Source organism: Streptomyces bugieae (genome assembly GCF_036352915.1).
GTDB classification, from domain to species: domain Bacteria; phylum Actinomycetota; class Actinomycetes; order Streptomycetales; family Streptomycetaceae; genus Streptomyces; species Streptomyces endophytica.
In genome coordinates, this window is the sequence record NZ_JAZBJP010000037.1 from 1 (window position 1) to 55,721 (window position 55,721).

The 55,721-nt window shown below is 72.0% G+C and carries 54 protein-coding genes and 1 rRNA gene (1 of these 55 running past the window's edge); 31 read left to right on the top strand and 24 right to left on the bottom strand.

Annotated features, from left to right (window positions below):
- Positions 1-8 precede the first annotated feature (8 nt).
- The 14 genes from rrf to V2J85_RS34290 all read left to right on the top strand — a co-directional run bounded on the left by rrf (position 9) and on the right by V2J85_RS34290 (position 16,623).
- Positions 9-125: ribosomal RNA gene (gene rrf / locus V2J85_RS34225) — 5S ribosomal RNA — on the top strand.
- A gap of 230 nt (positions 126-355) precedes the next feature.
- Complete coding sequence (locus tag V2J85_RS34230; protein WP_261956336.1) at positions 356-1,417, top strand: saccharopine dehydrogenase family protein; 1,062 nt, start codon at positions 356-358, stop codon at positions 1,415-1,417.
- On the top strand, positions 1,414-2,061 hold the full coding sequence (locus V2J85_RS34235; RefSeq protein ID WP_261956335.1) for a TetR/AcrR family transcriptional regulator: 648 nt from the start codon (positions 1,414-1,416) through the stop codon (positions 2,059-2,061). Before V2J85_RS34230 ends, V2J85_RS34235 begins: the two co-directional genes overlap by 4 nt.
- A gap of 42 nt (positions 2,062-2,103) precedes the next feature.
- A complete protein-coding gene (locus V2J85_RS34240; RefSeq protein ID WP_330823732.1) occupies positions 2,104-3,282 on the top strand; it encodes a cytochrome P450 family protein in 1,179 nt (392 codons plus the stop codon).
- A gap of 42 nt (positions 3,283-3,324) precedes the next feature.
- Entirely contained in the window at positions 3,325-3,519 is a 195-nt protein-coding gene (locus V2J85_RS34245; protein WP_261956333.1) for a ferredoxin, read from the top strand.
- 3 nt (positions 3,520-3,522) lie between these two features.
- Positions 3,523-4,716 (top strand): NAD(P)/FAD-dependent oxidoreductase, encoded by a 1,194-nt coding sequence (locus tag V2J85_RS34250; RefSeq protein ID WP_330823733.1) that lies wholly within the window; start codon positions 3,523-3,525, stop codon positions 4,714-4,716.
- Positions 4,717-5,407: 691 nt separating this feature from the next.
- The gene (locus tag V2J85_RS34255; RefSeq protein WP_261956331.1) at positions 5,408-5,986 is read left to right on the top strand and encodes an acyl carrier protein; all 579 of its coding nucleotides are present in this window, start codon (positions 5,408-5,410) and stop codon (positions 5,984-5,986) included.
- Between the two features lie 48 nt (positions 5,987-6,034).
- The gene (locus V2J85_RS34260; RefSeq protein WP_330823734.1) at positions 6,035-7,339 is read left to right on the top strand and encodes a beta-ketoacyl-[acyl-carrier-protein] synthase family protein; all 1,305 of its coding nucleotides are present in this window, start codon (positions 6,035-6,037) and stop codon (positions 7,337-7,339) included.
- A gap of 8 nt (positions 7,340-7,347) precedes the next feature.
- Complete coding sequence (locus V2J85_RS34265) at positions 7,348-9,828, top strand: beta-ketoacyl synthase N-terminal-like domain-containing protein (RefSeq protein WP_330823735.1); 2,481 nt, start codon at positions 7,348-7,350, stop codon at positions 9,826-9,828.
- Positions 9,818-11,209, top strand: a complete 1,392-nt coding sequence (locus V2J85_RS34270) for a beta-ketoacyl synthase N-terminal-like domain-containing protein (RefSeq protein ID WP_330823736.1) — start codon at positions 9,818-9,820, stop codon at positions 11,207-11,209. Before V2J85_RS34265 ends, V2J85_RS34270 begins: the two co-directional genes overlap by 11 nt.
- Positions 11,210-11,231: 22 nt before the next feature.
- Positions 11,232-14,117 carry an aminotransferase class III-fold pyridoxal phosphate-dependent enzyme gene (locus tag V2J85_RS34275; protein ID WP_330823737.1) on the top strand — a complete coding sequence of 962 codons (2,886 nt, stop codon included), beginning with the start codon at positions 11,232-11,234 and terminating at the stop codon, positions 14,115-14,117.
- 32 nt (positions 14,118-14,149) lie between these two features.
- Entirely contained in the window at positions 14,150-14,896 is a 747-nt protein-coding gene (locus V2J85_RS34280; protein ID WP_330823738.1) for a 3-oxoacyl-ACP reductase family protein, read from the top strand.
- Positions 14,897-14,906: 10 nt separating this feature from the next.
- Entirely contained in the window at positions 14,907-15,737 is an 831-nt protein-coding gene (locus tag V2J85_RS34285) for an SDR family NAD(P)-dependent oxidoreductase (RefSeq protein WP_330823739.1), read from the top strand.
- On the top strand, positions 15,727-16,623 hold the full coding sequence (locus tag V2J85_RS34290) for a thioesterase II family protein (RefSeq protein WP_261956323.1): 897 nt from the start codon (positions 15,727-15,729) through the stop codon (positions 16,621-16,623). Before V2J85_RS34285 ends, V2J85_RS34290 begins: the two co-directional genes overlap by 11 nt.
- Here V2J85_RS34290 and V2J85_RS34295 read toward each other — a convergent pair.
- The 7 genes from V2J85_RS34295 to V2J85_RS34325 all read right to left on the bottom strand — a co-directional run bounded on the left by V2J85_RS34295 (position 16,513) and on the right by V2J85_RS34325 (position 24,765).
- Positions 16,513-18,042 (bottom strand): type VI secretion protein, encoded by a 1,530-nt coding sequence (locus V2J85_RS34295; RefSeq protein WP_330823755.1) that lies wholly within the window; start codon positions 18,040-18,042, stop codon positions 16,513-16,515. The two genes, V2J85_RS34290 and V2J85_RS34295, sit on opposite strands and share 111 nt — an antisense overlap.
- Positions 18,043-18,203: 161 nt before the next feature.
- Positions 18,204-19,634, bottom strand: coding sequence for an ATP-binding protein (locus V2J85_RS34300; protein ID WP_261957498.1), 1,431 nt, complete (start codon positions 19,632-19,634; stop codon positions 18,204-18,206).
- Positions 19,635-19,663: 29 nt separating this feature from the next.
- The gene (locus V2J85_RS34305; protein WP_261956322.1) at positions 19,664-21,229 is read right to left on the bottom strand and encodes an SCO6880 family protein; all 1,566 of its coding nucleotides are present in this window, start codon (positions 21,227-21,229) and stop codon (positions 19,664-19,666) included.
- Positions 21,226-22,554, bottom strand: coding sequence for a hypothetical protein (locus V2J85_RS34310; protein ID WP_330823740.1), 1,329 nt, complete (start codon positions 22,552-22,554; stop codon positions 21,226-21,228). The genes V2J85_RS34305 and V2J85_RS34310 overlap by 4 nt, the downstream gene beginning before the upstream one ends.
- Positions 22,544-23,404 carry a DUF8175 domain-containg protein gene (locus V2J85_RS34315; RefSeq protein WP_330823741.1) on the bottom strand — a complete coding sequence of 287 codons (861 nt, stop codon included), beginning with the start codon at positions 23,402-23,404 and terminating at the stop codon, positions 22,544-22,546. The genes V2J85_RS34310 and V2J85_RS34315 overlap by 11 nt, the downstream gene beginning before the upstream one ends.
- Positions 23,405-24,044: 640 nt before the next feature.
- On the bottom strand, positions 24,045-24,353 hold the full coding sequence (locus tag V2J85_RS34320) for a hypothetical protein (protein WP_030415911.1): 309 nt from the start codon (positions 24,351-24,353) through the stop codon (positions 24,045-24,047).
- Positions 24,354-24,642: 289 nt separating this feature from the next.
- Complete coding sequence (locus tag V2J85_RS34325) at positions 24,643-24,765, bottom strand: hypothetical protein (protein ID WP_261956319.1); 123 nt, start codon at positions 24,763-24,765, stop codon at positions 24,643-24,645.
- Positions 24,766-24,957: 192 nt separating this feature from the next.
- Here V2J85_RS34325 and V2J85_RS34330 point away from each other — a divergent pair, with 192 nt between their 5' ends.
- A complete protein-coding gene (locus V2J85_RS34330; RefSeq protein ID WP_330823742.1) occupies positions 24,958-25,959 on the top strand; it encodes a C40 family peptidase in 1,002 nt (333 codons plus the stop codon).
- 204 nt (positions 25,960-26,163) lie between these two features.
- A complete protein-coding gene (locus V2J85_RS34335) occupies positions 26,164-26,889 on the top strand; it encodes a phosphatase PAP2 family protein (protein ID WP_265361620.1) in 726 nt (241 codons plus the stop codon).
- 108 nt (positions 26,890-26,997) lie between these two features.
- On the opposite strand, the gene V2J85_RS34340 is transcribed toward V2J85_RS34335, so the two are convergent.
- Both V2J85_RS34340 and V2J85_RS34345 read right to left on the bottom strand, forming a co-directional pair.
- Positions 26,998-28,605: an FAD-binding oxidoreductase gene (locus tag V2J85_RS34340; RefSeq protein WP_330823743.1), complete on the bottom strand. Its 1,608-nt coding sequence runs from the start codon at positions 28,603-28,605 to the stop codon at positions 26,998-27,000.
- Positions 28,606-28,751: 146 nt separating this feature from the next.
- Entirely contained in the window at positions 28,752-28,931 is a 180-nt protein-coding gene (locus tag V2J85_RS34345) for a hypothetical protein (protein WP_261956315.1), read from the bottom strand.
- Between the two features lie 173 nt (positions 28,932-29,104).
- Here V2J85_RS34345 and V2J85_RS34350 point away from each other — a divergent pair, with 173 nt between their 5' ends.
- Together V2J85_RS34350 and V2J85_RS34355 are read left to right on the top strand one after the other, a co-directional pair.
- Positions 29,105-29,971: an SCO4651 family lipoprotein gene (locus V2J85_RS34350; RefSeq protein WP_261956314.1), complete on the top strand. Its 867-nt coding sequence runs from the start codon at positions 29,105-29,107 to the stop codon at positions 29,969-29,971.
- A 97-nt stretch (positions 29,972-30,068) separates the two neighbouring features.
- The gene (locus V2J85_RS34355; protein ID WP_330823744.1) at positions 30,069-30,314 is read left to right on the top strand and encodes a hypothetical protein; all 246 of its coding nucleotides are present in this window, start codon (positions 30,069-30,071) and stop codon (positions 30,312-30,314) included.
- A gap of 7 nt (positions 30,315-30,321) precedes the next feature.
- Here the strand turns inward: V2J85_RS34355 and V2J85_RS34360 are convergent, their stop codons facing one another.
- A complete protein-coding gene (locus V2J85_RS34360; RefSeq protein WP_261956312.1) occupies positions 30,322-30,738 on the bottom strand; it encodes a metal-sensitive transcriptional regulator in 417 nt (138 codons plus the stop codon).
- Positions 30,739-30,932: 194 nt separating this feature from the next.
- Between V2J85_RS34360 and V2J85_RS34365 the strand changes: the two genes are divergently transcribed.
- Both V2J85_RS34365 and V2J85_RS34370 read left to right on the top strand, forming a co-directional pair.
- Positions 30,933-31,553: a DUF47 domain-containing protein gene (locus V2J85_RS34365; protein WP_030415904.1), complete on the top strand. Its 621-nt coding sequence runs from the start codon at positions 30,933-30,935 to the stop codon at positions 31,551-31,553.
- A 10-nt stretch (positions 31,554-31,563) separates the two neighbouring features.
- Positions 31,564-32,562, top strand: coding sequence for an inorganic phosphate transporter (locus V2J85_RS34370; RefSeq protein WP_261956311.1), 999 nt, complete (start codon positions 31,564-31,566; stop codon positions 32,560-32,562).
- 156 nt (positions 32,563-32,718) lie between these two features.
- Here V2J85_RS34370 and pstB read toward each other — a convergent pair whose 3' ends face one another.
- From pstB to pstS, 4 genes are all read right to left on the bottom strand, one after another.
- Positions 32,719-33,495, bottom strand: coding sequence for a phosphate ABC transporter ATP-binding protein PstB (pstB, locus tag V2J85_RS34375; RefSeq protein ID WP_261956310.1), 777 nt, complete (start codon positions 33,493-33,495; stop codon positions 32,719-32,721).
- A gap of 52 nt (positions 33,496-33,547) precedes the next feature.
- The gene (gene pstA, locus V2J85_RS34380; RefSeq protein ID WP_261956309.1) at positions 33,548-34,630 is read right to left on the bottom strand and encodes a phosphate ABC transporter permease PstA; all 1,083 of its coding nucleotides are present in this window, start codon (positions 34,628-34,630) and stop codon (positions 33,548-33,550) included.
- Entirely contained in the window at positions 34,627-35,619 is a 993-nt protein-coding gene (gene pstC / locus V2J85_RS34385; RefSeq protein WP_261956308.1) for a phosphate ABC transporter permease subunit PstC, read from the bottom strand. Before pstC ends, pstA begins: the two co-directional genes overlap by 4 nt.
- A 134-nt stretch (positions 35,620-35,753) precedes the next feature.
- A complete protein-coding gene (gene pstS, locus V2J85_RS34390; protein WP_261956307.1) occupies positions 35,754-36,878 on the bottom strand; it encodes a phosphate ABC transporter substrate-binding protein PstS in 1,125 nt (374 codons plus the stop codon).
- A 465-nt stretch (positions 36,879-37,343) separates the two neighbouring features.
- On the opposite strand from pstS, the gene V2J85_RS34395 reads away from it, so the two are divergent.
- Both V2J85_RS34395 and V2J85_RS34400 read left to right on the top strand, forming a co-directional pair.
- Entirely contained in the window at positions 37,344-38,444 is a 1,101-nt protein-coding gene (locus V2J85_RS34395; protein WP_330823745.1) for a C40 family peptidase, read from the top strand.
- Positions 38,445-38,737: 293 nt separating this feature from the next.
- Positions 38,738-40,114: a PP2C family protein-serine/threonine phosphatase gene (locus V2J85_RS34400; RefSeq protein ID WP_261956306.1), complete on the top strand. Its 1,377-nt coding sequence runs from the start codon at positions 38,738-38,740 to the stop codon at positions 40,112-40,114.
- Positions 40,115-40,178: 64 nt separating this feature from the next.
- Here V2J85_RS34400 and V2J85_RS34405 read toward each other — a convergent pair whose 3' ends face one another.
- The 3 genes from V2J85_RS34405 to V2J85_RS34415 all read right to left on the bottom strand — a co-directional run bounded on the left by V2J85_RS34405 (position 40,179) and on the right by V2J85_RS34415 (position 41,843).
- Positions 40,179-40,523 carry a DUF2516 family protein gene (locus V2J85_RS34405; protein ID WP_261956305.1) on the bottom strand — a complete coding sequence of 115 codons (345 nt, stop codon included), beginning with the start codon at positions 40,521-40,523 and terminating at the stop codon, positions 40,179-40,181.
- 191 nt (positions 40,524-40,714) lie between these two features.
- On the bottom strand, positions 40,715-41,368 hold the full coding sequence (locus V2J85_RS34410; RefSeq protein WP_261956304.1) for a hypothetical protein: 654 nt from the start codon (positions 41,366-41,368) through the stop codon (positions 40,715-40,717).
- A gap of 31 nt (positions 41,369-41,399) precedes the next feature.
- The gene (locus tag V2J85_RS34415; RefSeq protein WP_030415894.1) at positions 41,400-41,843 is read right to left on the bottom strand and encodes a helix-turn-helix domain-containing protein; all 444 of its coding nucleotides are present in this window, start codon (positions 41,841-41,843) and stop codon (positions 41,400-41,402) included.
- Between the two features lie 196 nt (positions 41,844-42,039).
- Here V2J85_RS34415 and V2J85_RS34420 point away from each other — a divergent pair, with 196 nt between their 5' ends.
- Both V2J85_RS34420 and V2J85_RS34425 read left to right on the top strand, forming a co-directional pair.
- Entirely contained in the window at positions 42,040-44,427 is a 2,388-nt protein-coding gene (locus V2J85_RS34420) for an ATP-binding cassette domain-containing protein (protein ID WP_419836860.1), read from the top strand.
- Between the two features lie 142 nt (positions 44,428-44,569).
- Entirely contained in the window at positions 44,570-45,622 is a 1,053-nt protein-coding gene (locus tag V2J85_RS34425) for a methyltransferase (protein WP_330823746.1), read from the top strand.
- Here the strand turns inward: V2J85_RS34425 and V2J85_RS34430 are convergent.
- Positions 45,619-46,497 carry an NAD(P)H-binding protein gene (locus V2J85_RS34430; RefSeq protein ID WP_261956302.1) on the bottom strand — a complete coding sequence of 293 codons (879 nt, stop codon included), beginning with the start codon at positions 46,495-46,497 and terminating at the stop codon, positions 45,619-45,621. The genes V2J85_RS34425 and V2J85_RS34430 overlap by 4 nt on opposite strands.
- A gap of 70 nt (positions 46,498-46,567) precedes the next feature.
- On the opposite strand from V2J85_RS34430, the gene V2J85_RS34435 reads away from it, so the two are divergent.
- Positions 46,568-47,107, top strand: coding sequence for a winged helix-turn-helix transcriptional regulator (locus tag V2J85_RS34435; RefSeq protein WP_330823747.1), 540 nt, complete (start codon positions 46,568-46,570; stop codon positions 47,105-47,107).
- Between the two features lie 70 nt (positions 47,108-47,177).
- On the opposite strand, the gene V2J85_RS34440 is transcribed toward V2J85_RS34435, so the two are convergent.
- Entirely contained in the window at positions 47,178-47,999 is an 822-nt protein-coding gene (locus tag V2J85_RS34440; RefSeq protein ID WP_330823748.1) for a maleylpyruvate isomerase family mycothiol-dependent enzyme, read from the bottom strand.
- 4 nt (positions 48,000-48,003) lie between these two features.
- Positions 48,004-48,939, bottom strand: coding sequence for a putative protein N(5)-glutamine methyltransferase (locus tag V2J85_RS34445; RefSeq protein WP_330823749.1), 936 nt, complete (start codon positions 48,937-48,939; stop codon positions 48,004-48,006).
- Between the two features lie 302 nt (positions 48,940-49,241).
- Between V2J85_RS34445 and V2J85_RS34450 the strand changes: the two genes are divergently transcribed.
- The 3 genes from V2J85_RS34450 (at position 49,242) to V2J85_RS34460 (ending at position 51,115) form a co-directional block, all read left to right on the top strand.
- Complete coding sequence (locus V2J85_RS34450) at positions 49,242-49,667, top strand: hypothetical protein (protein WP_261956298.1); 426 nt, start codon at positions 49,242-49,244, stop codon at positions 49,665-49,667.
- Complete coding sequence (locus V2J85_RS34455) at positions 49,664-49,990, top strand: winged helix-turn-helix domain-containing protein (protein WP_261956297.1); 327 nt, start codon at positions 49,664-49,666, stop codon at positions 49,988-49,990. Before V2J85_RS34450 ends, V2J85_RS34455 begins: the two co-directional genes overlap by 4 nt.
- A 132-nt stretch (positions 49,991-50,122) precedes the next feature.
- On the top strand, positions 50,123-51,115 hold the full coding sequence (locus tag V2J85_RS34460) for an aldo/keto reductase (protein WP_261956296.1): 993 nt from the start codon (positions 50,123-50,125) through the stop codon (positions 51,113-51,115).
- A gap of 45 nt (positions 51,116-51,160) precedes the next feature.
- Here the strand turns inward: V2J85_RS34460 and V2J85_RS34465 are convergent, their stop codons facing one another.
- Together V2J85_RS34465 and V2J85_RS34470 are read right to left on the bottom strand one after the other, a co-directional pair.
- A complete protein-coding gene (locus V2J85_RS34465) occupies positions 51,161-51,535 on the bottom strand; it encodes a VOC family protein (protein ID WP_261956295.1) in 375 nt (124 codons plus the stop codon).
- Between the two features lie 394 nt (positions 51,536-51,929).
- Positions 51,930-52,532 carry a TetR/AcrR family transcriptional regulator gene (locus tag V2J85_RS34470; protein ID WP_330823757.1) on the bottom strand — a complete coding sequence of 201 codons (603 nt, stop codon included), beginning with the start codon at positions 52,530-52,532 and terminating at the stop codon, positions 51,930-51,932.
- A gap of 482 nt (positions 52,533-53,014) precedes the next feature.
- On the opposite strand from V2J85_RS34470, the gene V2J85_RS34475 reads away from it, so the two are divergent.
- Together V2J85_RS34475 and V2J85_RS34480 are read left to right on the top strand one after the other, a co-directional pair.
- On the top strand, positions 53,015-53,428 hold the full coding sequence (locus V2J85_RS34475; protein WP_261956294.1) for a VOC family protein: 414 nt from the start codon (positions 53,015-53,017) through the stop codon (positions 53,426-53,428).
- A gap of 79 nt (positions 53,429-53,507) precedes the next feature.
- A complete protein-coding gene (locus V2J85_RS34480) occupies positions 53,508-54,341 on the top strand; it encodes a class I SAM-dependent methyltransferase (RefSeq protein WP_330823750.1) in 834 nt (277 codons plus the stop codon).
- A 12-nt stretch (positions 54,342-54,353) separates the two neighbouring features.
- Here the strand turns inward: V2J85_RS34480 and V2J85_RS34485 are convergent, their stop codons facing one another.
- Positions 54,354-54,707, bottom strand: coding sequence for a winged helix-turn-helix transcriptional regulator (locus tag V2J85_RS34485; protein WP_261956292.1), 354 nt, complete (start codon positions 54,705-54,707; stop codon positions 54,354-54,356).
- A 161-nt stretch (positions 54,708-54,868) separates the two neighbouring features.
- A complete protein-coding gene (locus tag V2J85_RS34490) occupies positions 54,869-55,282 on the bottom strand; it encodes a VOC family protein (protein ID WP_261956291.1) in 414 nt (137 codons plus the stop codon).
- A 330-nt stretch (positions 55,283-55,612) separates the two neighbouring features.
- On the opposite strand from V2J85_RS34490, the gene V2J85_RS34495 reads away from it, so the two are divergent.
- Positions 55,613-55,721, top strand: partial view of a TetR/AcrR family transcriptional regulator gene (locus V2J85_RS34495; protein WP_330823751.1) — the start only. The gene runs 479 nt beyond the window's last position; the window shows 109 of its 588 coding nt (coding positions 1-109); its start codon is at positions 55,613-55,615; its stop codon lies off the right edge, out of view.

A 55,721-nucleotide genomic window follows, 5' to 3' on the forward strand; every position in this document is an offset into this window, starting at 1 on the left:
CATAGTGTTTCGGTGGTCATAGCGTTAGGGAAACGCCCGGTTACATTCCGAACCCGGAAGCTAAGCCTTTCAGCGCCGATGGTACTGCAGGGGGGACCCTGTGGGAGAGTAGGACGCCGCCGAACAAATTTTGATAAAGCCTCGCCCCGAGTTGAAGTAATTCAACTCGGGGCGAGGCTTTTTTGCGTTCTGGGGGCATCGTGGGGCCCTGGGGCCCTGGGGGCGTCGGGTGGGTGCGTGACGGGCGGCCGGCGGGCCCGGGGTGGGGGTGTGAGGGCAGGTCGTGGGTCTGGGCCGGCCGGTGTGACGTAGATCGTCGTTGTGTTTCTAGGTCGCGTGACCTAGTGTCGGGGTTGTGGACGATGACATCCAGCTTGATGTGACGGGCCCGGTTCTTGTGGTGGGTGGCTACGGGACCGTTGGCGGGGATTTGGCGCGGCTGGCGGCTACTTCGTGGCCGTTGCTCCTGACGGGGCGTACGCCGGAGCGTGGGGCGGCGCTGGCCGAGGAGGTCGGCGCGGCGGTGCGACGGTGGGATCTGAGTGATCCGGAGCCGTTCTCGGCGAAGGTGCGGGCCGTGATCAGCACGGTGAACGACCCCGAGGACCGGGTGCTGTTGGCGGCGATCCGGGGTGGTGTGCCGTATGTGGACATCACACGGTGGACGGCGCGGCTGCAGCGGGCGGTGGCGGTGGCGGCGGTGAACCCGCCGAAGGCGCCGGTGCTGTTGTCGTCGAGCTGGATGGGCGGGGTGACGGCGCTGGTCGCGGCCGCGCTGGCGGCCGAGGTCGGCGGGGCGTCGGCGGTGGAGATCGCGATCCGGTACGACCTGAAGGACCGGGCGGGCACGGACTCGGTGGAGTTCATGGACCGGCTGGGGCTGGACTACGAGGTGACCGAGGGCGGGCAGCGGCGGATGATCATGCCGTTGTCCGGGGCCGGCCATGTGGCCATCGGGGAGCACCGGACGAAGGTCGCGCGGATCGACACGCCGGAGCAGTTCACGCTGCCGCTGGTGCTGGGGGTGGACACCGCCCTCACGCGGATCGGGTTCAGTGCCAATTCGTCGACGTCGACGCTGCTGGCGCTGAAGAAGACCGGGTTCTTCCGGTGGGGGCGTGGTGAGAAGTTCCAGTCGACGCGGCGGTCGATGCTGTATTCGCCGGGTGAGGGCGGCAGTGCGTGCCTGCGGATCGATGTGCGCGGGCGGGGCGGTCAGCGGCGTACGGCCGTGCTGACGGATCCGGCCGGGCAGGCTCATCTCACGGCGCTGGGCGGGCTGTTGGGGCTGCGCCGGGTGCTGGGCGAGGACGGGGCGGCCGCGCCGCGCGGGGTGGTGTTCCCGGAGATGACGCCGGTGCCGCAGGACGTCGTGGCGGCGCTGGAGAAGGCGGGCGTCGGGGTCGAGGTGTCATGAGCGAGGAGAAGGACGGCGGGGCCGGTAAGGGCTCGACGCTGACGCGGCAGGGGAGCATTCGGCGGACGAGTCTGCTGGACGCGGCCGAGGCCGTGCTGGTGGCCAAGGGGTCGGATGCCTCGTTGCGGGCGATCGCCGGTGAGGCGGGGGTGCGGGTCGGGCATCTGCAGCACTACTTCCCGACCCGGGCGGATCTGATCAAGGCCGTGCTGGAGCGGGCGCTGGAGCGTTCGCTGGAGCGGCTGGCGGAGACGACGGGGCTGCGGATGGTGCGGGACGACCCGTCGGCCATCGAGTTGCCGGCGGGGCCGGCGAACCCCGACGAGGTGGTGGGGGTGGTCCTCGCCGAGCAGGACGATCCGCAGCTGGTCCGGCTGTATGTCGAGGTGTGGGCGCTGGCGGCGCGGGACGACGAGATCGCCACCGTGGTGCGGGAGTTCTACCGGAAGTACGTGGCCCATGTGGAGGCGTACGTCCAGCAGGGGCGGCCGGACTGGTCGGGTGAGTTCTGCCGGGCCCGGGCCGAGACGTTCGTGGCGCTGGTCGAGGGGGCGGCCCTGATGCGGTCGGGGATCGCCGGCAGCCGGTCGTCCGCGATGGATGCGCAACTGGCGCAGTTTGCCGTGCAATTGCTCCGGGACTGAGCGTTCCGGGGCCAACCAGGGGGAATCAGGGGGAAGTACGTCATGACCGAAGTGGTGGATCTGGCCGAGCTGGCGTCGACGGCGGGGCTGGAGCAGGAGCTGGACCGGCTGGCGAAGCGGCACGGGATCATCCGTACCCGGCAGTTGAACGGGCAGGAGACCTGGACCGTGCTCGGGGCGGCGCTGACGCGGGAGCTGTTGAGCGATCCGCGGCTGTCCAACGACGTGCACACGCATGCGCCGCACGGGGCGCTGGTGCCGGGGATGGCGGTGATGCTGCTGGAGCAGGACGACCCGGATCACGCGCGGCACCGCCGGCTGGTGAGTGCGGCGTTCGCGTCGCGGGCGGTGCGGCAGTTGGAGCCGCGGATCGCGGAGATCACCGACCAGTTGCTGGACAAGCTGGGGGACCGCGGTACGGCGGACTTCATCGAGGAGTTCACGTATCCGATGCCGCTGGAGGTGATCTGCGAGCTGCTGGGGGTGCCGGCGGAGGATCGGGATCCGTTCCGGCAGTGGGCGATGGACATCTCGGCGGCGCCGTCGCTGGAGGCGATGCAGTCGGCGGCCGCGGAGCTGTTCGGGTACTGCATCGGGCTGATCGGGGCGAAGCGGGAGCGGCCGACGGAGGATCTGCTCAGTGAGCTGATCGCGGCGCGGTTCGAGGACGGGAGTGCGCTCAGTGATGAGGAACTGTCGTCGTTCGCGGCGGTGTTGCTGATCGCGGGGCATGACACGGTCACGAATCTGCTGGCCAACGCGTTGCACGATCTGCTGGCGCATCCGGAGCAGCTGGCGGCGCTGCGGGCGGATCCGTCGCTGGTCGGTGCGGCGGTGGAGGAGGCGTTGCGGTTCCGGGGGTCGGCGATGACGACCGTGAACCGGGTGGCGCTGGAGGACGTCGAGGCGGGCGGGGTGGTGATCCGTAAGGGGGAGCTGGTGCGGTTCCTGCTGAACGCGGCGAATCGGGATCCCGAGGTGCGGGAGGATCCGCATGCGTTCGACCTGGGGCGGGCGACCGCGCAGCATCTGTCGTTCGGGGTGGGGCCGCACTTCTGCCTGGGGCAGCGGCTGGCCCGTCAGGAGGCGACGATCGCGCTGACCGAGATCCTGCGGCGGTTCGGCACGCTGGAGCTGGCGGTGCCGGCGGAGGAGGTGCGGTGGCTGCCGTCGGATGCGATCCGGGGGCTGGTGGAGCTGCCGCTGCGGTACGAGCGCTGACGCGGTATCAGGAGCAGGGTGAGAGCGGTGGGGGGTAGCGGGATGGTGGAGATCCGGGTCGACCGGGACGTGTGTGACGGGCTCGGGCAGTGTGCGCTGGTGGCGCCCGAGGTGTTCGCGCTCGATGACGACGAGCGCCTGGTGGTGGCGCCGGAGGTGCCGGACGGGCTGGCGGGCAAGGTGGCCGCCGCGGTGCGGGCGTGTCCGGTGCGGGCGCTCGTGGTCGAGGGGGCCTGAGCGTTGCGCGAGGTCGTCGTGGTGGGGGCGGGTCTCGCGGGGGTGCGGGCCGCGGGGTCGCTGCGGGCCGAGGGGTTCGACGGCCGGCTGACGGTGGTGTCGGACGAGCGGGAACTGCCCTACGACCGGCCGCCGCTGACGAAGCAGGTGGTGGCCGGGACGATGACCGGGGACGACATCCGGCTGGCGGGTGAGGGGGAGTTCGGCGCCCGCTGGATCCGGGGGACCGGGGCGGTCGGGTTGGATCGCGAGCGGCGGCGGGTGCGGCTGGCCGACGGTGCGGAGCTGCCGTACGACGGGGTGGTGCTGGCGCCGGGTGCGAAGGCGCGGGAGTGGCCCGGGGCCGGGGTGCCGGACGGGGTGGTGACGGTGCGGGGGCTGGCGGACGTCCGGCGGTTGCGGGCCGAGGTGGCCGGTGGGGCCGATGAGGTGGTGATCGTTGGTGCCGGGTTCGTCGGGGTGGAGCTGGCGTCGTCGCTGAGCGGGCTGGGGGTGAAGGTCACGCTGGTGGAGCCGTTCGGTGCGCCGCTGCGGGCGCTGGGCGGCACGGTGGCGGAGGTGGTGTCGGAGGCGGCGGGCCGGGCGGGGGTGGCGTTGCGGCTGGGCGTGGGTGTGCGGGGTTTCGCGGCGGCCGCGGGCGGCCGGGTGCGGGCGGTGGTGCTGGCGGACGGGGCGGAGGTGTCCGCGTCGCTGGTGGTGGTGGCGATCGGGATGGTGCCGGCCACGGGGTGGCTGGTGGGGTCGGGGCTGGCGTTGCCGTCCGGGCGGATCCACTGTGACGAGCGGCTGTTCGCGCGGGCCGCGGGTGGTGCCGGTGGTGCGGGTGTGACGGATCCGGCGGTGGTGGTGGCCGGGGACGCGGCGTGGTGTGAGGCGGTGCGGACGGCGGAGGGGCCGGTTCCGTTGGAGCACTGGAGCAATGCGGCCGCGCAGGGTGAGCTGGCGGGGCGGAATCTGCTGGCGGGGCCGGCGGCGGCCGAGCCGTATGTGCATGTGCCGTCGTTCTGGACGGCGGCGTTCGGGTTGCGGATCCGGTCGGTGGGGCTGCCGGGTACGGGTGACCGCGAGGTGGTGGAGGCGGGGTCCGCTGCGGAGGGTGCGGTGCTGGTGGCGCACTACCGGGGGGAGCGTCTGGTGGGTGCGGTGAGTGTGAATCAGGGGAAGCTGCTGCCGGGGTATGCGCGGCGGTTGAATTAGGCGGCCGGGTCGGTTTTCGGGACGGTTCGGGACGGAAAAACAGGCCCGCGGGTATGTGAATCCCACGTTAAGTTTTTCATTACCACGGAACCTTTTGAGTTGACCCCGCGGGGAAGAGATTGGGTCACGTGACCTACCGCACATTTCCGTGACGCTTCTGGGGAGCTCTGGTAACGTTTTTATCGCGCCTCCGGGAGAGGCGGTGCAGGTCCTTTCGGTGGGCCACGACGAAGTGGTTTCGCCGACGTATTACGGCCTGTTCCTGTGTAAGCAGGTATCGGGGGGATCATTTGCTACGGGGGATGGCATGTGTCACGCGTTCAGCGATGTCTGAAGCGATGTCTGAAGCAATGTCCGTAACGACGTCAGGTGGCCGGGCTTCCCGCTTCCCGGGAGAGTGCCCCGGCGTTCAGCGGCCCGGGGCCGAGTGTGCCGCGCTGGCGGCCGCCGCCTCCTGCCGGGCGTACTGAGCAGAATTTTCCGACGGTTTTCCGGTAATTCATTCCGGCTTTGCGAAGCCGTTCTGTGTAAAACCGTCGCGGGCTCAGTCATGTCCTCTCACCGCACTTTCCTTCCGGTTTTCGTCCGGTTGACGAAACGTGCCGCCAAGTAATTTCCGCTGCCGTTTTCCAGTGTTTCCATGGCCGGTAAAAGGTGGCGTGCAGAGTGCTTTCGAAACGAGGAGAGAACCATGCAGAACCCCTATGAGGCAGACCGGATCCACGACATCGTCCGCGAGGGACTGGCGCAGGTGCTGGGCAGCAGCGTCGATGAGATCACCGCGGACGCCACCCTCGTCTCCGACCTCGGGGCCGAATCCCTCGACCTGGTCGAATTCCGCTTCGAGATGGAGACCAAGCTCGGCGTGGCGCTGCCCAAGTCCAATGTGCTCGACCAGCTGGCGTCGGCGCTCGGCGGGTCGGAGCAGCTCTACGACGAGCGCGGCGGGATCTCCGAGCTGGCCGCCGAGGTGCTGCGGCGCAGCGCGTTCGGCTACAGCGAGGAGCAGGTGCACGCCGGGATGCGCCCGTACGAGGTCGCCGCGGCGGCCACCAGCGCGCACTGGGCGGCGTTCACCCACCGGATCTTCGACCACCTTCCCGAGGCCTGCACCGAATGCGCCGCCGACAAGGCGCAGATCGCGCCGTCCGGCAAGGTCCAGTGCGCCGGCTGCGGTGCCGCGCTGGAGGCGGCCACCGGTGACGAGGTGATGGCCGAGGGCGTCCGCGCGGCGCTGGCCGCGCTGGGGCACGCCCAGCCCGTCGGCTGACCCTGGCCGGCCGCCGCCGAAGGCGTTCGACGTGCGAAAGGAATGCAAGTGAACCCCCACATACCCGCCGGGGCCGGTCATGAGGTCGTGGTGACCGGTATCGGCCTGGTGGCCGGTCGACTGACCGACCCCGAGGCGCTGTTCGACCATCTCGCGCAGGGGAACACCCTCATCGCCGAGCACCCGCTCCACAAGGAGTGGGGCGTGCCCTGCGCCGTCTCGGCCCACATCGACCCCGCGGTACGGCGGTCCCTGGAGGAGGCGGTGCCGCCGGAGGCCCGCCCGCTGGGGCCGGCCGGCGCGCTCGCCTGGCACGCCGCCGCCCAGGCCTGGGAGCGCAGCGGACTGCCGCGGCGCCTGGACTCCGAGCGCGGCGGCGTCTTCCTCGCCTGCAACCGCATGGTGATGGAGCCCGCCGAACTCGCCGGTCTGGCCGACCATGTGGACTTCGAGGCGGGCGCGCTGGACCTGGACGCATACCTCGACGCGGGCGGGCCGGACCCGCGGCGGCACGAGCGGGTCCAGCCGGACACCGCCACCGCGCGGCTGGCCGACTACTTCGGTGCGGCCGGGGTGCTGGAGACGCACGCGGACGCCTGCGCCGCGGGCGGGATGGCCATCGGCAGCGCGTACCGCTACATCCGCAGCGGCACCCTCGACGTGGCGCTGGCCGGCGGCGCGGAGAGCCTGACGACGCTGGCCTCGGTCGCCGCGTTCTACGGGATCGGTGCGCTGGCGCCGGCCGGGGACCGGGACGCGGCGGAGCTGAGCCGCCCGTTCGACAAGGACCGCTCCGGGTTCGTCATCGGGGACGGCGCCGCGTTCCTGGTGCTGGAGTCGCGGGCGCACGCCGAGGCCCGGGGCGCCCGGGTGCTGGCCCGGGTCGCGGGCTACGCCGGGGTGACCGAGGCGGTGAAGATGACGTCCAGTTCCCGCGACGGCTCCGACTACGCCACCTGTATCCGGGCGGCGCTCGCGGACGGCGGGCTGACCCCGGACGACATCGACCACGTCAATGCGCACGGCACCTCGACCGAGGCCAACGACACCTGTGAGGCGGCGGCGCTGCACACCGTGTTCGGCGAGCGGGTGGGCCGGATCCCGGTGACCGGCAACAAGTCCGCCATGGGCCATTCGCTGGCGAACAGCGGGGCGGCCGAGGCGGTGCTGTCGGTGCTCAGCCTGCAGCGGCAGGCCGTGCTGCCGACGCTCAACTTCCACGAGCCGGACGAGGTGACCCGCGGTCTGGACATCGTCACCGAGCAGCGGCACACGCCGGTGACCACGGTGCTGTCCAACTCCTTCGGTTTCGGCGGGCAGAACTGCTCGCTGATCCTGGCGCAGGCGGGGTGAGTGACGCGATGACGAACCTCGATGCGGTGCGGCTGACCGCACCCGGCTTATACACCGCGGCGGGCGCGGACCCCGCGTCGCTGTGGGAGGCCCTGGTGGCCGGCAAGGACACCGGCCGGCCCGACGAGCTGCTCGCCGAGGCCTGGCCCGGCGCGGGTACCGCGTTCCTCGTCGACGACCCGGACGCGGCGACGCTCGGTGTGCACCGGCGGGTGCTGCGCACCTCCGAGAAGCAGGCGCGGATGGCGCTGTACGGGGCGCGGCTGGCGCTGACCGGTCCCTCGGTGACCGGCCCGGTGGGCGGGGAGGGCTGGGGTCTGTACCTCGGACTGCCCACGGTCGACGAGCAGTTGTTGCGGTTCTCCGCCCTGGACGGGCTGCGGCGGGCGGCGGACGACTCGCCCGGTGCGGTCGCGGCGCTCTACGGCCGGGAGGTCCCGCCGTTCAGCGGGCTGTCCCATCTCAACAGCACGGCCGCGGCGCACATTTCGGCGGTGTTCGGGCTGACCGGTGCGATGGCCGCGTACTCCCCGTTCTCCGACGCGGGCCTTTCGGCCCTGGTCGACGGGGTGCTCTCGGTCGCCGAGGGCGAGAACGAGGCGGCCGTCATCGGTGCGGTCAGCCCGAAGGTGCATCCGCTGCTGTTCCCGCAGTACGAGGAGCTGGGCTGGACCGGTGCCGCCCCCGGGGAGGGGGCCGCGTTCCTCGTCGCCCGGCGCGGGCCGGACGTACCGGGGGCGCGGGACGTACCCGCGGCGCCCGATGGTCCGGCGGTGCGGCTGGCCGGTTACGGGCGCGGGTTCGGTGCGGACGGTGCGGACCTGACCTCGGCGCTCACCGAGGCGGTGCACGCGGCGCTGGCGATGGCCGGTACCGACGCCGCGGGGATCGGCTGGGTGCTGCCGGACGCCGGGTGGACGGCGGCCGGCGAGCAGGCCCAGCGCGCCGCGCTCGACCGGGTCTTCGGGCCGGCCGGCGCCCGGCCCGCGGTGGCCGGGGCCGAGCGCGCCACCGGTGTGCTCGGGCCCGCCCATCCGCTGGCCCATGTGGTGCTGGCGCTGCACGGGCTGGCCACCGGGCGGCTCCTCGCGGACGACGGGGAAACCGGACCGCGTGGAGCCGCTGCCGGTCTCCCGGGTGCTGGTGCTGGCCTGCGGCGCACGCGGTCAGGTGTGTGCCGTCGTACTGGAAGGAGCCGGATCATGAGCCGCCGCGTCGTGGTGACCGGACTGGGCGCCGTCTGCGGACTGGGGCTCGACTGGCAGACCGTGTGGGAGGGCCTGTGCGAGGGCCGCTCGGCGATCCGCGGCTGGCAGCCGCCGGGCGTGGACGACTTCCCGGTGCGCTATGCGGCGCCGGTCGACGACGCGGCGTTCGCGGCGCGGTACGGGGCCGACGAGGACCCGGGGCCGGTGGAGCGGCGGGTGCGGTTCGGGCTGGCGGCGGCCGGCCAGGCGCTGGCCGACGCCGGTCTGGCGGCCGGCGGGGACGGGGCGTGGACGGCGGGCCGGATCGGCACCGCGGTCGGCTCGGGCGTACCGGAACGCGACCCGCTGGAACTGCTGCCGGCCCTCGGCGAGGACGGGCAGCCCAGCTGGCAGGCGCTGTACGCGCGGCGCGACCGACTCGACCGGGCCAGCGGCCTGTTCTGCACCAATGACGCGCTGGCCGCCGGGATCGCGGCCCGGCACCGGCTGCGCGGCCCGGCGCTGAACTTCAGCACCGCCTGCGCGGGCGCCACGCACGCCATCGGGCACGGGTTCCGGATGATCCGGCGCGGTGAGGTGGACGCGATGGTGGTGGGCGGCGCCGACTCGGTGCTGAACCTGCCCACCATGACCGGGCTGCACCTGCTGGGGGCGCCCTCCACGTCCGAGCTGTTCGGGGACCGGCTGTGCCGCGCCTTCGACCGGGACCGCAGCGGTCTGGTCGCCGCGGAGGGCGCCGCGATGCTGGTGCTGGAGAGCGAGGAGAGCGCCCGGCGGCGCGGCGCGATCGTCTATGCCGAGGTGGCGGGTTTTGGTAGCTCCCTCGACGCTTATCAGGTCACCGCCCCGCATCCGGACGGCGTGGGCGCGGCGCTGGCGATGCGCCGGGCGCTGGCGGACGGCGGCGTGGCTCCGGAGGCGGTGGACTCGGTCAATGCGCACGGCACGTCCACGCCCCTGAACGATCCGATCGAGACCCGGGCGATCAAGGACGTCTTCGCCGGCGGCGAGCACTACCGGAAGCTGGCGGTGACCGCCAACAAGACGATGCTCGGGCACCTGATCGCCGCGGCCGGCGCGCCGGAGCTGATCGCGACGGTGCTGTCCGTGCGCGACGGCATCGTGCCGCCCACGCTCAACCTGGAGAACCCCGACCCGGCCTGCGATCTCGATTACGTCCCGGACAAGGCCCGGCACCAGGAGGTGTCGGTGGCAGTGAGCAATTCCTTCGGCTTCGGCGGCCTCAACGCCAGTCTGGTGGTACGCGGTTATGACGACTGACCTCCCGAGTACGAACCCCTCGGACGAGCTCCACGACGACCCCAACCCCCGCACCCCGCACACCCCCGGCACCTCCGGTACGGGCTTCGACCCGGACGCGATCGTCGTCACCGGCATCGGCGCGGTGCTGCCCACCGGGCGCGGCCCCGAGGCGCTGTGGTCGGCCTGGCGGCAGGCGCAGCCGGCGCTGTCGCCGTACCGGGACCCGTACGTGCGGACCCGGAAGATCAGCCACTTCGGACACGTGCCGGACGCGCTCCAGGAGGAGAGCCGGGACAGCGTCCCGCACAAACTGCGCAAGTTCGGGACGCCGTTCACGTTCAACGCGGTGCTCGCCGCGCAGGACGCGATGGCGGCGGCCGGGGAGAGCTGGCAGCAGGTGCCGGAGGAGCGGCGCGGGCTGTACGTCGCGCAGGACGACTCCACCGACCTGAGCGCGGCGGCGTTCCACAAGGCGCTGGACAACGCCCGCACGGACCACTCGCCGGAGGCGGGGGTGAACCTGACGCGGCTGGTGGCGGAGGCGTTCGGCAACGCGGCCACCTTCAACCCGTTCACCGTCATCCGGGCGCTGAACAACAACACGCTCGCGCTGATCAGCATCGCGCAGCGGTTCCGGGGCGACTGCGCGGCGTTCGTCCAGGACGCCGGGGCCGCGCTGGGCGCGCTGCAGCGGGCGGCCTTCACGCTGCGCGAGGGGACGTGCGACACCGCGCTGGTGGTCGGCGCCGGCAGCTACAACGAGCCGCTGAAGCTGGCCGCGCAGTACCGCGCCGGCCATCTGACGCCCGGCGGGCCCGACGGGGCGGCGCTGCGCAGCTTCGACGCGGAGCGGGACGGCACCGTTCTGGCCGAGGGCGCGGTGGCGCTGGTGCTGGAGCGGGCCGGGGACGCGGCGGCGCGCGGGGCGCGGCCGCTGGTGACGTTCCTGGGGGCGGCGCTGCGGCCGGCGGTGGACAGCGGCGTCGGCCCGTCCGCCCTCGCCGAGGGCCCGCGCGGGCTGCTGGCCGAGCACGGCCTGACGCCCGACACCCTCGGCGCCGTCCTCGCCGACGGCAAGGGCACCGTCCGGCACGACGCCGCGGAGGCGGAGCTGCTGCGGGCGCTGCTGAAGGACAGCGGGGTGCCGGTCGGCTCGCTGCGGCCGGTCACCGGCACCCTCGGTGCCGCCGGCCCGCTGGCCGAACTCGCCCTGGCGCCGCACCTGTTCGCCACCGGGGAGCTGCCGCCGATCGCGCATCTGCGGACGCCGCCGGACGACGGCACCGACTTCGTCATGGGTGCGCCCAGGAAGCGGCGGATCGACTCCGTCCTGAGTCTGCACAGCACCTTCAACGGGTTCGCCGGAGCCCTGCTGGCCCAGCGGCCGCACACGGACTGACGCACGAGGGGACCACCAACACATGTCGCAGTTCACCGAGTTCGTGCAGCCTCAGATGGGCCGGATCTTCACCGCCCTGGGGCTGGACGTGGAGTACGTCCGGGCGGAGGGCAACACCCTCCACCACCGTGACGAGCAGGGCGCCGAGGTGCCCGTCCTGGACCTGATGGGCGGCTACGGCTCGCTGATCCTGGGCCACAACCATCCCGAGATCGTCGCCCACGCGCACGATCTGCTCGACCAGCGGCGGGCCGTGCACGCCCAGTTCTCGCTGCGGGAGGAGGCCGGCCGGCTCGGCGCCGCGCTCAGCGACGTCGTCCGGCGGGAGACCTCCGTCAAGGAGCCGTACGTCGCCACGTTCGGCAACAGCGGCGCCGAGGCCGTCGAGGCGGCCGTCAAACACGCCGAGCTGGTCCGGGTCCGGGCCGTCGCGGAGCTCGCCGACTCCGTCGCCGCCCATGTGGAGCGGGCGCGGGAGGCGGTCGGCCGGGGCGAGGCCGTCGTCGACGCGGACGCCTTCCACGCCCCGGCGGTGCGGGAGCGGGCGCCGGAGGGCGAGGGCATCGAGGCGCTGCTGGCGGCGGTCGGCGCGCACAACACGGCGGCGCTCGCCACCCGGCCGCTGTTCCTGGCGCTGGAGCGGTCCTTCCACGGCAAGCTCGTCGGCAGCGTGCAGCTGACGTACAACAGCGGCTTCCGGACGCCGTTCGCCCACCTCGGGACGCGGGTGCGGTTCGTGCCGATGGACCGGCCCGAGCTGCTGGACGCCATCGCCGACGAGGAGCGGGTGACGCTGCTCGACGTCGAGACCGACGGCGGGCGGGTCCGGGTCGTCGAGCGGGACCTGCCGGTGATCACCGCGTTCCTGGTGGAGCCGGTGCAGGGCGAGGGCGGCATCCATGCGCTGACCGTCGAACAGGGCCGGGCCATCCGGCTGTTCTGCAACAAGGTCGGCACCGCGCTGATCATCGACGAGGTGCAGAGCGGCCTGGGCCGCTGCGGCGCGTTCCTCGCCAGCTCGCTGATCGGGCTGCGCGGCGACTACTACACGCTGTCCAAGTCGCTCGGCGGCGGCCTCGCCAAGATCTCCGCGATGCTGGTGCGGAAGTCGCTGTACCAGGGCGAGTTCGACATCATCCACAGTTCCACGTTCGCCATGGACGACTTCTCCTCGGGCGTGGCCCGGAAGGTCGTCGAGCTGCTGGAGGCCGGCGACGGGCAGCTCTACCGGCAGGTCACCGAGCGCGGCGAGCGGCTCACCGCGGTGCTGAACGATCTCAAGGCCGCCTACCCCGACGTCATCGAGGACGTCCGCGGCAAGGGCCTGTTCCTCGGCGTGCAGCTGCGCGACCAGGGCGGGGCCCGCTCGATGGTGCTGCGCGGCAGCGCGTACACCGGGTCGCTGGGCTATCTGCTCTCCGGCTACCTGCTGCGGCAGGAACGCATCCGCATCGCGCCGACCGGCAGCGCCGGCAACGTGCTGCGCATCCAGCCGTCCGCGTACCTCACCGACGAGGAGATCGAGCAGGTGCGCGGGGCGCTGGACCGGCTGTGCCGCATCCTGCGCCACGAGGACACCCTGCACCTGGTCCACCCGGCCAGCGACCGCCGGATCCCCAAGCCGCGCGCCGAGATCCGGGACTTCCGGGGCACGCTGCCCGGCTACGAGCAGGACGCGCCGCGGCCGGTGACCGGGCCGGTGCGCAAGGTCGCGTTCCTCAACCACCTCATCGAACCGGCCCATCTGCGGCAGGTCGACCCGGCGCTCGCCGACCTGAGCGACGCGGCGCTGCGCTCGTTCGTCCTGGGCATGGACCCGGTCAAGAAGGCCGCGCCCTACCCCGGCGTACGGATCGACTCGCCGCTCGGCAGCGCCGTGGAGTTCGCGCTCTACCCGCTGATGGTGTCGTCCGAGCAGATGGGCGGCTATCTGGCCTCCGGTGACGTGACGGGGATCCGCGCGGACATCGAGGAGCGGGTGCAGGCGGCCCGCGACGACGGCTGCGCGGTGGCCGGCCTGGGCATGTACACCTCGATCGTCTCGAACAACTGCACCTCGCTGCGGGTCCCGGGCATCGCGCTGACCAGCGGCAACGCGCTGACCGTGGCGATGGGTGTGCAGGCGATGGAGCAGGGCGCGCAGGACCGCGGCTGGAAGGTCGAGGACGCCACGCTGGCCGTGGTCGGCGCGGCCGGCAACATCGCGTCGGTCTACAGCCAGCTGTTCGCCGAGCGGCTCGGCCGGATCGTGCTGGTCGGCAGCCGCCGCGACGGCTCCGTCCGGCGGCTGCGCAACACCGTGCACGGCATCTACCAGGAGTGCTGGTCGCGGATCGCGGCCGGCGGCGAACTGACCGGCATCCCGGCGCGGCTCGCGGAGGAGCCGCTGATCACCAAGTGGCTGGCCGAGGGGCCGGGCGGCGACGACGCCGGGCGCGGCCGGGCCATCGCCGAGCACCTTCAGGAGCGCTACGGCAGCGACCCGTTCCTGACCGTCACCCAGGACAGCGCGGCGCTGCGCGAGGCGCAGCTGGTGCTTGCCGCCTCCAACAGCCCCGAACCGTTCCTGACCGGCGAGCACTTCGCCGACGGCGCGGTGATCTGCGACATCGCGGTGCCCAACAACGTGGTGCCGGGCGTGACCGAGCAGCGGCCCGACCTGGCGTACATGCTCGGCGGGATCGTCGCCACCCCGAACGGCGAGAGCCTGCACCCGTCGGCGCGCGCCTTCCTGGAGGCCGGCCAGCTGTTCGCCTGCATGGCGGAGACCGCGCTGATGGGCCTGGCGGGCCTGGACCGCCACTACTCGTACGGGAACATCAGCCGCCAGCAGGTCATCGACATCGCGGCGCTGGCCGACGCGCACGGGCTGCGGCTGGCCGACTACAAGAGCGCCCACTCGGTCTGAGACCGGACCGCACCGACTTGCGAGAGGACACCATGGAATTCGAAGGCCAGGTGGCACTGGTGACCGGCGGCAGCCGGGGCATCGGCCGGGCCATCGCCCTGAAACTGGCGGAGGGCGGCTGCGACATCGCGCTCAACTACCGCAGCGCCACCCGCGAGGCGGAACAGGCCGCCGAGCGGATCGCCGCGCTCGGCCGCCGCGTCGAGCTCTTCCAGGGGGACGTCTCCGACCCCGACGTGCCGCGGCAACTGGTCGCGGGCGTACGCGCCGCCTTCGGGCGGATCGACGTGCTGGTCAACAACGCCGGCATCACCCGCGACGAACTGCTGGTCAACCAGAGCCTGAAGGACATCGAGCAGGTGCTGGCCACCAACCTCGTCGCGCCGATGCTCACCGTCCAGGCCGTGGCGCCCCTGATGATGCGCCAGCGCTACGGCCGGATCGTCAACATCTCCTCGTCGGCGGCCTCCAAGCCGGGCCGCGGGCAGTCCAACTACGCGGCGGCCAAGGGCGGTCTGGAGGCGTTCACCAAGGCGATGGCGGTGGAACTCGCCTCCCGCGGGATCCTGGTCAACGCGGTCGCCCCCGGCGTCATCAACACGGAGATGACCGACGCCATCCGCAGCCACGGCGACGAGGAGATCATGCGCCGGCTGCTGGTGAAGTCCTACGCCGAACCCGAGACCATCGCCGACGCCGTGGCGTACCTGGCAAGCCCGCGCAACACGTACGCGACGGGCGAGGTGCTCCACATCGACGGCGGCCTGAAGATGGCGTGAGGGGACGACCATGACCGATGACGTGACAACGCCCGGGGTTCCGGGCGTGCCGGGCGGCGGTCCCGCGCCCGGCGAACTGGCCGGGAAGACGGCCGTGGTGACCGGCGCGGCCCAGGGCATCGGCCGGGAGACGGCCCTGCTGCTGGCGGAGGCCGGCGCCGCCCGGCTGATCCTCCTCGACCGGGACGCCGGGCAGCTGGAGACGGTCGTCAAGGAGGCCGCCGGCCTGGGCGCCACCGCCGTGGCCGTCGCCGCGGACCTGCGCGACCGGGAACTGGTCCGCGGCCGGCTCCGCGCCGAACTGCGGGCCGCCGGCACCCTCGACATCCTCGTCAACAACGCCGGCGTGGCCGACGAGAACGGGCCCGACGACGAGACCACCTGGCTGCGGGTGCTGGACATCAACCTGCACGGCACCTTCGCGGTCACCGCGGCCTGCCTGGAATACCTCGTCGACCACGGGCGGATCGTCAACGTCTCGTCGATCCTCGGCAAGGCAGGCAAGATGCGGAACACCGCCTACTGCGCCTCCAAGCACGGCCTGATCGGCTACACCAAGGGCCTCGCCCTGGACCTCGCGGCCCGCGGCATCACGGTCAACGCCGTCCTGCCCGGCTGGATCGACACGCCCATGCTGCGCCGCGAACTCGCCGCGCAGGCCGACGAGATCGGCGCCGACCCGGCCCGGATGCTGCGCCAGGCCCGCAAGGGCATCCCGCTGCGCCGGCTGGTCGAGGCGCGGGAGGCCGCGGAGCTGATCGGGTTCCTGGTGTCCGGCCGGGCGGCGGCGATCACCGCGCAGAGCCTGACCGTCGACGGGGGCTACACCCGTGGAATGTAGCCGGTGGCTGCGCAGACTGGGCCCGGCGCCGGCCGCGGACGGGGCGCCGCCGGCCGCCCGGGTGGTGTGCTTCCCGCACGCCGGCGGCGGCGCGGCCGCGTTCCGGCCGCTCGCCAAGGCGGTGGCGGCGGCCGCCGCCGAGGAGGGGGCCGGCCCGTACGAGGTGCTGGCGGTGCGCTACCCGGGCCGCCACGACCGCCTCCACGAGGAGCGCCTGGAGGACCTGCGCGAACTGGCGGCCCGGGCCTTCCGCGGACTGCTGCCGCTCACCGGCCGGCAGCCCCTGGTCCTGCTCGGGCACAGCATGGGCGCGCTGATCGCCTACGAGGTGACCCGGCTGCTGGAGGGGACGGGCGCCGGCCGCCCGCTGCGACTCGTCGTCTCCGGCGCCTGGGCGCCCTCCCGGGTCCGCGGCGGCACCGTCCACCTGCGGGACGACGACGGGCTGATCGAGGAGATCCGCCGCACCCGGGGCACCGACCCCCGGGTGCTGGACGACCGGGAACTGCTGGCCATGGCGCTGCCCGTGGTCCGCAGCGACTACAAGGCCGTCGAGACCTACCGGCACCGGCCCGGACCGCCGCTCGACACCCCCCTCACCGCGCTGGTCGGGGACGCCGACCCGCTGGTGGCGGTGGACGACGCGGCGGCCTGGCGGGCGCACACCGCCGGGGACTTCCGGCTGCGGGTCTTCCCGGGCGGCGACCACTTCTACCTGACCCGGCACTGGCCGGACCTGGCGCGGGCCGTCGTCGCGGCACCGGACCGGGCGGCCTCAGACCGGCAGGGAGCGGTGCGGCCAGCGGGCCCGGGCCTGCTCCGCGGAGCGCAGGGTGGCGAGCGTCAACAGGCCGCGCGTCCGGCCCGCCTCCAGCAGGTCGGGTAGCGCGGGCAGCGGCGCGAGGGCCGCGATGTCGTCCAGGACGAGGGTGAGTGGTGGGTCGAGCCGACCGTCGGATGACCGTTCGGCCATGCGGCGGCCGTGCTCGACCACGTGCGAGAGGAGTGCGGTGAGCAGCGGCATCGCACCCGGGTCGGTACGCGGATCCTCGACGGGCTCGCCTACCACGTAGAGCGTTCCCCCTTCGTCGATGAATGATTCGAGAAGGAGCGAATCCGCGCGCAGCGGATTGCAGGCGTCCCGGATGTGGATCGACGACAGCGCGGCCAGCGCCCGCCCGACCAACTCCTTGGCCGCCTCCCGGCGTTCGGCGTGCGCGGTGAGCACCGACTCCAGCTCACCGGCCTGCCCGGCGGACGCCTGGGCGCTGGTCCGCAGGATCCGCACCGGCTCCTGCGCACCGCCCGCGGCGTGCGCCCAGCGGTGCAGCTGCCGGAACGGCCGGCCGTCCACCGCGGCGGCGTGCAGCCAGCAGCGCAACAGCGTCTCCGCGGCGTCCGCGAGCGCCGAGTCCAGCGAGCTGGTGGGGCGTACGGGGGCCAGCAGGGCGGCGGCGCGGGCGGCCGCGGTGGCGAGGTCCTCGCAGCCGGCGGTGGGGGACCAGCGCATCCGGGCCGGGGTGTCGAGGCGGTGCGTGGGGTCGTAGGTCAGCAGCGGGCCGAGCTTGGCCCGGGCGTCCTTGGTCCCGGCCCACAGCGCGGGGTCCGTGGTGGCCACGATCAGCGCGCCGGGGGCGGCGGCCGCGACGGTGGTGGCGGCGGCCCGCGCGGCGGCCCGGTCGGCGGTGAACTCGACGCGGGGCAGCGCCGGTTCACCGGGCGCGGCGACCGCCCCGGGCGCGCCCGGGGACGCGGTGCGCTGCTCGGGGACGGGGCCGGACGGGGCGGTGGCGGCGGCATCGGCCGGCGTCCCGGGAACGGCCTGCGCGTCCGGTACGGCCGGGGCTTCCGGGGCGGCCGGTACGGGCTGGGCGACGGGGGCGGCCGGCGTCGCCGGTGCGGCCGCCGCGGCCGGCTCGGCCGGTGCGTCCTCGGCGAGCCCCGCCCGCGCCGCCCGTGCCGACGCCCGGGACTTGGCGCGGCGGGCGGCCCGTACGGCGCGGTAGCGGGTGACCGTCCCCATCGCGAAGATCGTCAGGACCAGCAGGACCATCAGCTCGCCGATGAGGATGCCCCAGAACAGGCCGTACCCGGAGAGCTGGCCCTTGGGGGTGCCCGGCCAGGCGGCGGCCATGTCGTGCGGCGCGGACACCAGATGGCGCAGGGCCAGCGGCGTACCGGAGTAGTCGACGCCCGCCGGCCAGGCGCCGTGCGCGAACAGCCCGGCCAGCCCGGTCGCCGTCCACACCAGCAGGGTCAGGCCCAGCAGGAAGGCGAGCAGCCCGACCAGCAGGGAGTCCGGAATGCCCCGCCCCCGGCCGCCGGGCCGGTCGCGGGGGTGCGGGCGGTCCGGGCGGTGCGGACCTCCGTACCACCCGTCCCGGTCGTCGTCCCGCCGGTCGTCGTACCGTTCGCCGTACCGTTCGCCGTGCCGGCCGTCGTAGGGCCCGTCGTCGTATCCGCGCCTCACGCCACCGTCTCGCTCGACTCGTCTCTCCACCGGCGCTCCATCGCCATCGCCTCGGCGCGCGCCTCGGCCTCCGCGTCCGCCGCCGCGTTGAGTGCGGCCCGGGTGTCGTCGTCCGCCGGCAGCGGGGACGACTCGGTCATCGCCCGGTCGGTGTAGACCAGCGGCCGTTCGGCCTCCGTGATGAGGTGCTTGACGACCTGGACGTTGCCGTTGACGTCCCAGACCGCGATGCCGGGCGTGAGGGTCGGGATGATCTCCACGGCCCAGCGCGGCAGGCCCAGCACCCGGCCGGTGGCCCGCGCCTCGTCGGCCTTCTGCGCGTAGATGGTCCGGGTCGAGGCCATCTTCAGGATCGCCGCGGCCTCCCGCGCGGCCGCCCCGTCCACCACGTCCGACAGGTGGTGGACGACCGCCACGAACGACAGGCCCAGCCGGCGGCCGAACTTCAGCAGCCGCTGGAAGAGCTGGGCGACGAACGGGGAGTTGATGATGTGCCAGGCCTCCTCGACCAGAAAGATGCGTTTCTTCCGGTCAGGGCGGATCCAGGTGTGCTCCAGCCAGACGCCGACGATCGCCATCAGGATCGGCATCGCGATGGAGTTGCGGTCGATGTGCGAGAGGTCGAAGACGATCAGCGGGGCGTCCAGGTCGATGCCCGCCGACGTCGGCCCGTCGAACATGCCGCGCAGGTCACCGTCGACCAGCCGGTCCAGCACCAACGCCACGTCCAGGCCCCAGGCCCGCACGTCGTCTATGTCGACGTTCATCGCCTCGGCCGACTCGGCCTCCGGGTGCCGCAGCTGCTCGACGATGTCCGTCAGCACCGGCTGCCGGTCGGTGATCGTCTCGTTGACGTACGCATGGGCGACCTTGAGGGCGAAGCCGGCCCGCTCGTCGAGGCCGTGGCCCATCGCGACCTCGATGATCGTCCGCAGCAGGGCCAGCTGGCCGGTGGTGGTGATCGACGGATCGAGCGGGTTGAGCCGGATGCCGCCGTTGAGCGCGGCGGTCGGGTCCAGCCGGATGGGAGTTATCCCCAGCTCCTGGGCGATGAGGTTCCACTCGCCGACGCCGTCCTCGCCCTGCGCGTCGAGCACCACGACCTGCCGGTCCCGGAACCTCAGCTGCCGCAGTACGTACGTCTTCTCCAGTGCGGACTTGCCGTTGCCGGACTCGCCGAGCACGAGCCAGTGCGGGGCCGGCAGCTGCTGGCCGTACAGCTGGAACGGGTCGTAGATGTAGCCCTTGCCGCTGTAGACCTCACGGCCGATGATCACGCCGGAGTCGCCGAGGCCGGGCGCGGCGGTGGGCAGATAGACCGCCTGGGCCTGTCCGGTGGAGGTGCGTACCGGCAGCCGTGTCGTCTCCACCTTCCCGAACAGGAAGCTGGTGAACGCCTCGGTGAGCGCTCCGAGCGGATCGAGCATGGCCATGACGTACGCGCCTCCCAGCGGCTTTAGCGGCGGATCCCGGTCGCGAACGGCAGGGTGTTGACGAACGCCCGGTGGTGCTCCCGGTCGCACCACTCCAGCTTGAGGTACGACTTGCCGGCCGAGGCCCGGATGGTCCGCTTGTCCCGGGCCAGTGCCTCCGGTGACCGGGACGAGACGGTGAGGTAGCCGACGAGGTTGACGCCGGCCGCGCCGGACGCCAGGTCCTCGCCGCGCTGGTCGACGCGGCCGTGGTGGGCGACGTCCCGCGGGTCGACCACCCGGTTCATCTTCGCCGCGCGGCTCGCCTCGGCGTCGTCATTGGTCTTCTCCGTCAGCATCCGCTCGATGGCGACCTCGGTGGGCTCCAGGTCCATGCAGACCGCGACCGTACGGATCACGTCCGGGGTGTGGACCAGCAGCGGGGCGAGGAAGTTGACGCCCACCGGGGTCAGCGGCCACTCCTTGATCCAGGCGGTGGCGTGGCACCAGGGCGCCCGGGTCGACGACTCCCGGGTCTTCGCCTGCAGGTACGTCGGCTCCATCGCGTCGAGCTCGGCCGGCCAGGCGTTGCGCTTGCTCATCGCCTGGATGTGGTCGATGGGGTGGTCCGGGTCGTACATCGAGTGCACCAGGGACGCCAGCCGGGCCTGGCCGAGCGGCTGGCGGACCCGGATGTCGGCCTCGGCGAGCCGGGCGCAGATGTCGGTCAGCTCACGGGCCATCACCACCGCGAGCCCGGCGTCCCGGTCGAGCTTCTTGCGCAGCAGCCCGCCCTGGTGCATCCGGGCGGCCCGCGCCATGGTGTGCGCCTCGGAGGCCAGCTCGCGGGTGTAGTGCATACAGGCCACGAGGTACGCGCGGTGCTGCTCACTGCTCGTCGACACCATCGACTGCAGCTGGTCGTAGGAGTCCCGCAGCCACTGCGGGGACGTCCGGTCGCCCCGCTGGGCGACGTCCTTGGCGTGCGCGTCCGGGTCGGCCGGGAGGGTCCGCGCCAGCATCTGCAGCCGCGTCACGAAGCCGTCGCCGTTGGCCACGTGCTTCAGCAGCGTCCCGAACCGGTCGACCAGCGCCTCCTGGTCCTCGCTGTCCCGCAGCCCGACGCCCGGGCCCTCGATCTCGATGGCGGCGGTCACCGTCCGCCGGTCGGCGTGCAGCAGCACCGCGATCTCGTCCGGGCCGAACGGCGCGCTGAGCCAGTTGATCCGGCCGATGCCGGGCGGCGGGCCGATCTCCACCTCGCGGCCGTCCAGCCGGGTGCCGGCCTCCGCCGCGCCGGAACGGTAGACCGCGCCGCCCTTGCGGACCGTGCGCCGGAAACTGCGCCGGATCTCGAACCACCGGTAGAACGTGCGGCCCTTGTACGGGACGTAGACCGCGGCCAGGCCCAGCATCGGGAAGCCGGTGAGGCTCACGATCCGCAGCGGCAGCATGGGCACCAACAGCCCGCACATCATGCCGAGGAACGCGCCCGCGATGATCAGCGCGATCTCGCCGGTCTCGCGGTTCTTGCCGACGATCGCGTTCGGCCGGGCGCGGCCGATCAGATACGTACGGCGGGGTGCGACCGGGTGGGACTGGGTGCTCAACGCCCGTCACCTCCTGCTGTCTTGCCGGTGCGGGCGCTGCTGCTCGGGCCGGGGCCGGGATTCGTACGGGGAGCGGGGGCGGCGGGGGACGGGCCGCGGCCGCCGCCGGTGCGGGAGCTGTGCGCGGCGACGCCGCCGGAGACCGCGTCGGCCGGCCGGGACTGGCTGCCCTGCGCGCCCTGCGGCTGGCCGCCGCCGTCCCCGCCGGAGCGGCGGGTGCTGTGCGTCTTGATGCCCTGCGAGACCAGCGCGGCGGGGGAGCTGAGCACCGCGGCGGCGGCGTTCTCCGCGCCCCGGCTCATCCGGTTGTTCCGCGAGGCGGCGATCTCGTCGCCGAACCCCGGGACGAACCGGTAGATCACCGCGCTCGCGAAGATCGCCAGCAGGATGATGGCGAGACCGGACACCACCGCCGAGATGGCGTTCGGGCCCTTGTCGCCGGAGAGCGCCCCGGCGATGCCCAGCACGATCACGATCACCGGCTTCACCATGATCACCGCGATCATGATGCCCGCCCAGCGGCGCACGTGCCCCCACATGTTCTTGTCGACCAGCCCGGCGTACACCACCGTCCCGAGCAGCGCCCCGACGTACAGCAGCGCGGCCCGGATCACCAGCTCCAGCCACAGCACACCGGCGGCCAGCACGGAGACCAGGCTGACCACGATCAGCATGATCGGCCCGCCGCCGATGTCGGTGCCCTTGGTGAGCGCCTGCGAGAACGACCCGAAGAAGGTGTCGGTCTGCGCTCCCGTCCCCTTCGCGATGATCGCGGTCACCCCGTCGGTCGCCGACACGACGGTGTACAGGATCAACGGCGTGAACGCCGACGCCAGCACGGTCAGCCACAGGAACCCGACCGCCTCACTGATCGCCTCGGTCAGCCGCACCCCCCGCACCGCCCGCTTGGCCACGGCGAGCAGCCACAGCACGAGCGTGAGCACGGTGGACGCGGCGAACACGACGGCGTACTGCCGCAGGAACGCCGCGTTCGTGAAGTCCACCTGCGAAGTGGCGCTCACGGCCTCGGAGAGCTTGTTCACGATCCACGCGGCGGCTTTGGCACAGCCTTTGGCGAGGGATTCGAGGGGGTCGAGGGGGTTGGAATCGGTGAGGCCACCGCCCCCCGGGTCGGTCGTCTTGCTTCCGCCCGAGCGCTGCTCGCAGAGCTCCTTGGCCTTGGCCGTGAGCAGACCGCAGGCGCCTTCGCTGGGCTTCGGTGTCGGCGCCGCGAACGCGCGGGCAGAGAGGACCACCAGGGTGGCCTGCAGCCCGATCAGCGCCGAGGTGACCGCGAGGGCCCGGCGTCGGTTGTTACCTCGCATAGGTGAGCCCTCCGAACCCTTGGACCGCCTTGGACATGTCCTGGGCCGTCGCGGCGGCCTGGTCGCCGCCGACCGGAGCCGGCCCGGCCTTCTGTGTGAAACCGGCGATCTTCCAGTCCCCGTTGACCCACTGGAGCTGCATCGTGGACGTGTACCAGCTCTCCGCGACCGGATTCTGGGAGCCCTGCCCGGCGATGCCGAACAGGAGGGAGTACCAGACCGCGACCTCGGCGGTGGTGTCCTTGAACTTCTCCGTCTTCGTGCCGACCGGGTTCGCCCGGGAGACGAAGGCCATTCCGTCCGGCGCGGTGCCGTTCGCCTTGAGGCCGATGCGGCCGAGGAACTTCGGGTCCGTGTAGACCTTGCGCAGGCTCGCCTTGCGGGCCGCGGCGGCTGCGGGGGTGTAGACGGCATCGACGATCGCGTCACGCCGGTCCGACGCGTACATCTCGCTGCCGCTCAGCGCCACCACATAATTCGCCGCCGCCGACTGCGCCCCCTGTTCCGTCTTGGGGAAGCCCGCGGCGATGCCGCCGTTCTTCGTGGTGACGGGCTTGGTGCCGGTGGGGGTGGTGGGGCGGGCGGGGCCGGGGGCGTTCTTGGGGGAGTCGCCGGAGGTGTCGGAGCCGGTGCTGCCGCTGTCGCCGCGGTTGGCGAAGGCGATGGCCGCGAGGAGCAGGACGATCACGCCGACGACCGTGATGAGGTTGCGGCTGGACAGTCCGCTCCGGGGCCGCCGTCCCGGGCCGTAGGGGTCGGCGCCGCTGTCGGGAAGTCTGGTGCGGGTCTGGCCCGTCTCGGGGCCGCGGTGGCCGTCGCCGCCGTAGCCTCCGTCGTCGCTGAGACTCATCGCCCCTGTGCCCCCTCTGCCTCTGGCGCCGTCGCCTGCCGTGCCGTCGTTGTGCCGCCCACATATGACCGTAGCCGCGCGGGCGGCAGCTCGGGCGCGGGGATACGAGTAGATCTCACGGTGACGGTTCCTCAGATGCGGTGCCGCGGAGGCGAATGGGGGACTGTGGGTTATTTGTACTCATCGCCTCGCTCCGCCTCGGCCGTCGCCCTCTTGCGCCTTTTCGGGCCTTCCTTCCCCCGGATCCACCTGTCCCCGCCCGACGGGCAGCCCAATCGGCCCGCTGGTGGCGGGGGTGCGAAGGGCCCGCGGCGGGCCCGGCGGACCGGGGTGAGTGGGCGTCAGCATGGGGCCTTCACAGGGGGCCTTCGCGGGGGAGGGGTGGCCGGATGGGAGCGGGCGGGGGCACGGGACGGCGGAGGGAGGACAGGCGGGGGCGCAGGGGGTGCGGCGCGGGGACGGACGCCTGCCCGGGTGCGCCCAGGGGCGGCGGTATCGGACCGTTCCGGTCTCGGTATCGGACCGTTCCGGCCTCGAAATCGGACCGTTCCGGCCTCGGTGTCGCGCCGTTCCGGCCTCGGACCGCGCCTGCCCCGCCCGGATTCCGCCCCGCCCGGATCTCGACCCGCCCCGCCCGGCCCTACACCGCCATTCCGTACACGATGGTGAACAGCGTCCCCAGCGAGCCGATGATGAAGACGCCGGTCAGGCCGGCCACGATCAGGCCCTTGCCCTGTTCGGCGCTGAAGGTGTCGCGCAGCGCGGTGGCGCCGATGCGCTGTTTGGCGGCGCCCCAGATCGCGATGCCGAGGCACAGCAGGATCGCCACCGCCATGACCACTTCGACCATCACGCGGGCCTCGTTGCCCAGGCTTCCGAACGGGCCCCAGTCCGGGGCGATTCCGCCGATGATGGTGGTGATGTCGCCCTTTTCGGCTGCAAGGACCATGTGTGACATCTGCGCCATGTGTGAACTCACCGCCCCTTATGGGTCGTTGATGATGCCGCTGCGCCGGCCGGCGCAGGTCGGCCGTTCTCTTCGCCCTCTATCTTCGCTGACAAAGACGCCGTCAGAAGTCGACTTGACGCCTTTCTTCGACGGATCCCATGAGGGTGGCGTGTACGTGCGGGTGCGGGCCACCCATTGAGCCGACGGGTCTCACTGTGTGTATCACGGGGGATAACCGTGAGCAATGATCATCGGTGCGGCGGGGAGGTGCCGCGGACGGCTGCTCCGGCTACTTCGGCGCGTGCGTCATGGCGAAGACCATGACGAGGGCCACCAGGTGGATCGCGAACAGGAAGTACGCCACCCGCCACCACAGGTGACGGTTCATCTGCCGCTGATCGTTCGGGTCCATGGCTCTCGTCCTGGTTCGGGTGTCCCGTGCAGTGTCGCTCATCCGGCGGTGCACGGGGCGCCGCGCGGGGCGGATGTGAGCGGGATCGCGTCCGGGGCGGCGCGCCCCCTGCGCCGCCGGTGTGACGCGCGACGCGCACCGCACGGCCGGAAAAAGGCAGTGAACCGGGCCTGAATGGGGGAGGGTTGGGGGGTGCGGAAATTCTGGGTGGCCGGTGGGCTCGGGACGGGGCTGGTGCTCCTGCTCGGGCTGCTCGTGATCGGTACGTACGTGGCGGCGGCCGGGCTGGCCGGGGCCGGCGGGCGGGCGCTCGGGCTGGCCAAGGGCGCGGTGCCGGCCGCGTACCAGGACCTGGTGCAGAAGTGGGGCACGCTCTGCCCGGCCATAAGCCCCGCGCTGCTGGCGGCGCAGCTCTATCAGGAGAGCGGGTGGAACCCCAAGGCGCAGAGCCCGGCGGCCGCGCAGGGCATGGCGCAGTTCATCCCGGGCACCTGGCAGACGCACGGGATCGACGGCAACGGTGACGGGAAGAAGGACGTCTGGGACCCGGAGGACGCCATCCCGTCGGCCGCCTCGTACGACTGCGAGCTGGCCAGTTACGTGAAGAAGGCGCCGGGCGACGCCACGCACAACATGCTCGCCGCCTACAACGCCGGTGCGTACCGCGTCATCCAGTACAACGGCGTCCCGCCGTACCGCGAGACCCAGAACTACGTGAAGACGATCACGACCCTGGCCAAGAGCTTCGAGGCGCCGCGCGGGCCGGTGGCGCCGTCCCGGCAGGCCGCCCGGGCCATCTACTACGCGCAGGACAAGCTCGGCCGGCCGTATCTGTGGGGCGGGACGGGCACGGCCGCGCAGGGCGGGCGGTTCGACTGCTCCGGGCTGACCAAGGCCGCGTACCACTCGGTGGGCATCGAGCTGCCGCGGGTGGCGAACGACCAGTGGAACGCCGGGCCCCATCCGAAGCGCAGCGAGCTGCTCCCGGGGGACCTGGTGTTCTTCGCGTACGACCTGAACGATCCGCGCTCGATCCACCACGTGGGCATCTACGTCGGTGGCGGGTACATGATCAACGCGCCCTACACCGGGGCGGTGATCCGCTTCGACAAGATCGACACACCGGACTACATCGGGGCGACCCGCGTCACCTCGGATGGCGCAAAAGCGCTCCCCGCCGCGAACGCTGCGTGAACATAGGGCCCTGAACTGCGGTGATGAGTCAAGCTTCGATAACGTCCTGGTGATCATCCGGTGGAGAGTGGAACGACCGGGGCGGTCATCACGTTTCCTAGGCGTGGGGACGTAGCAGCTCGCAGCAGCACACGCTCGACGACCACGGGGGTTGGCAGCACACGGACGGCGCACGCGCGCGCGAAAGATAAGGGGCCACGGTAGATGGCTGGACTCGCATTCGAGGGGCCGAACCCCGACGTCGACGTGCTCGACGGCATCAACGGCCTCGCGAAGGACGCGCCCCACTGGGTCAACAAGGCCATGGAGTACATCGGCGAGTACGGCATCATCGCCGCCCTCGCCGTGCTGTGCCTGATCGCCTGGTGGTCCGCGCGCCGCCGGCCGGGCGCCGCCGGTTCCGTCGCCGGCCTGGTGTGGGCCCCGCTGGCGGCCGGGATCGCGCTGCTGGCCAACATCCCGATCCGCGAGTTCGTCGAGCGGCCCCGGCCGTTCAAGGACCACGCCGGACTGGCGGTGCTGATCCCCGGCAAGAGCGACTTCTCGTTCGTCAGCGACCACGCCACGCTGACCATGGCGGTCGGCGTCGGGCTGTTCATCGCGCACCGCACCTACGGCCTGATCGGCATCGCGCTGGCGCTCGCGGAGGGCTTCTGCCGCGTCTACATGGGCGTCCACTACCCGACCGACGTGATCGGCGGCTTCGCGCTGGGCACCGCCGTCGCCCTGCTGCTCGCGCCGCTCGCCCAGGCGCTGCTGGTGCCGCTCACCACCGCGATCGGCCGCTCGAAGGTGTTCTGGCTGGTCCGCGCGCCCGGGGTGCCGGCGGACGGCCGTCCGGGCCAGGACGGCGAGGGCAGCCGGGTGGTCGCCTCCGGACCGGCGCTGCCGCGCGGCCCCAAGGAGCGGGACAAGGACCTGGCGGCCTGACGGACGGCCCACCGGCCCGGCTCCCCTTCGAGGGAACGAAGACCTGGCGGATGCGGACGGCCCGGCCCCCACGTGGGGTCCGGGCCGTCCGCATGTCCGCCGGCGGGCTCAGAGCGCCTGCGGGAAGGTGCTGAACAGCCGCTGCGGGTCGTAGGTCTTCTTGACCTCGGCGAGCCGTCCGGCGGCCGCCCCGTAGTAGGCGGTCTTCCAGTCCGTCAGGTTCGGGTCGGTGTAGTTCTGGTACGCGGCGCCCGAGGAGTACCGGCGCATCGCGTCATGGAAGGAATCCAGCCACGCTGTGCGGGTGCCGGGCGAGCCGCTCGCCGGCCAGGACGTCAAGTACTGGGCCAGGAACCGCGATCCGCGGTGCACGAACGCGGTGTCGGTGCGGCCCACGCGGTTGATCGCCCCGCCCAGCGCGGTCAGCGCCACGTTCCCGGCGACGCCCTTGCGGCCGCCGCGCTCGATCTGGTCCATCAGGGTCCGGATGCCGGCCGCCGACAGCGAGCGGTCGAAGAAGTGCGAACGGGCCGCGTAGGTCTCGCGGCCCAGCTGGCCGCCGCCGGTGTGCCCGGGCAGCGAACCCGGCATGTGGCACTGCGCGGAGGTCTTCGACGAGCAGCCCGCGTAGCTCTCCATGGCGTCCAGATAGCCGATCGGGGTGAGGTGCACGGTGGACGCCGGGCCGGGGCCGCCCGCCTGGTCGGCGAGCCGGTCCACGGCGTTCTTCAGGTCGCCGTACGTCCCCAGGGAGAACGCCGCCACCGACACCGCCGGGGTGCCGCCGGGCCGGGCGTCGAGATGGCAGGCGGACCATATCTCGTCCGCCTGCACCGGCCCCCACTTCTGCCAGGACGCGACCACCTTCGCCGCCTTGGCCCACGGCCAGGTCATGTACGCCATCACCGCGCGCGGCGCCGGATGCGTACGGAAGCGCAGCTCGGTGACCACGCCGAAGTTGCCGTTGCCGGCGCCGCGCAGCGCCCAGAACAGGTCCGCGTGCTGCTTGGCGTCGCAGTCGACGGTCTTCCCGTCCGCCGTGACGACGGTCGCGCCGACCAGGCTGTCGCAGGTCAGCCCGTACGCCCGGGAGACCACGCCGTGGCCGCCGCCGAGCGTGAGCCCGGATATCCCGACGGTGGGGCAGGAGCCCCCGGGTATCGTCACGCCGTGCGCCGCCAGGCCCTGGTAGACGTCGATGAGCTTGGCGCCGGCGCCGATGCGGGTCACGCCGCCGGACGGCGCGCCCACCTTCGCCAGCGCGGAGACGTCGATGATGAGCTTTCCGTTGCCGCTGGACCAGCCCGCGTAGGAGTGGCCGCCGCTGCGGATCGCGACCTGGGTGTCGTACCGCCGGGCGAACGCCAGGCATTCGGCGACGTCGGCCGGGTGCTCGACGTACGCGATCGCCGACGGCTTCAGGCTGTCGTAGCGGGTGTTGTAGAGCCGCCGGGCGGCCGCGTAGGCGGCGTCCGAGGCGCGGACGAGCTTGCCGTCCAGGCTCTTGCCGAGCGCCGTCCAGGAGGCCGGGGTGGCCCGGCCGGCGGCGACCCGCGCGGGTACGGAGGCCGCATTGGTCTGCACCGCGTCGGAGCCGGCCGTGGCGGAGGAGGAGGTCGCGCCCGTCCCGCCGCTCTTGTCGTCGCAACCGGTGGCCCAGACGACCGAGGTCGCCGCGAGTCCGCCGCCGGTCTGCAGGAGTGTGCGCCGCTTCACTGGGATGGATCCCCCTCGATGTCGAACGGTCCTGCCCCGTCCGCCGGTGGCCCGGCTGGTCGTCGCGGGGCGGTCACGGGACCGCTGTTGCTTCCCTCACTAGGCAGATGCGTCAGGGGCGTTGGGGGTTCCCGGAACGGATTCCCTCATTCCACGGGGTGTTCGGGGCGGGGCCCGTCGCCGGCCTCCGACACGTGCCGCTCCGCGTCCGTCCGCGCCTGGGAGCGGGCGCGCCGGGCCGGTCCGCGCCAGCCGCAGGCGCAGCGGGCCGTGCAGAAGGAACCGCGTTCGGTGGTGGAGGTCGCATGCAGCGCTGGGTCGGGCACGCGCGCCACGCTACGCGCCTTGGAAGTCGCCAGCGTGACGAGCCCCCGCAACGGTCGTTGAACGGATCGGTCGACGGAACGTCAGGCGCACACGGACGGGACGTCGGACCCTCCCGAGCGGACCGGCCGGCCAGGCCGGTCCCGAAGACAGCGGCCGAGGGGGCTCGTACGCGATGGTGGTGCAGGACAGGCGGGGCGGCCGGACGGCCGCCGTGGCCCTGGCGTGCGGGACGGGTCTGGCGGTCGGACTGCTGACGACGGGCTGTTCCTCCGAAGGCGCCGTGGCCGACGACCACGAGCCGTCCGGCGGGTCCGCCGCCGCGGCCGCCGCCCGGGTCCGCGGCAGCGCCGACGCCCTGCTCCGGGCCCGCTCGGCCCGGGTCCGCACGGCCATGGAGACCGACAGCGGCGGCACCCGCGTCGCCATCCGCGGCACCGGCGGCTACGACTTCACCACCGCCACCGGACGGCTCGTCGTCGTCCTCCCGGACCCGGCGGACCGGCCGGGCGAGGGCCGCCAGCCGATCACCGAGATCCTCGCGCCCGGCGCGCTGTACATGAAGAACCGCGGGGCCGGGGTGCCCGCCGACAAGTGGGTACGGGTGGAGACCGCCGCGCTGACCGACGGCAACCTCGTCACCGGCGGCGCCACCGATCCGCTCGCCGCGGCGGAACTGCTGCGCGGCGCACGGCAGGTGACGTACCAGGGCGAGGAGCGGCTGGACGGCGTGCCGGTGCGGCACTACCGCGGGACCACGGACATCGCGGTGGCCGCGCGGGCCGCCTCGGCGCGGAGCAGGCCGGCGCTGGTCGCCGCGGAGAAAGGGTTTACCACCCACGCGGTGCCGTTCGATGTGTATCTGGACGAGGCGGGCCGGCTGCGCAAGGTGCGCGAACGCTTCCATTTCGCCAATGGCGCGCCCAAGGGGGCATCGGTGACGTCGACCACCGAACTGTCCGGATTCGGGACGCCCGTCGTGGTCCGCCTGCCGGACCGCCGGGACATCTACGCCGGCAAGATCGCCTCCGCGACTCCGTAGGCGCCCCGCCCGTCAGGGCCGGTCGCCGGGAGCGGAAATGGTCCTTCCGTGCCATGCGCGCGGTGTGCGCCCGTCCTTACGCTGGCGGTACCACCGCATGCGCGCGAGGCGCCCGGAGGAGGAGGTGTTGTCCGTGGCCGGCCACCGCCATCCGACGGTCCAGGACCCCGTGGCCCTCGTGGAGATCGACCTGACCGGTGAGTTGATGATCGCGGCGGCGGCTGCGAGCGAGGACCGGCTCAGCCCGGACCGTATCGACGAGGTGCTGGACGTGGAGGCGGACGGAGCCGGAGCCGGGGACGGGGCCGGCGGCGAACCGTCCGGTGCCGCGGGGCGTGGATAGTCCGCGGTCAGCTCCGCAGCATCCGCTCGATGGCCTTGGTGGCCTCCTGGACCTTGGCGTCGATGGCCTCGGGCCCCTTGACCGCCGCGTCGGCGACGCAGTGCCGCAGGTGCTCCTCGAGGAGCTGGAGCCCGAAGGACTGCAGGCCCTTCGTGCTCGCCGAGACCTGGGTGAGTATGTCGATGCAGTAGACGTCCTCCTCGAGCATCCGCTGCAGTCCGCGGATCTGGCCCTCGATGCGGCGCAGTCGCTTGAGGTGTGCGTCCTTCTGCTGTGCGTAGCCGTGGACGCCGTGGGCCGGGGAGGTTTCTGCGGTATCGGTCACGGTGCGGGTGGTGCCTCGGGGGTCGGTTTCCGGCTGCGAGGGGTGGTCGGCCGCGGCGGCTGCGGTGCGGCCGGTGGTGTCGGCGTCCGTGGTCGTCATGGCCGTCTCCCGTGGTATTTAGGCGATCTATATACCCCTGGTGGGTATATGGTACCGAACTTTGCGGGCACTCGTGGTACCCCGTGCAGAGCATGCTGCCCGATGGGCGACACTGAAGGAATGCCGGTTAGCAGTGGCTGGATGATGCGCCTAGCATCAACTCGACCGAATCCGATGCACCCCGAGGATTTCACGTGCGTTTTCGTCTGACCCCCAGGGAGACGAGCTTCTACGACATGTTCGCCGCCTCCGCGGACAACATCGTCACGGGCTCGAAGCTCCTGATGGAACTGCTCGGGGCGGACGCCTCCGCGCGGACCGAGATCTCCGAGCGGATGCGAGCTGCCGAGCATGCGGGAGATGACGCGACCCACGCGATCTTCCACCAGCTGAACTCCTCGTTCATCACGCCGTTCGACCGCGAGGACATCTACAACCTCGCCTCGTCGCTCGACGACATCATGGACTTCATGGAGGAGGCCGTCGACCTGGTCGTCCTGTACAAGGTCGAGGAGCTGCCCAAGGGCATCGAGCAGCAGATCGAGGTGCTGGCGCGGGCGGCGGAGCTGACCGCCGAGGCGATGCCGAACCTGCGGACGATGTCGAACCTCACCGAGTACTGGATCGAGGTCAACCGGCTGGAGAACCAGGCCGACCAGATCCACCGCAAGCTGCTCGCGCACCTCTTCAACGGCAAGTACGACGCCATCGAGGTGCTCAAGCTCAAGCAGATCGTGGACATCCTGGAAGAGGCGGCGGACGCGTTCGAGCACGTCGCCAATACTGTCGAGACCATCGCGGTCAAGGAGTCCTGAGCCCTCAGCCATGGACACCTTCGCGCTCATCGTGACCATTGCGGTCGCGCTCGGTTTCACCTACACCAACGGCTTCCACGATTCGGCGAACGCGATCGCGACCTCGGTCTCGACCCGGGCGCTGACCCCGCGGGCCGCCCTGGCGATGGCCGCGGTGATGAACCTCGCCGGTGCCTTCCTGGGCAGTGGCGTCGCCAAGACGGTCAGTGAAGGGCTGATCGCCACCCCGCACGGCAACCACGGGATGGGCATCCTGTTCGCCGCGCTGCTCGGCGCGGTGGTCTGGAACCTCGTCACCTGGTACTTCGGTCTGCCCTCGTCGTCCTCGCACGCCTTGTTCGGCGGCATGGTCGGTGCCGCGCTGGCCGGCGGGACCGAGGTGATCTGGTCCGGGGTGATCGAGAAGGTCGTCCTGCCGATGTTCATCTCGCCGGTGATCGGCCTGGTGCTCGGCTACCTGGTCATGGTCGTCATCCTCTGGCTGTTCCGGCGGTCCAACCCGCACAAGGCCAAGCGCGGCTTCCGCATAGCGCAGACCGTCTCGGCCGCCGGCATGGCGCTCGGGCACGGCCTGCAGGACGCGCAGAAGACCATGGGCGTGGTCGTGATGGCCCTGGTCATCGCGGACGTCGAGGACAAGAACGCGGCCATCCCGATCTGGGTCAAGCTGGCCTGTGCGATCACCCTGTCGCTCGGTACGTACGCGGGCGGCTGGCGGATCATGCGCACCCTCGGCCGCCGCATCATCGAGCTGGACCCGCCGCAGGGCTTCGCCGCGGAGACCACCGCCGCGTCGGTCATGTACACCGCGTCGTTCATGTTCCACGCGCCGATCTCCACGACCCACGTCATCACGGCCGGGATCATGGGCGTCGGCTCGACCAAGGGCTCGCGCGCGGTCCGCTGGGGCGTCGCCAAGAACATCGTGATGGGCTGGTTCATCACGATGCCCGCGGCGGCGCTGGTCGCGGCGCTCGCGTTCTGGCTGATCCAGTTGGCCTTCGGCTGACGCACCGGCCCTCGGCTGACGCACCGGCCGGAGAACACACCGGCCATCACCACGCAGTGGGCCCGCCCCCCGGGAAGGAGGGGCGGGCCCTTCGCCTTGCGGTGGCACCGCCATGCAGCACCGCAGGACGTCTCTGGGGCGGCCGGCCGGTGGGGCCTAGCCGAAGCGGCCGGAGATGTAGTCCTCCGTGGCCTGCACCGACGGGTTGGAGAAGATCCGCTCGGTCTCGTCGATCTCGATCAGCTTGCCGGGCTGGCCGACCGCCGCGAGGTTGAAGAACGCCGTACGGTCCGAGACCCGCGCCGCCTGCTGCATGTTGTGCGTCACGATGACGATCGTGAAGCGCTCCTTCAGCTCGCCGATCAGGTCCTCGATGGCGAGGGTGGAGATCGGGTCGAGGGCGGAGCAGGGCTCGTCCATCAGCAGCACCTGCGGTTCGACGGCTATCGCGCGGGCGATGCACAGCCGCTGCTGCTGGCCGCCGGACAGGCCCGAGCCGGGCTTGTTCAGCCGGTCCTTGACCTCGTTCCAGAGGTTGGCGCCCTTGAGGGACTTCTCGACGATGTCCTTGAGCTCGCTCTTCTTGTACGAGCCGTTCAGCCGCAGCCCGGCCGCGACGTTGTCGAAGATCGACATCGTGGGGAACGGGTTGGGGCGCTGGAAGACCATGCCGACGGTGCGGCGGACCGCGACCGGGTCCACACCGGTGCCGTAGAGGTTCTCGTCGTCCAGCAGCACCTTGCCCTCGACGCGGCCGCCGGGGGTGACCTCGTGCATCCGGTTCAGGGTGCGCAGGAACGTGGACTTGCCGCAGCCGGACGGGCCGATGAAGGCGGTCACCGTGCGGGGCTCGATCGTCATCGAGATGTCGTCGATGGCCTTGTGGCCGCCGTAGTACGCGGAGAGGCCGCTGACGTCGATTCGCTTGGCCATGGAAATCACTGCTTCTTTCGCGGGGGTACGTCTGGTCGCTGGGTGGGCCGCGTCAGCGACCGGCGTGCTTGGGGGCCTTCCAGCGGGCGATGCCGCGGGCCACCAGGTTGAGGATCATGACGAAGGCGATGAGGACCAGTGCCGCGGCCCAGGCGCGGTCGTAGGAGGCCTCGGAACCCTGCTGCCACTGCTGGAACACGTACAGCGGGAGCGACTGCTGGGCGTCTTCGAAGGGGTTGTTGTTGATCGTCTTCGCGCCCCACACCAGGAGCAGCACCGGCGCGGTCTCGCCGGTGATGCGGGCGATGGCGAGCATCACGCCGGTGGTGATGCCGCCGATCGACGTCGGCAGGACGACCTTGAGGATGGTGCGCCACTTGGGGACGCCCAGGGCCAGCGAGGCCTCGCGCAGCTCGTTCGGGACGAGCTTGAGCATCTCCTCGGTGGAGCGGACCACGACCGGCATCATCAGGATGGCCAGCGCCATCGACCCGGCGAAACCGGACGGGCCGAAGCCGAGGATCAGGATCCACACGGACAGGACGAACAGGCCGGCGACGATCGACGGGATGCCGGTCATCACGTCGACGAAGAAGGTGACGGCCCGGGCGAGCCGGCCGCGGCCGTACTCGACGAGGTAGATCGCGGTGAGCAGACCGACCGGCGCGGCGATCAGGGTGGCCAGGCCGACCTGCTCCAGGGTGCCGATGATCGCGTGGTAGATGCCGCCGCCGGGCATGGCGTCCGGCAGGGTGCCCATCGAGTGCGACAGGAAGTAGCCGTCCAGGACCTTGCTGCCGCGGGCGACGGTCTCCCACAGCAGGGAGGCCAGCGGGACGACGGCGAGCAGGAAGGCGACCCAGACCAGGCTGGTGGCCAGCCGGTCCTTGGCCTGCCGGCCGCCCTCGACGGCCGCGGACAGCACGAAGGTGCCGGCGATGAAGAGCAGGACGGCGATCAGGCCCCACTGGACGGTGCTGTCCAGTCCGGCGGCCAGCCCGATGCCGCAGCCCGCGCCGGCCGCGACCAGCGCGAGCACCGGCGGGGTCCAGCGGGGCAGCCGGGCCTGCTTGAGGGAGACCGGGAGCGGATTGCGGTCGTTGGCGACCGTACGGCGGTCCGTGATCACGCTCATGCGGCGGCTCCCGAGTACTCCTTGCGGCGGGCGATGATCAGGCGGGCCGCGCCGTTGACGAGCAGCGTGATCACGAAGAGGACGAGACCGGAGGCGATCAGGGCGTCCTGGCCGAACTGGTCGGCCTCGCTGAACTTGCTGGCGATGTTCTGCGCGAACGTGCCGCCGCCCGGGTCGAGCAGGCTGGCGCTGATCAGGAAGCTGGGCGAGAGGACCGTGGCGACGGCCATGGTCTCGCCGAGGGCGCGGCCGAGGCCGAGCATGGAGGCGCTGATGACGCCGGAGCGGCCGAAGGGGAGCACCGCCATCCGGATGACTTCCCAGCGGGTGGCGCCGAGGGCCAGCGCGGCCTCCTCGTGCATCCTCGGGACCTGGAGGAACACCTCGCGGCTGACGCTGGTGACGATCGGCAGGATCATGATCGCGAGCAGGATGCCGACGGTGAACAGCGAGCGGGCGGCGCCCTGGGAGTAGCTGAAGATCCCGGTCCAGCCGAGGTAGTCGTTCAGCCAGCCGTAGAGGCCGGACAGGTGCGGGACGAGGAAGAGCGCGCCCCACAGGCCGTAGACGATGCTGGGCACCGCGGCGAGCAGGTCGATGACGTAGCCGAGCGGCGAGGCCAGCTTGCGCGGGGCGTAGTGCGAGATGAACAGCGCGATGCCGACGGCGACCGGGACCGCGATCAGCATGGCGATCACCGAGCTGACGACCGTGCCGAAGGCGAGCACCGCGATGCCGAACTTCGGCTCGGTGCCGGTGGCGTTCCAGTCGAACGTGGTGAGGAAGTCGGCCTTGTCGCCGGAGATGGCGAGCACGGACCGGTAGGTGAGGAAGACCGCGATGGCGGCCATGATCACCAGCAGGGCGATGCCGGAGCCCCGGGAGAGCCCGAGGAAGATCCGGTCACCGGGGCGGACCGCCTTGCCCGAGACGGACGGACGCGCGTCCCCGGGTGGTGGCGGGTTGTCGGCTATGGAAGAAGCAGTCATGGATTCTCCGGTCTGCGGAGTCCCGGGGGACTCCAGGCGCGGCGGTGCACCGGACGGGCGGCGGCCCGAAGGGGGCCCTCGTCAAAGGGCCCCCTCGGCCGTGTGGCGACGGTCGGGCCGCCACCCGGGGTTGGTCAGGAGAGGGTCTTGACGGTGGCGCGGACCTTGTCGGCGATCTCGGTGGGCAGCGGGGCGTAGCCGAGGGCCTTCAGCGCGTCCTGGCCGTCCTTGCTGGAGACGTAGGTCAGGAAGGACTTGGTGGCCGGCAGGGTCTCGGCCTTGTTGCCCTTGTCGCAGGCGATCTCGTACGTCACCAGGGTGATCGGGTAGGCGCCCTCGGCCTTGGTGGTGTAGTTGAGCTGCAGGGCCAGGTCGTTGCCCTTGCCGACCTGCTTGGCCTCGGAGATGGCCTTGGAGGCGTTGTCGACCGTGGCCTCGACCGGGGCCTTGGCGCCGGTGTTCAGCTTGACCGTGGGGATCTTGCCGGAGGTCGCGTAGGACAGCTCGAAGTAGGAGATCGCGCCGCTGGTCTGCTTGACCTGCGAGGAGACGCCGGCCGAGCCGGACGCCGCCTGGCCGCCGGTGCCCTCCCACTTCTTCGCCGGCTCGTGCTTCCAGTCGCCGGGTGCGGCGCCCTTGAGGTACTTGGTGAAGTTGTCGGTGGTGCCCGAGTCGTCGGAGCGGTGGAAGGCCTGGATCTTCAGGTCCGGCAGCTTGGCGCCCGGGTTCAGCTTCTTGATCGCGGCGTCGTTCCACTTGGTGATCTTCGAGTCGAAGATCTTCGCCAGGGTCGGGGCGTCCAGGACCAGGTTGTCCACGCCGGGGACGTTGTAGCCGACCGCGATCGGGCCGCCGACCATGGGCAGGTCGACGGCCTGGCCGCCCTTGCAGACCTGCTTGGACTTGGTGACTTCCTCGGGCTTGAGGGCCGAGTCGGAGCCCGCGAAGGCGGTCTGGCCCTGCAGGAAGGTGGTCACGCCGGCGCCGGAGCCGGTCGGCTGGTAGTTGATCTCGGTGTCCTTGCAGGCGCCCGAGTAGTTCTGCACCCAGACGTCCATGGCGTTCTTCTGCGCGGACGAGCCGGACGCGAGCAGCTTGCCCTTGCCCTCGCACTTGATGTTCGAGGTCTTGGCGGCGCTGCTGCCACCGCTGCCGCCGGTGGTGTCGTCGGAGCCGCACGCCGTCAGGGCCAGGGCACCGGAGACGGCGAGAGCGCCAACGGCGAGGGCGCGAACCCGGTTCTTGCGCTGAAGCTTCACTGTCGGGAATTCCTTCCTGGGGCGCGCCGCATCGTCGGCGTGCGAGGTGATGAGGTGTGTGGTGACCGCCGTGGGGGTGCGGTTGAGGCGTGTTTTCTGCCGTGTCGCGCTTGCCTTCCGGGCGTGACGCGCACTCGGTACGGCCGAAATTAGGCAGATCAAGTGAAGCCGCCGATGGAGGGGAGTGAACGCAGGGTGAACCTCGGCCATCGGCTGGGTGCGTGGAAAGAAGTGCTCGCCCACCCGTACTAAAGGGCCCGTCGCTCTGTTGAATTACCGGCCGGTATGGCAGCATCCGCGCCGGAGAGTTGACGCGAATCGGTGCGGAACGACCGGAGGTGGCTGGTGGGGAGCCAGGGGGCACGACAGGGCGTTCGGGGTGTACGGGGTGTACGGGGTACACAGGGTGTAACGGGCGTAACGGGCGTAACGGGTGGACCGGCCGTCACGGGCCGCCGGCTGGCGGTGTGCACCGCCGTCGTCCTGTGCGCCACGGGCCTGCTGGGCGCCACGGCGTCCACCGCGTACGCCGACGACCCGAAGGACCCGCCCGCGGGCTCCGGGAAGGCCTCGAACGACGCGGACGCCGGCGCCCGCCACCTCGACGACGTACGCAAGAAGATCGACGCCCTCTACCGCAAGGCCGAGCAGGCCACCGACGCCTACAACGCGGCCAAGGAGCAGGTCGAACGCCAGCAGAAGGAGATCGTCAAGCTGGCCCGCACCATCGACCGCACCCAGCACGACCTGGCCGCCCTCAAGCGGCAGGCGGGCGCCCTGGCCAGCGCGCAGTACCGCGGCGGCGGGCTGCCGGCCGAGGCGAAGCTGATGCTCAACGCCGATCCGGAGGCCTTCCTCGACAACGCCACCCTGGCCCGCAAGGGCCAGCTGGCCGCCAAACGCGTGATCAGTCAACTCTCCCGTCTCCAGGGCGATTTGCAGAACTATTCCGACGCCGCGACCGACCGCTGGGAACAGCTGGAGGCGAACCGCAAGAAGAAGGAAAGCGCCCGCAAGGACATCGAGAAAAAGATCGACGCGGCAAAGGAGCTGGAATCCCGGCTGGCCGCGAAGGAAAAGGCCCGGCTGCAGAAGCTGGAGGACGAAGCGGCCTTCCGGGAGCAGCAGAAGTGGCTCGACTCGGGCGTACTGGACGAGATCAGCAATAAGGCGTCGGCGGCCGGCCGCAAGGCGATTTCCTACGCCACCGCACAGCTCGGCAAGGATTACGTGTGGGGTGCCGAGGGTCCGGACACCTTCGACTGCTCCGGGCTCACCCTGCGCTCCTGGCAGCACGCCGGGCGGACCATTCCGCGGACCTCGCAGGAGCAGTGGCGGCAGCTGCCGCACGTCGCCCTGCAGGACATGCGGCCGGGCGATCTGATCATTTATTTCTCCGATGCCAGCCATGTCGGGATGTATCTCGGTGACGGCGCGATCGTGCACGCCCCGCGGCCCGGCCGGCAGGTGACGATCACCGGGGCCGGCTCGATGCCGATCCTCGGAGTGGTCCGGCCGGACGGTGACCCGCGGCACCATGACGCGGATCACGTCCGCGATAAATGACCGGATTGTTTCCTCTCCGAGAGTTGCCGGCTTGTCGCCGAATGCACTCAAGCGGGGTGATATTCGTCATTCCGCATTCCCCCCGGCCCAGGTCAAATGCCTTATCGGCCGCGGCATATGACGATGGCCGATTGCCGACGGCCATTCCATACCGCTTGGTTCTGGCGCTATGGTCGCCTGTCAGTGCCCGGTGCGTGCCCGTTCGACAGACCGACGAGCGGAGCGGAGCCGGGCACCGTGGTGCGCCGGTCGGCGCCCATGCGCCCCTCGGGGGGAGGGAAGGAAGCAGACCGATGCCCGTACCCGTACCGCACCAGCGGACGGTCGTGCTGCCGCACCAGGCAGGACCGGTGGACGACGCCTGCGCGCGGACCGCGCGGGTCGCCGACGCGCCGGGCGCGGGGGACGCGACGGACCGGGGCACGGACGCCCCGGAAATCGAACAGCGACTTTCGGCCGATCACGGCCCGGTCAGCCAGGGCCTGACCCTGCTCCTCATCGGCGAGGACCCCAACAGCCACGTCCCCGACATGTGGGACTGGGCCGGCCGCAAGGTACGGCTGCGCACCGCCCGCAACCTCACCGAGGCCGAGCGGCTGCTCACCGACGACGTGCACTGCATCCTGCTCGACCTGCCGCCGGCCGAACCGGCCGACCGCGCCGCGGGCGAGCGCGGCACCGCCCCCGGCAGCGACCCTGGCGATGCCTTGGGCATGCTGCACGACGTCCTGCGGCTGGCCCCCTCGCACGCCGTCCTCGTCCTCACCTACGAGACGGACGCCGAGCGCGCCGCCGACGCCGTGCGCGTCGGCGCCCAGGACTACCTCTTCCGCGACGAACTCGACGGCGCGGTCCTCAGTCGCGCCGTGCGCTACGCCGTCGAACGCAAACGCGCCGACCTCGCCCAGCGCCAGCTCACCGAGTCGCGGATGCTCGCCCAGGAGAACGCCCGGCTGGAGCGCGGACTGCTGCCCACCCCGCTGCTGGACGGCTCCGACCTGCGGTTCGCCGCCTGCTACCGCCCCGGCCGCAGCCGCGCGCTGCTCGGCGGCGACTTCTACGACACTGTGCGCACCGCCGACGGCACCGTGCACGCCATGATCGGCGACGTCTGCGGCCACGGCCCGGACGAGGCCGCCCTCGGCGTCGAGCTGCGGATCGCCTGGCGCGCGCTGACCTTCGCCGGACTGTGCGGCGACGAGCTGCTCGCCACCCTCCAGAAGGTGCTGGAGCACGAGCGCGCGGACGACGAGATCTTCGCGACGCTGTGCACCGTCGACATCTCCGCGGACGGCCGCCGCGCCGGACTGTGCCTGGCCGGCCACCCCGCGCCGCTGCTGGCCCGGGCCGGTGAGCGCCCGCAGCTGCTGCCGTACGAATGCGGCGGCCCGGCGCTCGGCCTGCTGCCGGAGGCCCGCTGGCCGCGCCGCCAGGTCGAGCTGGGCGGCTCCTGGAGCCTGATGATGTACACCGACGGCCTGATCGAGGGCCGGATCGGCGAGGGCAACCAGCGGCTCGGCCAGGAGGGCATGGCGGAGCTCGTCGGCCGGCAGATGGAGTCCGGGCTGCGGGGCGACGCCCTGCTGGACGCGGCCGTCCGGGAGGTACGCGACCTCAACGGCGGCGAGCTGACCGACGACGTGGCCGTGCTGCTGCTGGACCGCCGCTGAGCGGCGCGGCAGGGGGCTTGCCGAACGAAGGATTCCGAGGGCCCCGGAGGGCTCAGCGGGGGGCTCAGCGCCCGCCGTTGAACGGCCCGTAGGGCCCGTCCGAGCTGGAACCGCCGCGCCGCGGACCGCGGCCACCGCCGGAGACCGCACGCAGCGCCGGCCGGACGTCGACGGTGTAGACGATCACCGCGATCACGCCGATGATCGGCAGGAACGACATCACCGGCAGGATGAACAGCAGGGCCGTGGCGATGGCCAGGAAGATCAGCCACATGCCCTTGGTCTGCTTGCTCGCCGCGCGGTAGGCGTCCTCGCGGCGCACCGCGGCGTCGATCAGCATCACGGCGGCATAAATGCCCAGGGCGAGCTGCGCCCAGCTCAGAATCGACTGGAACCCGTAGATCAGCACGCCGTCCTCCGCCCGTTCGCCTGCCGTGTGGTCTGGTGCAGTGTGGTCCGACTGCCCGGCCATCGAGGGCCGGGGGGCCGCCGGCTGCCGCCCGTGCGGCCCCACCGTACCCGCACAACGGGCCGGGCACGCCAGGGTGTGCCCGGCCCGGCCGTGATCCGCGCCTCAGTGCGCGGTGCGCGGCCGTGCGCTCACTTCGCGGACGGCGGGGTGCTCTTCTTCGCCGGCGCCGGCGCCGGCGAAGGCTTGCGCTGCGCGACCGGCTTCTTCGCCGCGGCCGGCTTGGCCTGGGGCGACGTGGTGGCCTTGGCCGACGAGGCGGTCCTGCTCTGCGTCTTGGAGCCGTTGGCCGTGCCGGTCTTCGCGGTGCCGCTCTTGGCGGCGGGCTTGGCGGGGGCCGGCTCCGGCTCGATCGCCACCGCGACGTCCTCGGTGCGGTTGGCCACCTCACCGCGCCAGGTCGCCACCGCGCCCCGGCCGCGCTCGGCCAGCTCCTCGTAGCCCTCCCGGGCCTTCACCGCGGTCTCGGCGACCCGGCCGACGCCCTGCAGCGCCAGCTCCTGCGCCTGGTCGCGGAACTTCTTGAAGTCGCCGTCGAGCGACTCCAGCAGATCGGCCAGCTTCTCCTGGGCGTCCTTGGCCTGCTTGGTGACCAGCGCCTGGACCTCCTTGGGATCGGTGCTGCGGACGGAATCGAAGCGCTTGGGCGCCTCGGCCCGGAGCCGCTCCACCAGCTGCGGCACCTCGCCGAGCTTCTCGGCGGCCAGATCGATGGTGCCGGCCACGGCGTAGAGCGGGGTTGCGTCGGTCAGGACCTTGCGGAGCTCATCGGTGTTGATGGCCATGACGTGGTTCCTCCTGGAACGAATCGGTTGCTCAGGTGGCGTGCGGGCCGTCGTCGGCCTCGGTCTCATGGGCGTCCGCCTCGCGTCCGTCCGCATGGCCGCCCGCTGCCCGGTCCTCGCGGCTGACCAGTCCGTTCTCCTTGCGGAAGGACTCGTAGATCTGCAGCAGGACCTGCTTCTGTCTCTCGTTCAGCGCCGGGTCGGTGAGTATCGCGGTCTGCACCTCGACCCCGTCCAGACCGCGTCGCTCATCCAGAATTCCGGCCTGGACGTACAGCGTCTCGGCGGATATCCGCAGCGCCTTGGCCAGCTGCTGGAGGATCTCCGCACTGGGCTTGCGCAGGCCGCGCTCGATCTGGCTGAGGTACGGATTGGACACCCCGGCGGCATCCGCGAGCTGCCGCAGGCTCAGCTGCGCGGTGCGCCGCTGCTCCCGCAGGAACTCGCCGAGATTGCCGACGTTGAGTGATGCCATGCCTCGATGGTGCCTCGCCGTGCTAACTATTGCAAGCAAGCGCTAGCAAAAGTGGTACGTGCGGGGGCGAGGGCTCGCACACCGGTCAGGAACGAAGAAGCACGGCCTGCCGCCCGCCCGTAGCGTGAACTGCACGACGAGGCGCCTTCCCGCGACCCGGCGGGCACCATGGCAGTTCCAGCAGAGGGAGACACCGATGAGCATGGCCCCGAGGGCGGACGGGCAGTCGCCGGCGCCGCACGTCGCCGACCGCCACGAGTGGATCCGCGTCCACGGCGCACGCGTGAACAACCTCAAGGACGTCAGCATCGAGATACCGAAGCGCCGGCTGACCGTGTTCACCGGCGTCTCCGGCTCGGGCAAGAGCTCGCTGGTCTTCGACACCATCGCCGCCGAGTCGCAGCGGCTGATCAACGAGACCTACAGCGCCTTCGTACAGGGCTTCATGCCGAACCTGGCCCGGCCCGAGGTCGACGTCCTCGACGGGCTGACCACCGCGATCGCCGTCGACCAGCAGCGGATGGGCGGCGACCCCCGCTCCACCGTCGGCACCGCCACCGACGCCAACGCGATGCTGCGCATCCTCTTCAGCAGGCTCGGCAAGCCGTACGTCGGCCCGCCCGGGGCGTTCGCCTTCAACGTGCCCTCGGTCAGCGCGTCCGGTGCGATCAAGGTGGAGCGCGGCGCCAAGAAGGCGGAGAAGGTCTCGTTCAACCGGGTCGGCGGCATGTGCCCGCGCTGCGAGGGCCGGGGAGCGGTCTCCGACCTGGACCTGTCCCAGCTGTACGACGACAGCAAGTCGATCAACGAGGGCGCGTTCACCGTCCCCGGCTACACCGGCGGCGGCTGGAACTCCCGGCTGTACGCGGAGTCCGGCTTCTTCGACCCGGACAAGCCGATCCGCAGGTTCACCAAGAAGGAGCTGCACGACCTCCTGCACCGCGAGCCGACCCGGATGAAGATCGCGGGCATCAACATGACCTACGAGGGTCTGATCCCGCGCATCCAGAAGTCGATGCTGTCCAAGGACACGGAGTCGATGCAGCCGCACATCCGGGCGTTCGTGGAGCGCGCGGTCACCTTCACCACCTGCCCCGACTGCGACGGCACCCGGCTCGCCGAGCACGCCAGGAAGGCCAAGATCAAGAAGATCTCCCTCGCGGACGCCTGCCGGATGGAGATCAGGGACCTCGCCGACTGGGTGCGCACCCTCAAGGAGCCGTCGGTGGCGCCGCTGCTCACCGCGCTGCAGCAGACCCTCGACTCGTTCGAGGAGATCGGCCTCGGCTACCTCTCGCTCGACCGTCCGGCGGGCACCCTCTCCGGCGGCGAGGCGCAGCGCGTCAAGATGATCCGCCACCTCGGCTCCTCGCTCACCGACGTCACGTACGTCTTCGACGAGCCGACCGCGGGCCTGCACCCGCACGACATCCGGCGGATGAACGACCTGCTGCTGCGACTGCGGGACAAGGGCAACACGGTGCTCGTCGTGGAGCACAAGCCCGAGGTGATCGCGATCGCGGACCACGTCGTCGACCTCGGCCCCGGCGCCGGTACGGCGGGCGGCACCGTCTGCTTCGAGGGCACCCTCGACGGGCTGCGCGGCAGCGACACCGTCACCGGGCGCCACCTCGGCGACCGCGCCTCGCTCAAGGACGCGGTGCGCACGCCCGACGGCGTCCTGGAGATCCGCGGCGCGACCGCGAACAACCTGCGGAACGTCGACGTGGACATCCCGCTGGGTGTGCTCACCGTGATCACCGGCGTCGCGGGCTCCGGCAAGAGCTCCCTCGTGCACGGGTCGATCCCGGCCGCGGAGGGGGTGGTGTCGGTCGACCAGGCGCCGATCCGCGGCTCCCGGCGCAGCAATCCGGCGACGTACACCGGGCTGCTCGACCCGATCCGCAAGGCGTTCGCCAAGGCCAACGGCGTCAAGCCGGCGCTGTTCAGTGCCAACTCCGAGGGCGCCTGCCCGACGTGCAACGGCGCCGGCGTCCTCTACACCGACCTGGCGATGATGGCCGGCACCGCCACCACCTGCGAGGACTGCGAGGGCAAGCGGTTCGAGGCATCGGTGCTCGACTACGCCTTCGGCGGGCGCAACATCGCGGAGGTGCTGGCGATGCCGGTGACGGAGGCCGAGGAGTTCTTCGCCGCCGGGGAGGCGCGCACCCCCGCCGCGCACAGGATCCTGCAGCGGATGTCCGACGTGGGCCTCGGCTACCTCACCCTCGGCCAGCCGCTCACCACCCTCTCCGGCGGCGAGCGGCAGCGGCTCAAACTGGCCACGCACATGGCCGAGAAGGGTGGCGTCTACGTCCTCGACGAGCCGACCGCCGGCCTCCACCTCGCCGACGTCGAGCAGCTCCTCGGCCTGCTCGACCGGCTCGTCGACTCCGGCAAGTCGGTCCTGGTCATCGAGCACCACCAGGCGGTCATGGCCCACGCCGACTGGATCATCGACCTCGGCCCCGGCGCCGGCCACGACGGCGGCCGCGTCGTCTTCGAGGGCACCCCGGCCGACCTGGTCGCCACCCGTTCCACCCTCACCGGCCAGCACCTCGCGGAGTACGTCGGGAGCTGAGGAAGGCCGGGCAGCGGGCCGCCCGCTGCCCGGCCCCCGCTGGTCGCCGGCGGGTCCCCGAAGTCCCCAAAACCATCCGTGACCTGGGCAAATACTCGATAATGGAGGCATGTCGACACGTCACGACGACAGGAGCGAACCCTTGGCCACCACCCCTGACCTCCGCCCGGACGCCCCCGCCGCCGGCGCCCGTTTCTCGCCGCTGCAGGACCTGATGTACGGCCACATATACGCCGATGCCGTGCGCGCCGTCATCGTGCACGGCATCGCGGACCTCCTGGCCGACGGCCCGCGCACCGCCGAGGACCTGGCCGAGCGCTCGGGCACGCAGGCCGTACCCCTGCGCCGGATCCTGCGGATGCTCGCCACCCGGGGGCTGTTCCACGAGGAGGACGGGGCGTTCGCCCTGACGGAGAGCGGGGCGGGCCTGCGCGCCGATGTGCCCGGCTCCCAGCGCGCCACCGCCCTGCTGTTCACCGACGAGATGTTCCGCCGGTCCGCCGAGAACATCCCCGACACCCTGAGAACCGGGGAACCCGGCTTCGAAACCGCCTACGGCGTCCCCTTCTTCGCGCACCTGTCCGCCACACCCGACAAGAGCCGTCTCTTCGACGCCGCGATGACCTCGCGCACCGGCCAGGCGGACGAGGACATCGCCGGCGCCTACGCCTTCCCCGACAGCGGCACGGTCGTGGACATAGGCGGCGGCCGGGGCGGCCTGCTCCGCGAGGCCCTCACCCGCTCCCCGGGCCTGCGGGGCGTCCTCTTCGACCGGCCCGAGACCGTCGCCGACCATCTGCTCGACACCCCGGAGCTCGACGGCCGCTGGCGCACGGAAGGCGGCGACTTCTTCACCGCCGTACCGAAGGGCGGGGACCTCTACCTGCTCAAGAACATCCTGCACGACTGGCCCGACGCGGATTGCCTGCGCATCCTGCGCACCATCCGGCGGGCCGTGACGCCCGGCACGCGGCTGCTCGTCGTCGACGCGGTCCTGCCCGCCGACGGCTCCCCGCACCCGGCCCTCGCCCTCGACATCGTCATGCTCATGGTCGTCCGGGGCCGCGAACGCACCGCCGCGGAGTTCGAGGACCTCCTCACCCGCTCCGGCTTCCGCCTCCACCGCATCGTCCCGACCCGCGCCATGTCCTCCCTCATCGAGGCCGAGGCCACCGGCGAGGCGGTGCCGGACTAGGCCGCGGACGGCGCGGCGACCGCGGTCCGGTAGGCGTCCAGGGCGGGGCGGGGCGCGCGGCCGAGGAGCGTCCGCAGCGCGTTCGCCTCGATGCCGGAGCCGTCCAGGAAGCCGCCGGCGATCGCCGAGTACGTGCCCACCAGCATCGGGACCTGGTACGGCAGCGCCCCGCCGGACGCGGCGATCGCCTCCCGGGCCGCGCCGAGCGAGCCGGGTTCGTACGAGCCGCCGACCGCGTCCGCCAACTCGGCGCCGCCCAGCGCCCGTTCGCCCACCAGCTCGTACACCCGCCCGGCGTGCCGCTCCGGCTCGGTCGCCACCCGTGCCGCCACCGCCGCGAGGTCGGCGCGGGCCACCGCGGCCAGCCGGCCCGTGCCCAGCGGCGCCGCGATGGTGCCGTCGGGTCCCGGAGCGGCGATGGCGGCGAGGAACTCGGCGTAGAGCCCGTTGCGCAGCACCGTCCACGCCAACGGGCTGCGGGCGAGGCGGCGTTCGGTCCAGCGGTGGGCCAGCGCGTACGCCAGGTGGTCGCCGTCGCCGCTGAGGCTGGTGTAGACGAGGTGCCGCACGCCCGCCTTCTCGGCCGCCGTGATCGCGGCGTCGTGCCGGGCGATGACGATGTCGTCCTCGCCGTACCCGGCGGAGATGAGCAGCAGGGTGTCCACGCCGGTGAAGTCGAGGGAGGCCGGGTCGTCGAAGTCGATGCGGCGCCGGGGAGCTTGAGTGGGCCGGGGGGCCTGAGCGGCCTGAGCGGCGTGGGTGGAATCCGTGGTGGATTCGGGTGTGCGGGTGCCGAGGACGACGTCGTCCCGGCCGGCCAGTTCGGCGGCGACGAGTCGGCCGAGGGCGCCGTTGGCGCCGGTGATCAGAATCATGGGATCCCCCTCCTGAGCTGTGTGGTCCCATCATCCGGAGGGCAACTTCGGCGCGTAAGGAGGCACTTTGATGTCAGTAGGGCACACGGGGGTAACCACCTCGGCGGAACCGGAACCGAGACTGGGGGCGGGGTCGGAAGCGGGGCCGGGGTCGGAATCAGGGTCGGCCGGGACGGTGATCGTGTGTGAGACGCCGCAGGACGAGTGCGGTGTCCGGGACGCACTGGACCGGCTCGGGGACAAGTGGTCCGTCTACGTGGTCGTCGAACTCTCCCCCGGCACCAAGCGGTTCAAGGAGCTGCAGCGCGCCATCCCCGGCAACATCTCGCAGCGGATGCTGACCCTCACCGTCCGGCGCCTGGAGCGCGACGGGCTGGTGAAGCGGACCGTGTACCCCACCGTTCCGCCCAAGGTCGAGTACGAGCTGACGGAGCTGGGGCGCAGCCTCACCCACCTCGTGAAGGCCCTCGCGGACTGGTCGATCGCCCACCGCCCGGCCATCGCCGCCTCCCGGGCGGCCTGGGACGCCGCGCACACGGACGGTGCGCACGCGGACGGTGCGCACACGGATGGTGCGCACGTGGACGCCGCGCACGCGGACGGTGCGTAACGGTACGTCCCGAGGGCTGAGCCTCCTTCCGCCCCCCGGCCCCTGGCCCCCTTCCGCCCCGGCTTCCGGCTCACTCCCTGAGCCAGAAGCTGGTGGCGTCGAGCCAGGCGTCGAGCAGCGCCGCATCGCCGACGACCTCGACGCCGCCGCCGGGGCCACCGGGGGCGAACCGCCGGCCGTAGACGAACAGCAGCAGGTCCGCCAGCGGGCCTCGGGCGGTGACGGCGGCCGGGCCCCCGCCGCGGCGCGAGGCGAGCGTGTCGCCCTCCAGGCCGACCAGCCATTCCGCGCCGGCATCCGGGGCGGTGCCGGTGGCCCGGAAGCACAGGGTCCGGCCGCCGGCCAGGAGGGCGGGCAGGTCGGGCCTGGTCTCGAATACGGGCGGCAGGTGGCCGAAACTCATCCACTCGTCCAGGGCGTCGAGGGCGACCTCGTCGTCCACGGTGAAGTCCGCCCCGACGGCGAAGGCCGCGTCCGCGCGGTGCACCACCGTCTCGTGGGTCATACGGCGGGCCCAGAAAACCGGCGTGCCACCGGGGGCCACGGTCCACACCGCGGCCTCCGGCCCCGCCGTCCGCAACGCGTCCGCCAGTTGCCCGGCACCTTCGGTGAGCCACCCGGCGAGTTCGGCCGGGTCCTGGTCCGTCGCGTCGGAGACGTTGTTGATCCGCTCCTCGGACACCGGCCCGGTGGCCCGGGTCCGCACGATCGTCTCCACCCAGCGATGTGCTTCGCCCAGGTGGCGCAGCAGCTGGCCGAGGTTCCAGCCGGGGCAGGCGGGGACGGGGGTGGCCAGTTCGGCACCCTCGACGTGGGACACCAACAGGGCGGTCTGCGCGACGATTTCGGAACAGTGGCGGTCATAGCTCATCGAAGCCATCGAGGGAGACATGGCGTCACGATAGGGCGCCACCGGACCGGCCCTCATCGGATTTCCCGCCGCGGTTTCCGTGGGCCGCCGGGTCCGGCCGGGTCCCGACGATCACCGTGGCGTACAGCTCCTCCGAGCGGGCGATCCGCGGGCGCAGCCCCGCCCCGGTGAACGCCTCGACGGCCCGCGGCGCCTGCCGTTCGCTCGTCTCGACCAGCAGATGCCCGCCGGGCGCCAGCCACTGCGGCGCGGCCCCGGTCACCCGGCGCAGCACGTCGAGCCCGTCCACCCCGCCGTCGAGCGCCACCAGCGGCTCGTACTCGCGGGCCTCCGCGGGCAACAGCCCCACCTCTTCGGTCGGTACGTAGGGCACGTTGGCCACCAGGACGTCGACGCGGCCGCGGAGCCCCGGGGGCAGCGGGCCGAAGAGGTCGCCCTCGTGGACCGTGCCCCCGACGGGCCCGACATTGCGGCGGGCGCAGCGCACCGCGGCGGGCTCGACATCGGCCGCGTACAGCTCGACCCGTTCCAGACCGGCGGCCAGTGCGGCGCCCACCGCTCCGGAACCGCAGCACAGATCGACGACCACGGTGGGCCGCCGGCGCGCACCGGGCTCCGGGCCGACGGGCCGGCGCCGCAGGCCGAGCGCCTGCTCCACGAGGAACTCCGTACGGCGGCGCGGCACGAAGACACCCGGGTCGACGGCGATCCGCAGCCCGCAGAACTCCGCCCAGCCCAGGACGTGTTCCAGGGGCTGGCCGAGGGCACGGCGTTCCACCATGGCGGCGAGCTCATCGGGCGTACGGGCGGTGGCGCACAGCAGCGCCGCCTCGTCCTCGGCGAAGACGCAGCCGGCGGCACGCAGCCGGGAGACGACGTCCGGGGGTGGAGGGGGTGCGGAGCGTGCAGGGCCTGGGGGGCCTGAAGAGCGTGAGGGTCGTGCCAGGTGCGATGACGGCATGTGTGGTGAGCCTTTCGGGGCGCCGAGGGCGGCCCGACTCACCTGTGCCGGAAGGTCACCTGAAGCGGTGGACCACGCGGACGGGAGACGGGCGCGCCTGCCTGAACTGGCGGGGTATCGGTCTCACCTCCTCGGTCACTCCACTGCTGGGACGGCACACAGTACCTGACGGCGTGTGAGCGAGTGTCACTCGTTCGAACTGATTTTCAGGAAAGTACTTGTCGAAGTGGAAAGTACTTGGCATGCTGAAAGCACGGGTTCGGCGGGGGAGCCGAACCGATGGAACGCCAGGGGGGACTGACATGCCGGAGCAGGCATACGCATCCGAGGACGCGGCGGCCGCGCTGGCCCGCGCACAGGAGTTGAGCAGTACGGTCCGGGCGAGCACGAAGTGGTCCGTCCGCTATCAGGTGATCTACGGCTGTGGGTCCGGGGTGATGGTGCTGGCCCTCGGATTGCTGGGGCAGCCGTACGGAGTGGTACTCGGCAGCATCTTCTGGTGCGCCACCGTGGGCGGACTGTCGGTGTACGCGGCCCGGCAGCGGGTGGCCCGGCGCGGCTTCGGCCGCTGGCGCGCCGGCCTGATCATCGCCTGGGGCCTGCTCTACAACGCGGTGCTGGTGCCGGGCCTCATCTGGTTCCGGGGCGTCACGGCATGGTGGGTGGCCGGAGCGGTGCTGGTGGCCCTTCCGGGGCTGATAGGCGGATATGCGGAGGCCCGCCGGTGAGCACCTCGCGGCAGTTGCCCCAGGGGGCTCACCCGCGGCACGGGCTCGACGAGGTCATCCACGCGCCCGTCCGCTTCTCCATCGTGGCGACCCTGGCGGCCGCCGACAAGGCCGAGTTCGCCTTCGTCCGCGATACCGTGGAGGTGAGTGACTCGGTCCTCTCGCGCCAGGTCTCCACCCTGGAGAAGGCCGGCTACGTCGCCGTCACCAAGGGCCACGTCGGCAAGCGCCCACGCACCTGGCTCGCCCTCACCTCCGACGGCCGCACCGCGTTCGCCGCCCACTGCCAGGCCCTGCGCGCCATAGCCGAGGGCGCGGGCTGACGAGGGGCCGGGACCGAGGCCGGAACCGATCCCGCCCCGCGCCGTGTTGACTTGGAGCGCACTCCAACTCCTACCGTCCAGAGCGGGGTTGATCACACGACCCGCCCGGCCCGTCCAGGAGGTAGCAGCACTATGACCGCAACGACCATTCCCACGCGCAAGCTCGGTGAGCTGGAGGTATCCGCGCAGGGGCTCGGCTGCATGGGGATGAGCCACGGTTACGGGGAGTCGGACGACGCGCAGTCGATCGCCACCGTCAACCGGGCGCTCGACCTCGGCGTCACCTTCCTCGACACCTCCGACTTCTACGGCGCGGGGCACAACGAGGAGCTGATCGGCCGGGCCATCGCCGGGCGGCGGGACGAGGTCGTGCTGGCGACGAAGTTCGGGTTCGCCAACCGCCTCGGCGAGCCGACCGCGATCCGGGGGGACGCGGCGTACGTACGGCAGGCATGTGACGCGTCGCTGCGCCGGCTGGGGGTCGACCACATCGACCTCTACTACCAGCACCGGGTCGACCCCCAGGTGCCGATCGAGGAGACCGTCGGGGCGATGGCCGAGCTGGTCGCGGCCGGCAAGGTGCGCCACCTCGGGCTGTCCGAGGCGAGCGCGGCGACGCTGCGCCGGGCGCATGCGGTGCACCCGATCGCCGCGCTGCAGAGTGAGTGGTCGCTGTGGACCCGGGATCTGGAGCAGGAGGTCGCGCCGGTCTGCCGGGAGCTCGGGATCGGGCTGGTGCCCTTCTCGCCGCTGGGGCGAGGCTTCCTGACCGGGCGCTACACCAGCGTCGAGGGGATGGCGGAGACGGATGTGCGCCGGACCCAGCCGCGGTTCGCCGACGGCAACCTTGAGCAGAACCTGGCCATCGTCGAGAAGCTGAACGAACTCGCCGGGGAGAAGGGGGTCACTGCCGGGCAGCTCGCGCTGGCCTGGGTGCAGCACCGCGGGGACGACGTGGCGCCGATCCCCGGAACCCGCCGGCAGAAGTACCTGGAGGAGAACATCGGGGCGCTCGCCATCGAGCTGTCCGCCGAGGACCTCGCCGCCATCGACGCCGCGGCCCCGGCCGGCCAGGTGGCCGGAACCCGGTACGACGAGGTGAGCCTGAGCTTCGTCGACGGCTGACCGGCCGGGGCCGGCCACCCCGGCCGGCTGGTCCTCGCGGGCCGGCTACGCGGGCGACATCACCTCGTAGAGGTTGCCGGAGTCGTCGGCGAAGAACAGGCCGCGGGGGCACAGCGGGTGGTCGATGCGGCCGTTGTCCGGGGTGGCGGGGTCGTTGCCGTAGGAGACGCCGGCCGCCTCGATGCGGGAGAGGATCCCGTCGAAGGTCTCGGGGTCCACGTCGAAGGCGAGATGGTGGCCTTCGGCATCCGGCACGGTCATGAAGTCAAGGGTGAGCGTCTCGTTGACCCGAACCGGCGCAAAATGCCCCAGCCGACCGGCCGGCGGAAGCTCCGGCAGCCCCATGACCTGCGCAAAGAAGCGCGCAGTGGCACGGTGGTCGACGGCTGGGACGATCGTGTGGTTGAGGGTCACGGGCATGTGGGGCTCCTGAGGGTTGGGGCGGACGGGCACGGTCACTCGCGGCTCGCGGCTCGTGGCTCGCGGCTCGTGACTGGGGGAAGCGATCGTTCGTCGTTGCCGGGGCGCGGTGGTTGGCCGTTGGCGGGGCGGCACGCGTCGTTGCCGGGGTGCGGGGGCGCGGCGTGCGTGCGTCATTGCCGGCCCGGACGACGGGCCGTTGCTGAGGATGCGGCCATGCGTCGTCCGAGGGGACGGCGGCTCGTCGCTGTCGCCGCGGCGCGGAGCGGGTTCGAGGTGCCGGGTTCGAGGTGCCGGGTTCGTTGTCGCCGGGGCGTGGTGGTGCGTCGGTGGAGGCGGGGCGGCAGGCGGCGGTGCGTGGCCTGAGGGGCGGAGTGGGGGGCCGCGGGTGGTCTTACGTGTCGTTGCCGGGGTGGGTGAGGGTGCCGTGGAGGAGGACGGCGATGAGTTCCTCGCTGGTGAGGGGGGCGTCGGCCTCTGAGACAGGGCTGGGGAGGCGGGTGAAGAGGAGGCCCAGGAAGGCCCCGGCGACCTTCTCGGGGGGCAGCCGGAAGGCGTCCCGGTCCGGTTCGATCAGCTCGGTGACGGCTTGACGCAGCGCGGCGACGGACCGGGCCCGGGGGTCCTCCGGCGGTCCGTCCGCCTTGGCCCCGGCCTCCGGGGTGACGGGGCCGGGCTCGCGGCCGCGGCCGCGGAGGTGGCCGGAGGCGTGCAGGGAGCCGACGACCGTACCGATTCGCTCCATATGGGCGCGCAGCGCCTCGGCCGCTTCCGTCAGCCGGGCGGCGAGCGGCTCGTCGAGGGAGACCGAGGCCAGTTCGCGCAGGACGTGGTCCGTGCTGACCGCCTCGCGGACGCAGGCGTCCAGCACCTCGTCCTTGTCCTTGAAGGCCCGGAAGATCGTGGCCTCGCCGATGCCCGCCGCGCGGGCGATCTGACTGGTGGTGACGGCCGCGCCGTACTCCGCCACCAACGGCAGCGCGGCGGCCACGATCATGGCCCGGCGCTGTTCCACACTCATGCCGGGTGCGCGCCGGCGTGCAGGTTGTGGGGTCATGCCTCCATGCTACGGAGTGAGTGCTCACTCCGTCAATCGTTCTCCTCGGCCGGTCTTCCAGCCACGCCTGGTCCTCCGCGCCTGGTCCTCCGCGCCTCGCCATCCGCGCCTCGCCATCCGCGCCTCGCCATCCGCGCCTGGCCGCGCGCCGCGCATGACCGCCGAACGCTCCGTAGACTTCTTGCAGCGGATTGCTCGCAGCGGATTGCTCGCGCAGCAGATCTTTCGCAGCGGGCTCCTTGCGGGCCTGCGGGCTCCTTGCGCGCTCCTCGCTGTGGGCTTCGTGCGGCGCGCGGTGGGGCTCGTCAGCTCTTGTCGTCGCGGCGGGTCCCGTCGTTGCGGAGTGCGGAGTGCGGAGTGCGGTGCTGCCGGGGCGCTCTTGCGGGTGCTCTTGCCGTCGTCGTGTGGAAGGGCGGCGTGTCATGGACTGGAAGCTCGAACTGGTGCCGGTTCCGGTGGCCGATGTGGAGCGGGCCAAGCGCTTCTACAGCGAGCAGCTGGGCTTCGACGTCGACCACGACGTCTCGGTCGGCGGCCGGGCGCGCATCGTGCAGCTGACCCCGCCCGGATCGGAGTGCTCGATCGTCATCGGGGCGGGTGCCGGGGTCACCGAGGTGCCGCCCGGTTCCGTGCAGGGGCTCCAGCTGGTGGTGTCCGATGTCGCCGCGGCCCGGGCGCAGTTGGTCGAGCGGGGTGTGGCGGCGAGCCCCGTGCAGCACGTCGAGGACGGCGCGCTGGCCGACGGTCCCGGTGGGACGTGGAACTCGTTCGTCTACTTCACCGACCCCGACGGCAACGGCTGGTCGTTGCAGGAGGGGCCCGAAGGCGACGGGTAGGCCACCCCGCAGCCGGCCGCCCGGCACCGTTCCCCGTATCGCCCCGCCCGTCTCCCGAAGTCGTGTCTACGATCGCGGGATGGCGACGGTTCGGGAGCAGGAAGCGTTTTTGCGGGCGTTCCACGCGGCGCACCCCGCGGTGACCGTACGGACGATGGCGCACGGGCGGGCCGAGGGCGGGCGGTCGAGCTACGAGATCCTCCGGGACCGGGTGGCGGCCTGCGACCGGGTACTGGATCTCGGGTGCGGTGACGGGCTGTTGCTCGAACTCCTCGCCGAGCGGGGCCGGCGGCCCGGCCGGGCGCTGGCCGGACTCGACCTGTCCGCAGAGGAGTTGGCGCTGGCCCGCCGCCGCCCCGGTGTCGCCCAGGCCGACCTGCGGAGCGGACGCGCCCAGCAACTCCCCTTCGAGGACGGCCGGTTCGACGGCTGTGTGTCCCATATGGCGCTGATGCTGATGGGTGAGGCCGAGCAGGTCGCGGCCGAGGTGGCACGGGTGCTGGCGCCCGGCGGCACGCTGGCGGTCGCCGTGGGCGGCGGCGCGGCCGGGGACGAGGGGTATGCGGCGTTCCTGCGCGTGGCCCGGCCGCTGTTCGAGGCCGCACCCGCCGGCCAGCGGATTCCCTCGCTCGGCGACCGGCGGTTGCGGAGCCGCGAGGGGTTCGACGCGGTATTCGGTCCGGCCGGGTTCGGGCCCGTGCACTGGGAGACCGTACGGATCGATCTGACCGGACCGCCGGAGCGCGTCTGGGCGACCGTGGGCGGCATCTACGACCTGGGGCCGCTCGACCCCGCCGTCACCGCGGAACTACGGGTCCGCTTCGCGCGGGAGGCGGCGGCCCTGGCACTGCCGGACGGCCGGATCCCGTGCGCGATGCGGGTGCACATCGCCACGGCGGTGCGGGACGCGTGACTCCCGCCCCCACTACCCCGGGTGCCGTTGGTCGTACGTGGCCTCCAAGTGGGACATGTGGGCCGTGCCCCAGGCGCCGAGGGGAGCCAGCGCCTCGTTGAGGGAGCGGCCGGCCTCGGTGAGGGAGTACTCGACCCTCGGCGGCACCTGGGGGAAGGTCTCGCGGTGCACGATGCCGTCGGCCTCCAGCTCGCGCAGCTGCTGGGTCAGCACCTTCTCGGTGATCTTCGGCAGGCCGCGGCGCAGTTCGCCGAACCGGTGCGGGCGCTCGGCCAGCGCCCACAGCAGCAGCACCTTCCATTTGCCGCCGATGACGTCCACCGCGGCGTCCAGCCCGCATTCGTACGGCTTGTTGCGTGCGCTCATGACCGGGCCCGGCTCCCCCTGATGGCGTCCTGACGAGTTCTGGCGAGTGCTGACGCGTTCCGACGCGCTCCGGTGTGCTCCAGCGCGTTCCGACGCGTTCCTCCCGCCGGCACAAGTATCCAGGGCCGGGGAGCGGTTGGTGGGCGACGGTCGGCGCGCCCTCAGAGCCCCTGGGCGGCCATCCACTCCGGGTCCGGGTCGATGGTCTGGAGGACCTCGATCAGGGTGCCCTCGGGGGCCCAGACGTTGAAGCGGCGCTGCCCCCAGGGCTCGTCGCGCAGCGGTACGGCGATCGGGACCCCCTTGGCGCGCAGGGCGGCCTCCTCGCCCGCGGCGTCCTCCACCATGAAGCCGAGGAGGGCGCCGGCGGTCTTCTGGTGGCGGAAGTCCACAGGCATGGCCTCGTGCCCGCGCAGGGTGAAGTCCAGGGCGCAGTCGGGGTGTTGGGGGTGCTGGAGGCTGGCGTACCAGTCGAGCTCGACGAGCGGCCGGAAGCCGAAGTGGTCGACGTAGAAGCGGGTGCTGGCCGCGACGTCGTCGGTGAGCAGGGCGGTGCCGAACTTGGCGAAGCGCATAGGGATCCTCTCCGGGCGCGGCCGGGCGGTCCGGCGGCGCGGTGGTGTGCCACCGGGTCAGGGCGGTTACGGCCCACCACCGGTGCAACAACTCCAGTTGTAGTACTCTGGCTGTAGTGGTTGCAAGAGGAATTCGAAAATTTCCAGAGAATCCGAGATGTCCGAGGCGTCCGAGGCGTCCGAAGCTCCAAGGTGTCCGGGGTGCTCGGGGTGGCGAGGTATCCGGGCTTTCCCGGGCTTTCCCAGGCTTTCCCGGACTTCCAGGGTTTCCGAGGCGCTCGGGATCCCGGTGTGCCGGGGATACGGTCGGCAAGATGCGAGGTGGGCGAGATGGTGCGTAATCCGGAGCGGCGGGCGGCGTTGGTGGATGCCGCGATCGAGGTACTGGCGCGGGACGGTGCGCGCGGGCTCACCTTCCGGGCCGTCGACGCGGCCGCGG

Excerpts from the sequence above, each read along its gene's own strand:
- V2J85_RS34235 (WP_261956335.1), top strand. The coding sequence starts at position 1,414 with ATGAGCGAGGAGAAGGACGGCGGGGCCGGTAAGGGCTCGACGCTGACG.
- V2J85_RS34240 (WP_330823732.1), top strand. The coding sequence starts at position 2,104 with ATGACCGAAGTGGTGGATCTGGCCGAGCTGGCGTCGACGGCGGGGCTG.
- V2J85_RS34245 (WP_261956333.1), top strand. The coding sequence starts at position 3,325 with ATGGTGGAGATCCGGGTCGACCGGGACGTGTGTGACGGGCTCGGGCAG.
- V2J85_RS34255 (WP_261956331.1), top strand. The coding sequence starts at position 5,408 with ATGCAGAACCCCTATGAGGCAGACCGGATCCACGACATCGTCCGCGAG.
- V2J85_RS34265 (WP_330823735.1), top strand. The coding sequence starts at position 7,348 with ATGACGAACCTCGATGCGGTGCGGCTGACCGCACCCGGCTTATACACC.
- V2J85_RS34270 (WP_330823736.1), top strand. The coding sequence starts at position 9,818 with ATGACGACTGACCTCCCGAGTACGAACCCCTCGGACGAGCTCCACGAC.
- V2J85_RS34275 (WP_330823737.1), top strand. The coding sequence starts at position 11,232 with ATGTCGCAGTTCACCGAGTTCGTGCAGCCTCAGATGGGCCGGATCTTC.
- V2J85_RS34280 (WP_330823738.1), top strand. The coding sequence starts at position 14,150 with ATGGAATTCGAAGGCCAGGTGGCACTGGTGACCGGCGGCAGCCGGGGC.
- V2J85_RS34285 (WP_330823739.1), top strand. The coding sequence starts at position 14,907 with ATGACCGATGACGTGACAACGCCCGGGGTTCCGGGCGTGCCGGGCGGC.
- V2J85_RS34300 (WP_261957498.1), bottom strand. The coding sequence starts at position 19,634 with ATGCTCGATCCGCTCGGAGCGCTCACCGAGGCGTTCACCAGCTTCCTG.
- V2J85_RS34310 (WP_330823740.1), bottom strand. The coding sequence starts at position 22,554 with ATGCGAGGTAACAACCGACGCCGGGCCCTCGCGGTCACCTCGGCGCTG.
- V2J85_RS34315 (WP_330823741.1), bottom strand. The coding sequence starts at position 23,404 with ATGAGTCTCAGCGACGACGGAGGCTACGGCGGCGACGGCCACCGCGGC.
- V2J85_RS34320 (WP_030415911.1), bottom strand. The coding sequence starts at position 24,353 with ATGGTCCTTGCAGCCGAAAAGGGCGACATCACCACCATCATCGGCGGA.
- V2J85_RS34325 (WP_261956319.1), bottom strand. The coding sequence starts at position 24,765 with ATGGACCCGAACGATCAGCGGCAGATGAACCGTCACCTGTGGTGGCGG.
- V2J85_RS34335 (WP_265361620.1), top strand. The coding sequence starts at position 26,164 with ATGGCTGGACTCGCATTCGAGGGGCCGAACCCCGACGTCGACGTGCTC.
- V2J85_RS34350 (WP_261956314.1), top strand. The coding sequence starts at position 29,105 with ATGGTGGTGCAGGACAGGCGGGGCGGCCGGACGGCCGCCGTGGCCCTG.
- V2J85_RS34355 (WP_330823744.1), top strand. The coding sequence starts at position 30,069 with ATGCGCGCGAGGCGCCCGGAGGAGGAGGTGTTGTCCGTGGCCGGCCAC.
- V2J85_RS34360 (WP_261956312.1), bottom strand. The coding sequence starts at position 30,738 with ATGACGACCACGGACGCCGACACCACCGGCCGCACCGCAGCCGCCGCG.
- V2J85_RS34370 (WP_261956311.1), top strand. The coding sequence starts at position 31,564 with ATGGACACCTTCGCGCTCATCGTGACCATTGCGGTCGCGCTCGGTTTC.
- pstB (WP_261956310.1), bottom strand. The coding sequence starts at position 33,495 with ATGGCCAAGCGAATCGACGTCAGCGGCCTCTCCGCGTACTACGGCGGC.
- pstA (WP_261956309.1), bottom strand. The coding sequence starts at position 34,630 with ATGAGCGTGATCACGGACCGCCGTACGGTCGCCAACGACCGCAATCCG.
- pstC (WP_261956308.1), bottom strand. The coding sequence starts at position 35,619 with ATGACTGCTTCTTCCATAGCCGACAACCCGCCACCACCCGGGGACGCG.
- V2J85_RS34400 (WP_261956306.1), top strand. The coding sequence starts at position 38,738 with ATGCCCGTACCCGTACCGCACCAGCGGACGGTCGTGCTGCCGCACCAG.
- V2J85_RS34410 (WP_261956304.1), bottom strand. The coding sequence starts at position 41,368 with ATGGCCATCAACACCGATGAGCTCCGCAAGGTCCTGACCGACGCAACC.
- V2J85_RS34415 (WP_030415894.1), bottom strand. The coding sequence starts at position 41,843 with ATGGCATCACTCAACGTCGGCAATCTCGGCGAGTTCCTGCGGGAGCAG.
- V2J85_RS34420 (WP_419836860.1), top strand. The coding sequence starts at position 42,040 with ATGAGCATGGCCCCGAGGGCGGACGGGCAGTCGCCGGCGCCGCACGTC.
- V2J85_RS34430 (WP_261956302.1), bottom strand. The coding sequence starts at position 46,497 with ATGATTCTGATCACCGGCGCCAACGGCGCCCTCGGCCGACTCGTCGCC.
- V2J85_RS34435 (WP_330823747.1), top strand. The coding sequence starts at position 46,568 with ATGTCAGTAGGGCACACGGGGGTAACCACCTCGGCGGAACCGGAACCG.
- V2J85_RS34440 (WP_330823748.1), bottom strand. The coding sequence starts at position 47,999 with ATGTCTCCCTCGATGGCTTCGATGAGCTATGACCGCCACTGTTCCGAA.
- V2J85_RS34445 (WP_330823749.1), bottom strand. The coding sequence starts at position 48,939 with ATGCCGTCATCGCACCTGGCACGACCCTCACGCTCTTCAGGCCCCCCA.
- V2J85_RS34450 (WP_261956298.1), top strand. The coding sequence starts at position 49,242 with ATGCCGGAGCAGGCATACGCATCCGAGGACGCGGCGGCCGCGCTGGCC.
- V2J85_RS34460 (WP_261956296.1), top strand. The coding sequence starts at position 50,123 with ATGACCGCAACGACCATTCCCACGCGCAAGCTCGGTGAGCTGGAGGTA.
- V2J85_RS34465 (WP_261956295.1), bottom strand. The coding sequence starts at position 51,535 with ATGCCCGTGACCCTCAACCACACGATCGTCCCAGCCGTCGACCACCGT.
- V2J85_RS34470 (WP_330823757.1), bottom strand. The coding sequence starts at position 52,532 with ATGATCGTGGCCGCCGCGCTGCCGTTGGTGGCGGAGTACGGCGCGGCC.
- V2J85_RS34475 (WP_261956294.1), top strand. The coding sequence starts at position 53,015 with ATGGACTGGAAGCTCGAACTGGTGCCGGTTCCGGTGGCCGATGTGGAG.
- V2J85_RS34480 (WP_330823750.1), top strand. The coding sequence starts at position 53,508 with ATGGCGACGGTTCGGGAGCAGGAAGCGTTTTTGCGGGCGTTCCACGCG.
- V2J85_RS34485 (WP_261956292.1), bottom strand. The coding sequence starts at position 54,707 with ATGAGCGCACGCAACAAGCCGTACGAATGCGGGCTGGACGCCGCGGTG.
- V2J85_RS34490 (WP_261956291.1), bottom strand. The coding sequence starts at position 55,282 with ATGCGCTTCGCCAAGTTCGGCACCGCCCTGCTCACCGACGACGTCGCG.